Consider the following 55,510-nt stretch of genomic DNA (forward strand, 5'->3'; position numbering starts at 1 on the left):
ATTAGCTCCGGTTTCCCGGGGTTATCCCGGACTTTCAGGCAGGTTGCCCACGTGTTACTCACCCGTCCGCCGCTCGTTCCACAGGTTTCACCCCGAAGGGATCTGCCTGCTTCCCGCGCTCGACTTGCATGTATTAGGCACGCCGCCAGCGTTCGTCCTGAGCCAGGATCAAACTCTCCAATAAAAAGTTTGATGCTGCACTGTGTTTCTTATCTGTAATGACCGAAAAACGATCATTTTGAATTGACAGACGCTTGACTTTCATTCAATTTTCAAAGGGCAGATATCAGCGCCGCTTAATTAGCGACTTTTCTAATTTATCATTTCCTCAACAATCAGTCAATAACTTTTTTCAAGGAAATTTTGTTGCTGTCTGCTGTTTCCTCAACAGCGACAATAAATACTTTATCACCGTATCTATAATGAGTCAACATTTTAGTTAATTTTTTTAAAAAGAATTCCACCCTTCCTTACACATCCCTTCTATGCCGGGATTATTGATTTATAAAAAATACAGCCGGCTGTATTTTCAACGTGAGTAATTTGAAAATGATGGCCGCTGATGAAAGCCATTTTATATGATATACTCTCCTCACAGGAGGTATTGTATGGCTTCAAAAGGTATGAACAAAATCAACCGAATCAGGACATTTGCTCTCTCCCTTGTGTTTATAGGGATTCTGGTTATGTATATTGGAATCTTTTTTGATTCCTCCCCTGCCATTATGACAATAAGCATGATCATTGGTTTTATTTTTGTCATATCAAGCAGCGGGGTTTATTTCTGGATCGGCATGATATCTACCAACACCGTGAAAGTGGAATGTCCAAGCTGCAAAAAGGTAACCAAGGTTTTGGGAAGAGTTGATGCGTGCATGTACTGTGATGAACCATTAACCCTTGATCCGGAACTCGAAGGTAAAGAATTTGATCCATCATACAACCGTGGATCTTCCCGGCATAAATCCTGAGTCCGGAGAAAAAAAGGCTCTTTACGAGGGTGTCCTCCTAAAGAGCCTTTTTTTCTTTTTAATGGGAAACCATTTTGCAGTCCTGGCACGTACCGTATATCTCCATCCGGTGGTCGTGAACCTGGAAACCGGTGACTTGTTCAGCCAGTGTCTCCACTTCATCCAGCCCCGGATAGTGGAAATCAACAATCTTTCCGCAGTCGGAACAGATAATGTGGTAGTGTTCCGTTGTTACACAGTCGAACCGGCTCGATGAGTCTCCATACGTCAGTTCTTTCACTATGCCGACGTTTTTAAAAACACGGAGATTATTATATACCGTGGCAACGCTCATGTTGGGGAATTTGCTTTCAAGAGCTTTATAAATGTCATCGGCTGTTGGATGATTCATTGTTTCATACAAATATTCCAAAATGGCATGACGCTGCGGGGTCATGCGAACCTTCGTATTTTTCAGCGTGCTTACCGCTTCCTGAAGATGTCCGTTCGCCATCGCCATGCACCTCGCTTTCTCCACTCACCAATTATTACATGATAATTCTTATAAATAATTCTATAGGAAATGAGGAAACTCTGTCAATGAAGGTATCTTTCAGGTGTTATTCATTGGATTTCCGAAAAAGGCTGCGTTCTCTGCAGACAGCACAAAATAAGTAAACCGGCGAGGCGCTTCTGATTGTCTGCCCTTTTTAGCCTCAAGGGTAGTGCAGGCTTCTTCCAAATCCGATTTCAAATTCTCCAGATTTCCTTCGTCCACCCCGAAAAGAAAGGTGGTGCTTCCTTTTTTAATGAAACCTCCGCTGCTTGAAAGCTCCGTCATCCGGTACCCTTTATTGTTCATTTCCTTTTCAATCTGCGACGTATAATAATCGTTCACGATGCATATCATCAGTTTCATTTCCAACCCCCTCCGACCATTGCTTTTGGTACTTTATTATATCACGTCCTCATTTTCTGCAACACTTAAGAACAGGCAGGAATGCAGGTTCCCTTCAGGAACTTTTAAGGTGGTCTTTGATATATTGCAGCGTTTCCTCCACGTGATTTTTTACTTTTACATTATCCCATTCTTCAACAATTGTTCCATTTTTATCAATGATAAAGGTGGAACGAACAATTCCCATATATTCTTTGCCGAAGTTCTTTTTAAGCTGCCAAACTCCGAAGGCATCGGCTAATTCTTTATTTTCATCAGCCAAAAGCGGAAACGGGAGTTCATTTTTCTCAATAAATTTCTGATGTGATTCGAGCGGATCGGGACTGACACCGAGAATACGGGTGTTTTCTTTCTCAAAATCGGCTGACCAGTCCCTGAAATCACAGGCCTGCGTCGTACATCCCGGGGTCATGTCTTTCGGGTAAAAATAAAGAACGACATTTTTTCCGGCGTAATCAGACAGACTGATGTTTTCCCCGGTACTTGCGGGCAGGGAAAAGTCAGGTGCTTTTTTTCCTCTCATATCTGCCACGTTTATCATCCTTTCCTGTGTATTCAGAGGTTTGTTATTGGTTCTTCTCTCTTCATGATACAATAAGTGATGGAAGTTTTCACTTTAGGAGGAACCATAATGAACAGAGAACAATCCCAGCACTTGTATAATGAGGCATGTGAACATATTGTCGGCGGAGTGAACAGCCCTTCCCGCTCCTTTAAAGGCGTCGGGGGCGGCGCTCCGGTTTTTATGGAAAAAGGAAACGGCGCTTATCTGTATGATGTGGACGGTAACACCTATACCGATTACGTTGGTGCCTACGGTCCGATTATAACAGGACATGCCCACCCCCACATCACAGAAACTGTGACGCGCGCCGCAGAAAACGGCGTACTGTATGGGACCCCGACCGTACTCGAAAACAGATTCGCTCGTATGCTGAAAGATGCCATTCCTTCCCTCGAAAAGGTTCGATTCGTCAATTCAGGGACAGAAGCGGTCATGACAACCATACGTGTGGCCCGCGCCTATACCGGCCGTACAAAAATAGTCAAATTCTCCGGGTCCTATCACGGGCACTCCGATCTGGTGCTTGTCGCAGCGGGATCCGGACCAGCCACGCTTGGATCGCCGGACTCCGCAGGCGTGACAGAAAGTACCGCCGAAGAAGTGATCACTGTTCCCTTTAATAATACGCAGGCGCTGCACGATGTAATGGAAAAATGGGGGAACGATATTGCCGCTGTTCTGGTGGAGCCGATCGTCGGTAATTTCGGGATTGTCGAACCCGCAGACGGATTTTTGGAACAAGTGAACGAAGCTGCCCATCACGCAGGGGCCCTCGTTATTTACGATGAAGTCATCACCGCTTTTCGTTTTACATACGGCGGAGCCCAGGACATTTACGGAGTGAAGCCGGATATGACTGCGATGGGTAAAATTATCGGCGGCGGCCTGCCGATCGGCGCATACGGGGGACGGGTTGATATTATGGAAAATGTCGCACCCCTCGGCCCCGCCTATCAGGCCGGTACGATGTCGGGAAATCCGGTATCCATCAGTGCCGGCATCGCCTGCCTTGAAGTGCTCGGCCGGGACGGCGTGTATGAGCACCTGGACCACCTCGGTAAACGCCTGGAAGACGGACTGCTCGACATTATCAAAGACCACTCCATACCGGCGGTCATCAACCGGCGCTGCGGGGCACTGACCCTCTACTTTACAGACCATAAAGTCACAGATTACGACGGCGCCGACGAAAGTGACGGAGAATTGTTTAAAGCGTTCTTCCATCTGATGCTGGATCAGGGAGTCAGTCTGGCCCCGTCCAAATATGAAGCATGGTTTCTGACTACCGCTCATACCGAAGCCGATATTGATCAAACCATCGAAGCTGCCAGGTACGCCTTCGAGCAGATCGAAAAAAACAGGCCGTAAGTGATTACAACTCCCGGTGAGTGGGAATACAGAATGGAAGACAAAGGAGGGGCAAGTCATGCCAAACGACGAAACAAAACAGTGGCTGCAGGAACCGGTGCGTTTAATGCGGAAAAAACTTCTGCCGAAAGTGCCCGGTCCCGTCAAAAACCAGATTGAAGGAGAAATCGAAAGGCTGGAAGACATATTTCTCGATTACCGTTCGCCTCGTTTTGCGATCGTCGGCCGGCGTGGTGCCGGTAAATCCACATTCATTAATGCTGTTTTTCAGGAGCCCGCTGCTGAAACCGGTGCTGTCAAAGCACAGACCGGGCGCGGCGTGTGGCATTCTTTCCAAAAGGATAATGCTTCCTCTGGAGCCATGGATATCCTCGACACCCGCGGTCTCGGTGAAGGTTCCAGGCCTGAAGAAGACGCTGATACAGCGGACTCTCTTGAAGAAGCAAAGCGTTCCCTGCACGAAAAAAGCCCGGATGTGTTTTTGTTTCTTGTGAAAGCCAAAGAAGTGGATGCGCGCATTCAGGAAGATATCGAGCAGCTGCAGGAACTGCGGTCGTATGTGGAAGACGTGCACCAGTATGTCCCTCCGGTTATCGGAATTGTTACGCAGGTGGACGAACTCGATCCTGTGTACGACACAGAACCCCCTTATGAAAAAGAAAAAAGGAACAACATCGATCATGCAGCGTCTCATCTTGAAGATAAGCTGAAAGACCAGATCGAAGGTGTCATTCAAGTATTTCCGGTATGCGCGTATCTTGCTTTTAAAGACGGAAAAGTCGTGTACGACCGGCGCTGGAATATGGAAGAAACCCTTCATTATCTCCTGAACCATCTTCCCGGCAGCACCTGGCTGCAGTGGGCCAAAATCACCCAGGCTGCCGAAATCCAGCGCAGCATCGCGCGCTCCATCGGCAAAAGCGCCTCATTGATCAACGGTGGTTTCGGCGCACAGCCGATCCCCATTGCGGATATGCCTGTCATTACGGGGGTACAGATTTCGATGATTACAAGTATCGCCTACATTTCAGGCCGTGACCTGAACCGCAGAAGTATTCTTGAATTCATCGGTGCCCTCGGCATTAATGTTGGTGCAGCTTACGCCTTCCGCCAGGCAGCGCGGTCGTTGAGTAAAGCCGTCTTCCCCGGCGCCGGTCACGTTATTTCCGGAACGATCGCCTCTGCTGCGACATGGTCGCTGTGCAAAGCAGCCATCGCTTACTTCATTGACCGTCAGTCTGCCGAGGAAGCGAAGAAAGTTTTTGAAAAAACACGGCAGGAGGAAGCACCGCCGCAGCATTAAATGCGCGTCACTTTGTGGAAAGAAAGGACTTGGACCATCACATGCGATTAGGGGCACGAATATTTAAAACCGGGCTTGCCATCATTGCTGCCATTTATGCCGCTTCCTGGATCGGGCTGGATCCGGCGTTCTTCGCAGCCATATCGGCAACGTTTGCTATTCAGCCTTCCATTTACAAATCATATCAAACTATTCTCGAGCAGGTGCAGGCAAACGTCCTCGGGGCCGCCATAGCCATTGTCTTCACCATTGCTTTCGGGCATGAACCTTTCGTGATCGGGGCGGCCGTGATGCTCGCCATCAGTATTATTTTGAAACTGAAACTGGAGAGCTCCGCGATCTCCCTTGCACTGGTTACGATCATTATTATTATGGGCCGCCCCGGCGACAGTTTTCTCACGTTTGCGCTGGAACGGTTTTCGCTCGTGATGCTCGGGGTGCTGGCAGCCTTTCTCGTGAACATTCTGTTTTTTCCGCCGAAGTATGAAACCAAGCTTTACTATAAAATGACGGACCTGACCGATGAAGTCATCCGCTGGACACGCCTTATACTTCGTCATGAAACAAATCAGCAGAGCCTGAAACAGGACATACCAAGAATCAATGAATCCATTGTGGAAGTGAGTAATCTTTATCTTCTTTTCAAAGAAGAACGAAGTTATTTAAGGAACCATAAGCTCGTAAAGGCGCGCAAAGTTGTTCTGTTCAAACAGATGATAACGGGCCTGCAGCATATCTTCACCATTCTTAAATCAATCAACCGGTACGAAAATGAGCTGTATCACCTGCCTGAAGATATGCAGAAACAGATCAAATCCCAGCTGGATCAGCTGATGGACTATCACGACCGGATTCTTCTTCGTTATGTGGGAAAAGTACACTCCCAGCTTCCTGGAGATATGGAAGAAGAAGTAATGACGGGAAAAACGCAGCTCGCCGAACAATTTATGAAGGTGTATGATGAAGAGAAACGGCTGAAAGAAGAGTGGTTTCATGTTCTTCCGGTGGTTGCCCATATCATGGAATACCAGGACCACCTCGAACATCTGGACCGGCTCGTGGAAAGTTTCTTCAGCTACCATCAGGATGACAACACGGTTTATATTGAGCAGGATTAAAAAAGACGGAGCGGGGTGACTTTCCCTGCTCCGTCTTTTTTATACATGCTGCACATCATACAGTTTTCTGTAGGAGCCGTTTTGTTTCATAAGCTCTTCGTGCGGGCCGTCTTCGGCTACTCTGCCGTTCTCCATCACGATGATGCGGTCGGCGTGGGTGATGGTGGAAAGCCGGTGGGCCACGATAAAGGTGGTCCGGTCTTTGGCGAGTGTCTCCATCGCTTCCTGAATTAAATGCTCACTTTCCAGGTCGAGGGCAGAAGTGGCTTCATCGAATACCAACATGGGTGGATTTTTCACAAAAACCCGCGCAATCGCAATGCGCTGTTTCTGACCTCCGGACAGTTTGACTCCCCTTTCGCCTACCTGAGTATCATAGCCCTCCGCGAGATTCTGAATAAACGTGTCAGCATTGGCCGCCCTGGCAGCTGCCGTTACTTCTTCATCCGTGGCATCCGGATTTCCCATACGGATGTTCATCTTCACCGACCCGCTGAATAATATATTGTCCTGGAGTACCATACCGATCTTATCCCGCAGCGTTTGAACTTGATAGTCCCGGATGTCCATGCCGTCCAGCTTGATTCTTCCTGCCGTAACATCGTAAAAGCGTGGAATTAAACTGACAAGCGTGCTTTTTCCGCCCCCGCTCATCCCAACCAGTGCGATAGTTTCGCCCGCTTTTACATTCATGTTCACAGAGTGAAGAATTTCCCCGCTTTCATCTTCATACTGAAAGGATACGTTCTCCAATTCGAGGTCTCCTTTTGCATGGGAGAGCGGTACAGCGTCCTCCTTGTCTTCGATATCGTATTTCTCGTCTACAAATTCAAACACACGGTCCATCGAAGCAATGGACTGAATGAGGGTGGTGGACGAATTAATCAACCGCCGCAGCGGCGCATACATCCGCTCCATATAGGCAACAAATGCTGTCATTTCTCCGACGGAGAGGCCTGAAGTAATAACGAAATAACCAGCTGCCATAATAACCAGCAGCGGTGCAATATCGGTGATCGTATTCACGACAGCAAACGTTTTGGCATTCCACTTCGTATGGTCGACCGCCCTCTCGAGAAATGTACTGTTGCGCTGATCGAACTGCTCCTGTTCATAATCCTCCAGCGCAAAACTCCGGATGACATTCATGCCCTGGACCCGTTCATGAAGATGACCCTGCACATCGGCAAGCGCAGCCGACCGGCGTGCCGTCAAGTCACGGAGTCTCGTGTAGAAATAATTAATGGATATAATATAAAGCGGGAACAGCGACACAGAAACAAGAGTGAGCCAACCATTCATCGTCAGCATAATAACAAGAACGATAAGGATCGTAGCCAGGTCAAGCCAGATATTCATCATCCCGGTTATCACAAAGTTCTTTGTCTGCTCCACATCGTTAATGACACGGGATATGACCTCACCTGCCTTCCGGTTGGAATAAAAACGCAGGCTTAATTTCTGAATATGGATGAACAGCTGATCCCTGATGTCATACAGAACTTTATTCCCTGTCCACTGCGCAAAATACTGGCGGTAGTACTCAACCGGCGGCCGTATAACTAAAAAAAGAACAAGAGCCCCACCTGTGATCCAGAACAGCGTGGAAAGCTTTTCTTCAGCGGCCATCCCGTCGGCCAGTATAATTTCATCAATTACGTGCGCCAGAATAAGAGGGGTGAGAAGCGGAATTCCAAACTTCAGCACCCCGATAATAACGGTTATGACAATGATTTTGTTATAAGGTTTGACAAACTGTAAATATCTTCGGATACTGCCCATGATTCACCTCATTCTACCGAAAAAAGAGAAACCGTTCGTACCATTTTTCCACAAAACCCGGTTCAAACGGTCCTTTACGCTGGTAAATCCAGCTCTGCAACTCTTCCAGTCCTTCTGAAATTTTTTGTTCCAGCTCCGGAGGGTACCCCATCTTTTTTTTATGCAGCTCGTATTCGTCTTCATCGAGAATATGATAGGTCATATCCGGGAATACCTTTATATCCAGCTCATAATCAATATACTTCAACGCTTCTTCATCCCACACAAACGGGGTGCCGACGTTGCAGTAAAAATGGATGCCGTCGGAGCGGACCATTCCAATCGTATTAAACCATTTATCTCTATGAAAATAACAGATGGCAGGCTCTCTTGTCCGCCACACCCGGCCGTTTGCTTCATGGACACGGATACGGTCGTTCCCGCCGATAATCTCTTTGGATGTTCCTTGAAGAACAAAGGTTTCTTCCCAGATCCGGTGAAGAGTACCGTCATGTTTATAACTTTGAATTTCTATTACGCTGCCTGTTTCCGGGAAATCCATGCCTTTCTCCTTCCTGCTGCAAAACGTAAGTATTCCTGCCAACTTATTATACATCCAGCCGGTGATGAAGAAAACCGAAGAAGCTTTTTCTCCGGCTTTTGCCTTAAATGATTTGACGTTTATGCGCGGTGCAGTAAGGGAAACCATTCACTAAAGATAACAGCAGAAGGAGGACCTTGTCATGTCAAGAAAAACACCAGATCATGAGTATGAAGAACGCCACATTGAGAAAAAGGAAGATAAATCAAACGTAGCTGCAACTTTCATTAAATACTTCGCTTACGTCCTTATCTTTTTCGGATTTTTATGGTTTCTCGTTCAATATGTATTCCCTATGTTTCCGCAATAATCAGAAATCAGCGAAACCACGGGCACACCAAGAAAAGACCTCTCTGGATCTTCCCAGAGAGGTCTTTTTTGATTCATTACTGCTGTTGATTCTGGTTTTTCTTCTGTTCGGACTGCTGGTTCTGTCTACGCACTTCCTGCGCATCCGTCTCGCTTGCAAATTCCGTCTGCTGACTTTGACTTTGATTTTGAGCAGAAGCCGCGTTTTGACGGCGCACCTTCTTCGCGTCGGTTTGAGAAGCATTGTTTTGCTGCTGGTTGTTCATAGCCATTCTTCATCACCCCCACACGAAATAATCTGCCCGCTCGTCCGGCAGATTATCCATACAGAGGCTGGTAATATCAGGTTAGAAGCGAAATACCGCCGTCGATAACAATCGTCTGTCCCCGGATCATGGAAGCCTCGTCCGACAAGAGAAACATCACGCCGTCGGCAAGATCTGTTGTTTTCACCATTCTTCCGGCCGGTGTCCGTTCTTCGGCTTCCCGGAGCAGCTCGTCCCTGTTTGGAAAATGCGTGAGAGCATCGGTGTCGACCGCGCCGCCGGACACTGCATTAACAACAATACCTTTTTCGGCGAGTTCCACTGCCAAATACCTCGTCAGCGCCTCCACTGCAGCCTTGGAAACGCCCACCGCCGTGTAATTTTTTAAATAACGCTGCGCCCCGAGAGAGCTGAGGCTGACGATTTTTCCTCCGTCATTCTTCTCCATTAATGCCGCCGCTTCCTGGGCGCAGAAAAGCAATGCCTTGCTGTTTATGTTCATCGTCCAGTCCCAGTGGCTCTCCTCCAGTTCCATCGCCGGACGCAGTACGCCGGATGCCGCATTGTTCACAAATACATCAAGACGGCCGAAATGCTCGTCAATGGCAGCGAATAGTTCCTTCACCTTCTCCGGCTTTCCGACATTTGCTTTTACCGTTAGTGTTTTCACACCGTATGTTTGAATTTCTTCAGCAGTTTCCTGAGCCGCACTTTTGCTGCGCGCGTAATTAATCACAATATTGTATCCCTTTGCAGCGAGCTTCAGAGCGATTTCTCTTCCGATGCCGCGGGTACTTCCTGTAACGAGAGCTGTTTTTTGTTCCATCGTCTCCTCCTTTCGCCAGTGCTACATCATTATAACGCATATATTGCCGCCATCCCACCAAAAATAAACGTAAAGGTTTCAATCCTAAGGAGGAAGACTGTTGGAAAAAGAGACGTACTATGTCAACCTGAACCCCATCAGCATGGATGATGTGAGCCGCATGAAAATTCCGGACAGCAATTTGATCCAGTATGAAATCAGAGCGGATGCCAAAGAACTGGAGCAGCTGGACCATCTGCTTAATGAAACCCAGGCTCATGACCTTGAATCACGCAACCTCTTCACGTTCCGCCATTTTGACGAATCCATTGAAGAAACCGACCGTCACGAATTTCAACGGGGCATGGACCATGTGCTGGAAAAGATTTATGAACTCGGGACGCCGGAAACGAAACAAAAAATAGAGGAGGCCCATATTCTCAATGACGACCCGAAACGGAATATGAGAAAACCTCCTCATTAAGTGCTGTATCACATGTTCATGTTGGACTGGCCTCCGTCAACATTAAGGCTGGCGCCAGTCACCCAGGACGCGCGTTGTGAGGCCATGAAGACGGTCACATCGGCAATTTCTTCGACCGTTCCAAATCGTCCGGCCGGGATCTCGTCCTTTACAAACTGATTGATTTTTTCCGGATTCTCCTCCAGGCGCTTCTGCCAGTTTCCGCTTGGATGAAGGATCGCGCCGGGAGCGACGGAATTCACCCGGATGCCAAAAGAGGCTGCTTCGTCCGCCAGTGCTTTCGTGAAACTGATCATCGCGGCCTTGGCATTATTATAAGTCGCCTTTCCGCCTGATTCCCGGCCGAAAATCGATGAAATGTTGATGATGCTGCCGCTTCCCTTTTCTTTCATGTCAGGGAGAACCGCTTTACTGAACTGCACCGCGGACAAATAATTCAGCTGCATTGCCTCTTCAAAGGAAGAAAGCGGTGTCTCTTCAACGCTTGAGCCGCTGCTTCCGCCTACATTATTAATGAGAATGTCGATGGAACCAAGTGTTTCCACCGCTTCTTTATGTGCTCGGTCCCGCTCGGCTTCAGATATTAGATCCGCCTGTATGACATGTACATTTCCAAGCTCTGTCCGGGCCTCCCGGAGCCCTTCTTCGGATCTTGCCGCGATCGCAACTTCCGCACCCTCGGCGAGAAACCCCGCGGCAATTCCTTTTCCGATTCCTTTCGATCCGCCTGTAACGAGTACTTTTTTTCCTTTCAGCCCTAAATCCATGAGGACGCCTCCTTCTCTTTTTGTTCTTCGAGTATTTTCTGATGCGACACAGGAAAAGCATATTCCGCAGTCTCTTCCCAACTCACCCAGCGGCTGGCAGTGTCATCCGCTGTACTATCTGTTGTCCACGCTTCAAACACCGTGATGTACCATATTAAATGAGAGAAAACATGCTCCACTTTTTGAACCGGTTCTTTCACCTGGACGTTCACGCCGTATTCTTCGGCAAGATAATGTTCCAGTGTTTCGATCCGTTCTCTACCTTCCGGGACTTCGATGTTAGGAAACTCCCAGAGTCTCGCGAGGAGTCCGGATTCTCCGCGCTGGTGAATGAGGATCTGTCCGTACTCATTCTTTACGACAGCCGCAGCCATATCTTTTGCTTTCGGGGCTTTCTTCTTTGGCTTTACCGGCAGGTCTTCCGCTGTCCCGGCTTTCCGCGCTTCACAGAATTCCTGCACCGGACAGAGCAGGCATCCGGGTGATTTCGGCGTACAGACAAGCGCTCCGAGTTCCATCACTGCCTGATTGAACCGGGACGGCTCCGTGTCTTCAAGAAACGGTGCCACAAGAGACTCAAATCGTTTTCTCGTTTTGGCTTTCCCAATATCATCGGAAATATTAAAGATCCGCGAGAACACCCTCATGACATTGCCGTCTACAGCTGGTTCCGGTTTTTCATAGGCAATGCTGAGCACCGCCCCTGCGGTGTATGGTCCTACACCTTTAAGCGATGAAAAGGAAGTGCGTTCTTCCGGCACTTTCCCACCGTACTCCTCCACCACTTCTTTCACGGCTGTCTGCAGGTTGCGCACTCTGGAGTAATAACCGAGGCCCTCCCAGGCTTTCATTACCTGTTCCTCGTCCGCGTACGCAAGATCCTCCGGGGTCGGAAATTGAGTCATAAAATGGTGAAAATAAGGAATCACCGTGTCCACTTTCGTCTGCTGCAGCATAATTTCGGAGACCCACACTTTGTAAGGATCCTGGTCCTGCCGCCAGGGAAGGTCCCGTTTATTGTGCTCGTACCACGAAAGAAGCGAATTTTGGAATTCGTGGATCGTTTGTTCATCGGTGTTTGGCTGCATGTTACGTTCCTCCAGACTTTTCTTCCAGTTCGTCGTTTTTGGATTCAAATCCCCAGCAGTGGAGATGGTCCAGGCCGCCTTCCAGACATTCATCCAATTTATTGAAAACAGGATGATTCTTTGAACGCCGGGCTTCTTTTACGGTATGATAGACAGACAGGCTTTCGAGTTCGAACATTTCTACATACAAACGGTCCTGGTCTACGGCTTCAAACCACTGGAAAGAAGAGGCCCCGAATGCGGCGAGCGCTTCGACTATTTCCTTCATGACCTGCCTGTACCGCTGCTCTTTGCCGGCGGTGATTTTGTACTCTATAAAGATATGTACTTTTTTCTGCATACGGTTTTATTCCCCTTTTGATGCGTTCTATAATCGGGTATAACGAATACAGCCGGGAAGATGCGGAGTAATCGGTTTACCCAGCGTGATTGAAGGAGGACACCGCGAATGGATACAGCTACACATGTTGTCATGGGGGTCGGCATCGGTGCGTTGGCAGCACTTGATCCGGTTGTTTCCGAAACTCCGTCTTCCATGCAGACCGTTATGGCAGCTGTCATCATCGGTTCCCAAGCCCCGGATTTTGATACGGTTCTGAAATTAAAAAACAATGCCGTCTACATACGATATCACAGAGGACCGACCCATTCGATTCCGGCTGTTCTGCTCTGGCCGCTGGCTGTGGCGGGCACGGTGTTCGCTTTTTCGCCGGAAGTGTCCTTTCTCCACCTTTGGATGTGGACGTTTCTGGCGGTGTTTCTGCACGTCTTTGTAGACATTTTTAATGCGTACGGCACCCAGGCCCTTTCCCCTTTCGATAAGAGGTGGGTCGCACTTGGTGTTATCAATATTTTTGATCCGCTCATCTTTTTTGCCCACATTTTCGCATTTATATTATGGCGGTACGGGGCTCCTCCTGGAATAACGATGATTCTGCTGTATACCGGCCTGATTTTTTATTACACCTGGCGGATTATTGCCAGAAATAAAGTACTGCAGCTGGCACAGCAGTTTCATCCCGGGGCGACCCATTTTTTTATTTCCCCGACATTTAACTGGTATAAATGGCATTTGGTCATCCGTACCACCGACAGGCTGCACGTGACAGAGGTCCGAAACGCCAGACTCCGCTACCTGGAGAGTTATCCGTTTGAGCCGATCCCCGATGACACCGTCATCAATAAGGCCCGCGAGGACAGGAACCTGGCCGCCTTTCTCTCCTTTTCGCCGACGTACCGCTGGATCGTTCATGAACACGAAAACGGCTGGGAAGTGACATTTATTGACCTGCGCTACCGCAGTAAAGGCTGGTATCCTTTTGTCGCCGTCGTCCGGCTGAATCAGGATCTATCGATTCACTCATCCTATACGGGGTGGATTTACAGCGATGACACCCTGGAGAAAAAGTTAAAACAGGGAGACAAACGATAAGTTTTTCTCCTTTTTTATATCTATGAAAGGTTGCTGAATCTGCTGTTGGTCGGTTCGTACCGGTGCAGATGCGGGCCGTACTGCTCCAGCCACTTCTGCACGATTGTTTCTGTTACTTCCGGTCCTTTGTAGCTGCGTCCGGATTTGGCGCGGGTGGTTTCAAAATCTTCCCACAAATGCTCCACCCAGCTTCTTGCCTGTTCTGCGCCAAGCTCCGAATTCAGAATCATCAGCTGGTCGGTGAGCCTCTCAAAAACAGGTCCCATTTTTACCTTCCTTTCTACAGCGATGTCGGTTTCACTTCATCCAAAAGCGAAATCGGTACCGCTTCAAGCTTGTCCGAACGTTCTCTGAATCCCCAGGCGAACACACCATTATAATATTTCACAAAAAACGTATTCGCTTCCTGCTTCAGCGAATACCGCTGCCCCGACATGAAATCATCCGGATTCAACAGGTACGCCTCCGCCATGATACGCCGCTGTTCATGAACGGCGAATTCACTTGCGTTCCCAAGCTGCTGGGCTTTATTTGATTTCTCGTGCAGTTCACGAATCTCGTCCCATAATTCCTGCTCCGTCATCTGACTGTACTTCTTCTTCATCCTGCTGTCTCCTTTCTCTGAGGTCCTCCAGAAATTCCTGAATGAAGGAAAGCGGAAAACCTTTCCGGTACAGATGCTCCTTCACTTTCATTTCCAGCGTATAATCATCGTACTTGTCCTTCCATTTACGGAGTGCCTTCTCCCCCTGCTGGAACACCGCTTCCCGCTGCTCATCCTCCGGCTGCTCCAAATCCGCTCTGTTCCAGGCTTCCTGCGCTGTTTCCCTGAAAAAGCCTTTTCTCATCAACGCGTTCAAGAGCCTGATTTTCATGGCGGAGGCGGACTCATTTTTCTTCGGTTTTCCCTTTTTTTCAAGAAATGTATGAGCGGCTTCCAGCTGCATCTCCGGGGTGAACTGCTGGAGAGCGTGTTCGGCGGGATCCTCTGCCACCCCTTTTTGATAGAGCTGTTCCTTAACAACGACCGGGCCTTTATCGGATGTATTTATTTTAGTACGGACAAACGCCATCGCAAATTCTTCGTCCTGCAGAAAACGGTACTCTTTCAGCCGGCTGACGGCGCTCTCCACCATGTCCGGTTCGTACTCTTTCTGGAGGAGGTGTTGTCTTACCTGGTATTCAGTGCGCATGGAATGAGCCAGATAATGAAGCGCATCGTTCCAGCATTTGCGGTGTTGATCAGCTGCCTTGATAGCTTCGATGTCCTGCCCGGACAGCGTCATTCCTTTTTGAAGCTGCCACGCAACAAGCACCTGCTCATCCACACTGAACGCGTATTCCTCTGTGCCTCCGTCTTCCAAAAAGACGTTGAAACGGTCTGTTCTTTTCTGCTGTGTCGTCAGTTTGGCTATTTTCATAGACGTTTCCTCGCTCCCGTGCCGGCATGTAAAACGGCGTTGTGATTATTTCATCTTCGATCCGGGTATGAATGAAAAAGAAACGAATACCCAACCCGAATCAAATGAAAGGGGCCCTATCCTATGAATATTGCGATTGCCGGAGGAACCGGATTTATCGGATCAGCTTTAACCGGTTACCTGACCGGACTTGGGCATCATGTTTATATTTTAACAAGAAACAGCACCAGCAGACAGAATAAAGATCGGATTACCTTTGTCGAGTGGCTCCGCCCGGATGCCCGGCCGGAAAATCATCTGCCTGACCTGGATGCTGTCGTGAACCTGGCCGGCACATCGATTAATAAACGCTGGACGGCGGAAAATAAGAAGTCCATCCTGCAGAGCCGTCTGGATGCGGTAAAGGAAATCAACCGGTTCATCAGCATCATGGACCATAAGCCGGATGTAGTGGTGAATGCATCGGCAGTCGGCTGGTACGGAACATCAAGAACGGACGAGTTCACAGAAAAGAGCAGTCCGGCGGACAGGGATTTTCTGCAGTATGTCTGTGAACACTGGGAAAAGGAAGCCTCCCGTGCCACCGAAGAAGACATCCGCATCGTTTACGCGAGGTTCGGTCTGATTCTGGATGATTCCGAAGGGGCATTGCCTCTCATGATGCTTCCTTATAAATTTTTCGCAGGTGGTCCGATAGGCTCCGGAAACCAGTGGTATTCCTGGGTGCACCTTCAGGACGTTATTCAACTGCTGCATTTTGCGATCATTCATGAAAATGTGGAAGGCCCCCTCAATGTTACGGCACCGAATCCGGAGCGGATGAAAAAATTCGGAAAGAAACTGGCCGCCGCACTCAGCCGCCCGCACTGGGCCCCGGTTCCCGCGTTCTTCATCCGGAACCTGCTCGGCGAAATGAGCCTGTTGATTCTCGAAGGGCAGAAAGCGATACCGCAAAAAGCCCTCGCGCAAGGCTACACCTTCACCTACCCGACCCTGGACAAAGCGCTGAACAATATCACTTCCTAACCCTGCCCGCAAAAAATCCGAACGGAGCAAAACACTGTTCTACACAACCAGCTGTACACCGTTCGGATTAATTTTTCTCTTTTTTAACCTGACATTCCCGTTCTCTTTAAAATAGTTTGCCGTGCTTATAGAGCAGCGATGTGAGTCTGCGCAGGGCTATCGAGTAGCAGGTAAAGCGCATGGTGTGTTCTTTTTCATGAAAGTATTCTTCAAATACTTTCTCGAGCGTAGACTTCATCTGCGATCCCATTTCTTTTACAATCTCATCTTTGGAGTACATCTCCGTCACACGGCTCTGCTTCCATTCAAGATAGGACACGTGGACACCACCGGCATTCGCCAGAATATCCGGGATAATAACTTTGCCTTTCTCCTGCAGATGCAGATCCGCCTCAACCGATACCGGCGCGTTCGCCCCTTCTACGAGAATGTCGGCTTTGATATCTTTCATATTCTCTTTTGTCACCTGGTCTTCCACGGCCGCAAAAATCATAACATCTACATCCGAAATAAGTACGGCTTCAGGATTGGCAGCTTCAGCCGTGATATTATAGTCATCGAGCTGCTCTTTCGTATTCGGCAGCCGTTTAAATTTATTGTTATACTCCTGCAGCTTTTTAATGTTCAGTCCCTCTGGATTGGTCAAAGTGACAAACTGATCCGACACTGCCGTTACTCTGTGTTTGGCTTCCGCACAGTTATAGGCCTCAAGTGCCGCAACACTTCCTACGTTTCCAAAACCCTGCACCGCAACATCGACCGGATCGTTCCGGTCAAATTTCCCGTGGAGACGCTTAAGTGTTTCCCACTGGCTCGACCGTGCCTCATTATAGGGATCATCACTCCCACTTTTAGCTGGAAACCATTCATTCAATAAATAAAAATAACTGAGAAACGTTCCGACCCCGGTTGATTCGCGGCGGCCTCTGGCTCCGTTGTTTTCCACGCTTTTCCCTGTAAACGATCCACTGTAGGCCTGACCTGGGTGAATGGTTTTGTATTCGCCCACCATCCAGTCGATAATGCGTTCATTGGTGCCGAGATCCGGCGCGGGGATATCCTGGGTCGGTCCAAGATTGAGGGCGAAACGCTGCACGTATTTTTTACTGACAAGATTCAGTTCCCGTTCGGTGAAATCGCGCGGATTAATATCCACGCCTCCTTTCGCTCCGCCGAAGGGAAGGCCGTGGAGGGCATTTTTGAGCGTCATCAGTATCGCGAGGTTTTCCACTTCGCTTTCCTCAATATTATCGCTGAAACGGATGCCTCCTTTATAGAATCCGCTTATGTTGTTGTGCTGCACCCGGTACGCCGGAATCCGCGTAATACCTCCATCCTCGCGGGATACACGGATGTAGCTTTTAATAATTTTATCCGTCGTTTTAAGTATTTCACCGGCGGACTCAAGCGTTGTTTCACGTTCGGCGGGATCGTCCATCTCCAGAAAATCTTCTTTTCCCTTCAGGTCTTTAATCACCTCTTCAATCAGTACTCTCGTTTGAGAGCGGTCCATAAAACAGCCTCCTTTAATATGTAATCTACAGTCCTCATTACCTATCCGGGTACATTCCAAACCTTAAATCGACGCATTTTTTCGAAAAAAGATTTTTTCCGACACGGGGGCTGCCCATCATGCACTGTAAAAGGAAACACGAGAACCGTATCGTCCAAATCGGGTGCATAGCTTATTATACGCAAGCATTATGTAAGCGTGACTGTCTTTATTTCATTCAACGCTTAGTGACGCTTAGTAAGCACAATTATTCCAATTCAGCCGCATTTGAATTTTTTATCTGCACATCCTATGATAAAACAAGAAACAAGAGATAACAGACATTTCCTGCCGGTCCGGTTCCTTCCGGAGCGCTTTAACGGCAGGTTGAAAAGAAGATTCACACTCGGGAGGAATAAGTTATTAAAGTTCTTATTAATCAAAACGAAGGTGATCAGAAGATGGAAACGAAGCATAATGGCACAACCGTTACAATGGATTCGTTAACCTTTGAAAAACCCCGGGTCGAAGACGGAGCTGACATGTGGGAGCTCGTCAAGAATTCCACACTCGACCTGAATTCGTCCTACAAATACATCATGATGTGCGAGTTTTTCGCCGAAACATGTGTTGTCGCAAAAGAAAAAGGAGAACTTGCAGGGTTTGTTACAGCCTTTATCCCTCCTGAAAAGCAGGATACCGTGTTTGTATGGCAGGTGGGGGTTGACCCTTCCCAACGTGGAAAAGGACTGGCAACGCGTCTCATCAATGAGCTGGTGAACAGAGTTGCCGATAAAAATGTGAAATATCTGGAAGCTACTGTCACACCATCCAATGAAGCGTCTCAGGCCCTGTTCCATAAAACAGCCAGAACGTTTAACACCAGCTGTGAGGTTTCCGAATGTTTCGCAGAAGAGCTTTTCCCAGGGGATGAACACGAAGCGGAATTGACGTTTTGCATCGGCCCCATCCATCAATAACAAATTTTTGACCCGGCCATTAGAGGAGATCACGAAGGAGGATCCATCATTATAATGAAGCAGAATGACCTTGGTATTTTCGAAAAGCACGAATCTGAAGTACGCAGCTATGTCCGCGGCTTTCCTACCGTTTTTCATGAAGCAAAAGGCTGCAGAATATGGGATATGGACGGCAAAGAATATATTGATTTCTTTTCCGGAGCCGGTGCCCTGAATTACGGTCATAACGACGAGAATATGAAACAGAAACTTGTGGAATATATACAGGAAGACGGAATCACCCATTCTCTGGACATGGCTTCAAAGACGAAGGGAGAATTTCTGGAGAAGTTCCATGACGTTATTCTCGAACCCCGTAATCTGAACTACAAAGTGATGTTTCCCGGACCAACAGGCACAAACAGCGTTGAGAGCGCTCTGAAGCTTGCCCGTAAAGTAACGGGACGCACCAACGTCGTAAGCTTCACGCACGGCTTCCACGGGATGACAATCGGGGCACTTTCTGTGACCGGCAATGCCTTTAAGCGCGGGGGAGCCGGTATTCCGCTCAGTCACTCCTATACGATGCCTTTTGATGATTATATGAAAGATATGGAACAGGAAACAGATTTCATCGAACGCATTCTCGATGACAACGGCAGCGGTGTGGAAATGCCGGCAGCCTTTATTCTTGAAACCGTTCAGGGCGAAGGCGGATTGAACGCTGCGCGCATGGAATGGCTTCAGAAAATTGAAAAAATCTGCCGGGACCGCGGTATCCTCTTAATCGTTGACGACGTGCAGGCTGGTGTCGGGCGTACGGGTACATTCTTCAGTTTTGAGCCTGCCGGAATTAAACCGGACATTGTCTGCCTGTCCAAATCGATCGGCGGTTACGGGCTGCCGCTTGCGCTTACCTTGATTCACCCGGACTATGACAAATTCGAGCCGGGAGAACATAACGGCACGTTCCGCGGTAACAACATGGCGTTTGTAACCGGAATGGAGGCTCTCAACTACTGGAAAGATGACAGCCTGAGCCGGAGCATTCAGGATAAATCCGAGCGGATTCATGCTTTCCTCCAGGACATGATGGAAAAATATCCACAGCTGGATGGAAGCCACCGCGGCCGCGGCTTCATGCAGGGCATCGCATGCGGTGTGGAAGGTATAGCCGAAGCAGTAGCAGAAAAATGCTTTGAACACGGTGTGATTATGGAGACAGCCGGCGCCGATGATGAAGTGTTCAAACTGTTCCCGCCTATCACCATTAACGATAAAGATCTTGATAAAGGACTCTCCATTCTGCAGACAGCCATTGAAAAAGCAGTCGACGAAAAAAATCCCGTAACAACCTGATGAAAAACAGGGCCGGGGAAGGTCTGATCTTCCAGCGCAGGAGACCGGGCCTTCCTCGGATTTTTGCAAAACGACTCTTTACAAAAGATGCACAACTCGAAGGAGGCTTATCATGAAAGTAGTAAAACTCGAAGACATCATTGGAACGGATCAGGAAGTGGATGACGGCAACTGGGTCAGCCGGCGCCTCATTCTCAAGCAGGACAATATGGGGTACTCTGTGCATGATACGATAATCCGTGCCGGCACCGAGACGCATATCTGGTACAAAAACCATCTCGAAACCGTCTACTGCATTGAAGGCGAAGGGGAAGTGGAGACACTGAGCGACAACAAAATCCATCCTATCTCCGCGGACACCGTCTATGCCCTCGATCAGCATGACGACCACATGCTCCGGGCAACAAAGGACATGAGAATGATATGCGTATTCAACCCGCCGCTCAGCGGCCGTGAAGTGCACGATGAAAACGGCGTTTATCCTGTAGACGACGACTAAAAATACATCCACCCGTGTATTGGAAGAACAAGCAGTTTCCAGCGGAGGACAACCATTCCTCATGGAAGCTGCTTTTTCTGTTCAGGGGGCAGCAGGTAATAGACATAAACACGGGTAACACGAAAAATGGCATTTTTCCTGAAACGTCGGAGGGGATGTCCTCGTATGTATGATACTTAGTGAATCATGAGAGGATGGAGGAAAAAGATATGGAATTTTTAGGATTTGGCATCGTTATGGTTTTTCTGTTTTTTCTCGCTTTCTTGTTTCTGTTGAACATTATTACAAGCATCTGGGCGTACCGTGACTCCGTTGCAAAAGGAAACAGCAAGGAATTTGCCCTGCTGATCCTTCTCGGTACACTGTTTTTTCCACTTATCGGTTTCATTGTTTACTTGTTTATCCGCAATCGTTAATGAAGATACTGCGTTGTGAATTCGACATGTTCCGCATCCATGCCGATTTTTTTCAAAAACGTCCGTACTTCTTTTATTGATTTGGCGGGGTATTGGAAATCACAGATGGACGGTCGGTTTTCCTGAAAATCAACCGTGGAAAAGCAGAAGGTTTCCTCCTCTGCATCATAATAAATCAAGAGCGGTAAGTGATGTTCCGGGTGCGTGACCTCGCCCTTATACACGTGATATGACATCGTTCCTGCCAACTCCTTCATCGTTGTATCGTATCGGATTACTGTCATCTTATTTGGGATCGATTAAAGATGGCAGGGCATGCAGCCTACTTCATTTTATCACGACAAGGTTCTTTTTTTCAGCTGTCGAATATTGCGTTTTGGAAAACAATCACGTCAAAAAAGAGGCTTCTCCTCATCGGGGAAGCCTCTTAATATATCGTAACGCCCTTAAAGAAGGTGACGCCGATACTGTGGTTCAACGTTGTCCGGCGGTGATCAGTTCGATTCCGTTTTCCTGCAGCACTTTCTGCATCTCGGGCGGTGGCGGGACGTCTGTAATGACAGCGTCCGCTTCATCCAGTTTCATGCCGCGGTAAAAGTGCTTTTTATAGAACTTGGTGTGATCGGCAAGCACGTAAACCCGCCCGGCGCGCTCCGCCATTTTCTGTTTCACGGCGGCGTCTTCCTCATGCGAGTAGTAAAAGCCATCCTCACTGACTCCGATGACACCGATAAATGCCCGATCGGCGTAATATCCCTCCAGTTTCTCCAGGGTACCGGGGCCGTATAGAAAACGATGTTCCGGATGCAGGCGTCCCCCGAGCAGATAGATGTCTGTCTCCATCTGATAATGAAGGCGTTCTGCATTCTCCACGGAGTTTGTGATCACCGTCAGCGGAACCGTGGTGATTTGTTCGGCGGTAAACTGAACCGTCGTGGAAGCATCCAGCATAACGGTTTCCCCCTGCTTGATACACGAAGCCGCCGCGGCGGCAATATCCCGCTTCTCTGTGGAAGCACGTTCCAGCCGCTCTCCGTACCCCTTCAGCGTTTCTTTGACAGCGGACAGCATAACGCCGCCATGAGTACGCACGACCATGCCCTGCTCTGCGAGTCTCACCGTGTCCCGCCTTGCGGTATCACGTGAAATGCCGAACTGATGGCACATCTCCTGGATGCTCATACGCTGATGTTGTTTCAGATGCCAAAGAATGGCTTCCATCCTTTCTTCCTGATACATACCGCGGACTCCTTTTCTTCATTTCTCTTTCATTATAAGTTAAACACTTATATTTTTCAATATAAAACTTATAAATAATTAAACCTGCTGAAAATATCAGCAGGCTGTTGCACTTTACTCTTTTTTCATTACGTTTGATACATCTTGATGCGGATAACCGAGGGCGTCGGCTACAGCCTGGTACGTAACAGCTCCGCCAGCTGTATTGATACCCTTCTCGATCCCCGGGTTGTCCGCTGCTGCTTTACCGATGCCGGATGCTGCGATCTCAAGCGCATAAGGAAGGGTTACATTCGTGAGTGCAATGGTCGATGTCCGCGGAACGGCCCCCGGCATGTTGGCGACGGCGTAATGAAGAACATCGTACTTCGTGTACGTGGGCTGATCGTGGGTCGTAATCCTGTCAGCAGTCTCAATGATACCGCCCTGATCAATGGCCACATCGACAACGACCGACCCTGGTGTCATCGATTGAATCATATCGTCGGTAACAAGTTTCGGTGCTTTGGCGCCCGGGATGAGCACGGCGCCGATGACAAGATCGGAATGCTTCACCTCTTCGGCGATGTTCATCGGGTTCGACATCATCGTCCGGATGCTTCCGTGATAGAGGTTATCTATCTCGCGGAGGCGTCCGGGGCTCACATCAACGATCGTGACATCCGCTCCGAGGCCCTGCGCAATTACAGCGGCATTCGTCCCGACGATCCCGCCGCCGATTACCGTTACTTTTCCTCTCTTTACTCCTGGCACACCGGATAACAGGATTCCTTTTCCGCCTTTTGATTTCTCAAGGAACTGTGCCCCGATCTGGGAGGACATTCGTCCGGCCACTTCACTCATCGGCGTCAAAAGCGGCAGCGTTCCATTCACTTCCACCGTTTCATATGCCACAGACGTCATCCTGGATTCGGTCAATGCTTGAACAAGATCAGGCTCCGCTGCGAGATGAAGATACGTAAACAGCAGCAGGTCCTCCCGGAAATAAGAAAATTCGGAGGCCAGCGGCTCTTTCACTTTCAGAACAAGGTCCGCTTTGTTCCAGACATCCGCGGCTTCTGATTCAATCACTGCTCCAGCCTGTTCATATTCCGTATCAGAGAATGCGCTCCCTTCCCCTGCCGATGTTTCCACCATGACATGATGGCCGGCCTCGGCAAAGGCATGTACGCCTGCAGGTGTCATGGCCACCCTGTTTTCATTATTCTTGATTTCCTTTGGAATTCCGATAATCACTAGCATTCACCTCCGCTGATAACTTCTGTTTCTAGTATAGCCGAAAATACAAAGGGTACGCATCGTGAAGGTTCCAAAAACAAAACGAGCCGATTTGTAACATTTCACAAATGCAGGCTCGTATTATTTCATTTCTTCCATTGTCATTTCCAACAGCAGCGACAACTTGTGATACGCATTTTTTAAGTCTTTTTGAATAATGTCTTCCACCCGCCTGATGCGGTAGGACATCGTGTTCACATGCACATGCATCATTTCCGAGGCTTTTTTCATATTGCCATCTACATGCAAAAACGCGCGGAGACTCTCAAACAGTTCGGTTCGATTTGCTTCATCATATTCATGAAGTGCCGCCAGAGATGGATCGCCCTCTGCGTCCCTGTTTTTCTTTTTCTGAATCACATCAGCGTACCGGTAAAAACCGAGTTCTTCATACAGCAGAAACGACGACCGGTCTCCGGACAGCTGCCGGTTCACCTCCAGAACGTGAAGCGCTTCTTCGTAACTTTGTTTGATGCGGGAGAGACTCCGGTACACACTTCCTGCCACGGTCTGCATCCCCTCTATCTGAAACCGCTCCTTCATCATGACTGGAAAATCCCGCAGAAACAAATGGATGCCCTCTTCTGAATAAGGATAGACCGGTTCGGCCAGGCATACGATTCTATTTTGATCTCTCGTATAAAAATAGCCTTTCACTTTTCTGGACGTATCCATCACATAAATCATTTTGTCATAAAGAGAATCATCAAGTGTAGTCCCGGATTCCAGTACAACAACGGCGCTGCGGGACGGAAGAGCGTTGAACCATTCCGAAAGCTGTTCAGCAATCTCCTCTTCTTCTGATACATCACCGGTCAACAGCCGCCAGAAATAGTCACGGCGGTGCTGCTGCATTGCGATATGGCTCGTCTGCACCTGCTGCAGCTGTATAACGGCTTTGGCGGCGGCTTTTTTTAAAAACTCGGTATCCTGCTCTTCCAACGAACAACTGCCTTCGAGCACCCATAGGTAGCCGAGAATCTCTTTGTTATTCCTGACCGGCGCCGCCATCCTTCTTCCAAGACCTATGTCGTGGATTTCAGGAATACGCACCGGCTCTTCATTCTGATGAAGCGCCGGTAAAATGCCTTCTTTCCACAGTTTGTTAATGACATGCTCCGGAACACGTCTTCCAATGATGGTCGATACTCTGGCCGCATCCGTATGATCATCATGGGTACTGTAAGCCAGAAGGCGGTGGCTGCTGTCTTCCACAGTGACCGGTCCCTGCATCATTTCACTGATGCAGTCGGCCAATTCTTCCATCGATGAAAACGTACGATCCAAAGCGTTGTGTTTATCCAACAACCGCCTCCCCCCTTTTTACAGTGTTCATCCTCCAAGAAAAAAGTCAAGCACCTTCGATGTACCGCTCACCTGTGCATTATACATTTCCGAGTAGCCGCAGTTTTTACAGTATACAACGACAAAACGATTATTCTGCACATCAAAAAATCGGCTTAACCCGGTTCCTGATACGGCAATTTCTTTTGTACCGGCTTCTTCATGGCCGCATTTCAAACATCCCTGCTGTTCCATATATCATGTCTCCTTTTATAAATGCTTATTATTAATTACGGTTGGTTCTCCTCCGCGGTTTCAGCTGAATTCTGTGCTTAACCAAATATACAGCGCGGCGTAGCTGGCATAGGGGGACCACGCTTTGCTCTTCTCCTGAATCTCTTTCACCGACGGCTTTTTCTCCCTGTTCCAAAGGTGTTTCAGACCGTTTTGTATACCGATGTCCTTCGCCGGCAGCAGATCCGCACGCCCCAGGCCGAAGAGTAAAAAGCACTGAGCCGTCCACGGTCCGACCCCGCGGATGGCGGTTAATGTCTTCATGACCTCTTCATCCGTCTGTTCCTTAATTGCCCCAAGATCAAGTTTACCATCAACTATCATCCTGGACGTATCAATAACGTACTCCGCTTTGCTGCGGCTGAACTGCAGCTTTTTCAGTTCTTCCGGTTCAAGCCGGGCAATGCGTTCCGGTTCCGGATAAAACCAGACACCATCCACCATCTCCCCGTACGTCTGTACAAAACGCGAAGACAACGTATAGGCAAACGACATGTTCAGCTGCTGATGGATAATTGTTTTCATAAGGCATCCGTATGTTTCAAATTCACAGACGAGCGGCGTTCCGGCAAACCGTTCAAACAACGGCGCAAGATCCGTCGACTGGAAATGATCTTGAATCTCTTCAAGCGGCCGGTTCCATAAAAAAATAGATTCAGCCTGTGCAGCAGCTGCATCGGGCGGTACCGCGTCTCCTGTCAGATTCACGTCATATCCTTCTTCCGTCTGATGAAAGCGGAGGGTAATGCCTTCTGCTGCACCATTATGTACGACGGGAATTTTCACCGTCTCTTCTTTTTCATCGAGGTTGTGCAGCGGATCAGCGCCAAGACGCTGAAGCATGACAGGTACATTGTAATTCCGGGGCAGACTGATTTCTCTGTTCCACATCATCCGGCCTCCTTTTTTCTTTTCATTATACCATGCTTACGGTTATTTCCTAAACTTACTAGTCCGGGGTAGGGAAGCTGTTTGATAGAATAAAAGTATTCCTGTCATAAAGGGGGTACATACAAATGTCAATAGCCACAGATCTGGCAACGATCCGGATTCTCGGCACCCTTCATCAATCCATTGCTTCTCCGCCGCTTTCACAAACCGTGGAAACGTTATGCCGGGAAGTGGAGTACATCAACTGGGCCGGGGTCTACTTTTACGAGGGGGAAGACACATTGCTTGCCGCTTATGCAGGCACCGATTCCGAAGATGACGTGATGCAGAGCCGGCTCGCCTTTCCCATCCATAAGCCGGACGGCACAGAAACCGGCGTTCTTGTGGTAAAAAGCAGACAGTGGATTGTGTTTGACGTCAATGACGTGCCGACACTTGAAACAGTCGCTGCAGAGATTGGAAAAACGAAAGCTTGAAGACAAAAAAGTTCCAGAGCACATGTCCTTTTTTCGACGTCATGTTCTCTGGAACTGATTTGTATCCGGGGATTGATTAAAGCGGGGGTATTTGTTCGTCTGCATCAAGTACAAGGTGGTCGAGGTTCTGGAACGTGTATCCCCGTCTGCGGCATTCGTCGATCACCCGTGCAAGTGCATCTGCATTGTCCTCGGAAACGGAGTGAAGCAGCATAACCGCACCGGGGTGAATTCTTTTCATAATGCTCTGGTACGCGTGATCCGCGCCGCGCTGGCTGCCGGTCTCCCAGTCGACGTACGCAAACGACCAGAATACATTCGTGTACCCGAGCTTTTCGGTCTCAGCCAGGGTCCGCTCACTGAATGTACCCTGCGGAGGACGCAGGTACTGCATTTTCTGTCCCCCTGTCTGTTCCTGGTACTTATCGTTCACTCGCTCCAGTTCTTCTTTCAGTTCCTTTTTTCCCAATTCCGGAAGACTCGGGTGACTCCAGGAATGATTGCCGACGATATGGCCTTCTTCTTCCATTCTCTGCACCAGTTCAGGCGCCGAATTTAAATAATGGCCTGTCACAAAGAAAGCAGCGGGCACGTCTTTTTCCTTCAGCACGTCCAGAATATCTTCGGTATAACCTTCTTCATATCCATTGTCAAAGGTGAGATACAACGTTTTGTTTTCCGGATTTCCGATAAAGTATCCATTGTATGTCGCAAGCAGCTCTTTGTACTTTGGCTCTGTGTCCGAGGGTTCATTGTTCTCAGCCGGTTTGAAGTTCCATCTGTAGATTTCTCCGGCATCCGCCATGCCCCACTGAAAGAAAAACGAGAAGAACAGAACAAAAACAGCAGTGAGAGCCCGCATACCGATTCTCCTTTTTTCCCTAGGTTCTGTTATCACAACATTTTTATACTTCTTTGTGACATTTTTGCGCAAAAATATTTTCAATTTTGTTTGTAGTCTATATAATAGGTAGCTGATGTAATCATTAGAAAGGATTTTATGCATGAATGATTTAAAGAAAAAGAGTGTGCTGCAGCGCATGCTTGACGGTGTGGAGCGCATCGGAAATAAGCTGCCGCACCCGATTACTTTGTTTGCCATTCTGGCGCTTCTTGTTGTGGTACTATCCGCCATTCTCGCCCCGCTGAATATCCAGGTGGAAGACCCCTCCGCTGAAGGGGAAATGCTTACCGTCACGAACCTGTTGTCGGGAAGCGGGATTGAGTATATATTTACGAGTATGGTCGATAACTTTATAAACTTTGCCCCGCTCGGTATGGTACTGGCAACTATGATCGGCATCGGGATGGCTGAGCAGAGCGGCTTAATCAGTGCCGCTTTGAGAGGTTTTGTATTATCCATTCCAAAGCAGCTGCTTACAGCTGGTCTTGTGTTTGCCGGCATTATGTCAAACATTGCAACAGACGCCGGTTATGTTGTCCTGCCGCCGCTTGGGGCGATGCTGTTCGCCGCTCTCGGACGTCATCCGCTGGCCGGGCTTTCTGCCGCTTTTGCGGGGGTTTCGGCTGGATTCAGCGCGAATCTGCTTATATCGGCCCTGGATCCACTGCTGGGAGAACTCACCATACAGGCTGCTTCTACGATCGATCCATCATACGCCGAAGGCATGAACATCGCCATGAACTATTTCTTTATGGTTGCTTCCACCGTTCTCTTAACCATCACGGGAACATTCATCAATGACAAAATCGTGGAACCCCGGCTCGGTACGTATACAGGCGAGGTGCAGAATGAATCCGCATCGCTTGAGCCTGCAGAGAAAAAAGGACTGCTGTGGGCGAGCGTGTCTTTTGTCATCTCCGCCGGCCTGCTTTCCCTTCTGGTTCTTCTTCCAGGCGCGCCGCTGCGAGGGGAAGATGGAGACATTGTCCAACAAATTGTCCAGTCACCGTTTATGAGCTCGCTTGTTGTCACGATTCTGATTCTTTTCTTCATCCCGGGTCTGGTGTACGGCTTGATTACGAAATCCATCAAAAGTGACAAAGATGTCGCCAATAAACTGTCCGAAACGATGGCATCCATGGGAATGTTTATCGTTTTGGCGTTTGCCGCCGGCCAGTTTATTGCATATTTTTCGGAAACGAACCTTGGTACCATCCTCGGCGTAAAAGGATCGGCTTTTCTGGATACCATTCAACTGGATGGCATTCCGTTGATTATCGCGTTCATTCTGCTGAGCGGGTTCATCAACCTCTTTATCGGAAGCTCTTCCGCCAAGTGGGCGGTCATGGCTCCCGTTTTCGTTCCAATGCTTATGAATCAGGGCTTTTCCCCGGAACTGACACAGATGGCCTACCGTATCGCGGATTCGACCACCAATATCATTACACCGCTCATGTCCTACTTTGCGATTGTGATTGTGTTTGCCCAGCGCTATGACAAAAATATGGGTATCGGGTCGCTGATTTCCGTTATGCTTCCGTATTCCATCGGATTCTTCATCATCTGGACCATCATGCTCATTGTATGGATGCTTCTTGGCATCGATCTCGGACCGGGATCCCCGATTTATTACGATGGATAAAAAAAGACCGGAACTGGGCCAAAAATTAAATAAGCGCAGGAAAACACAAATGTCCTGCAGCGTTGTTCAAGAGCTGCATAGCAGCGGAGTCAAAGTGTTTCGCTCCTGCTGAGAAAAGCACTAGTCACGGGTACCCCGCAGCAAGCAGGGTACCCGTGACGTATTTCCACAGGATAATGACGTTTACGGGGGTTCGAAACCCTCTAAAGTGTTTTCGGAATCATTCATAGTGACGTTTGAGGGGGCACCGGACACTCTGAAGTGGCTCCGGCGTCATGCCGAAGGACGTTTACGGGGGCGCTGCACCCCCTAAAGTGCCTTGGGACCCATTCCCAGCGAACGTCCGTCTCCCCAACCTGAACGCAGCAAACAAACACCTGCATTGTTCTGCATCTGTACTATCAGAACTGCTTCCCTTTCCTGCGTTATACGAGCTGGCATCGTGATTACATCGCGGGACAGTTCAGGTGCGGTTTCGATTCCGGCAGACGGGACCTGGAACGGCCGGGTTCCGACGGTTTCGACAAGCAGCTGATCCGGCAGGACCGCGGCCACGGCATAGAAGACACGATGAGCTCCGGCGAATCGATGTCGCCCTTGTACTCCGGAGTGAAAGCGAAGCATTTTGGCGCAGCGGTTTGTCTCAGCAACGAAAAATGCCGAACGATTTTAAAAAATCGTTCGGCATTTTTCGCTTCTTTTAGAGGTTTTGTCCCGGATTCGCGGCTTTTTTACTTTAAATGATGATATTGATTGATGTAATGAATGGCGAGTCTGTTGTCTTTCCAGCTGATTTTGCTGACGCCCGTATTATCGATGCGGAATGGACGGTGCAGCTGGTCCCAGTTTTCCCCGGCAAGCAGGTACATGAAAAAGATAGTCAAAAATCCACCGTGCGATACAATCGCGGCCGTTTCCTCTTCTTTGATGCTTTTCACCAGATGATACAGTTTTTCGCAGCGGACGGTGATTTCGTTATCCGTCTCTGTTCCTTCAAGGCCAGAACGCAAAATGGTCGTCTGTCTCACCTTTGGATACATATCATAAATCTGCTCCCGCGTTTGTCCCTCCAGCGGACCGAGGTAAATTTCACGGAAGTCCTTGGACGGGACCGCTTTCTGTTTCTGGTATTTTTCTATCCCTGCCGCTGTCTCCCGCGCACGGGTTAAATCGCTGGTATAGAATTGATCTATCGGCAGATCGGCCATCGATTCCCCGAGCAGACGGGCCTGTTCCCTGCCCTTTGCCGACAGTTCAAAGTCCGCGGCCCCCTGCACTCTTCCTTTGCGGTTTCCTTCCGACTCCCCGTGTCTGATTAAATACACAGCCATCCTTATCTCTCCTCATTTTCCTTCCAGTCCTGTTTAAACTGGCGCAGTTTCACTGCAGTGTCCTGCAGTATTTTCTCTATCCGTTCGATATCGTCTTTCTGCAGATCGTCATCTGCTTCCATTTCACCGAGCATTTCCTGCATCAGTGTCATTTTCTGCTGCAGATACTGGATCTGCCTCTTTTTTTGATGTACAGGCGTACTCATCGCTCTTATCCTTTCTGTTTTTCATCCTGGAATATATCAATATTGCGCCACTTTCCAAACTTGAAGTAAGCGGCAGCTATCGCCGAGCTTACGATAAAGCTGCACCCGACGCCGATTCCGATTCCGGTTTCGCCGTAAATAGAGGAGAACAGCCAGGCAAGCGGAAAACGCAGCGCCCAAAACGAAATGATATTAAGAACAAGCACCTGCATGACAGCACCCGTTGAACGGACGATGCCGTTCAGCACAAAGTTAATGCCGAGAAACGGGTAAAAGAACGCAACAATCCGCAGGTATTCAGCACCGAAGGCAATCGTATCCTCGTCATCGACAAACATTCCCATTAACAGTTCAGCACCGAAAAAGACGAGAGTACTGATGGTCAGAGCGACACTGAAAATGAGGATCAGACCGCTTTTGGCAATACCACCGACTCTGTCCCAGCGCGAGGCACCAATGTTTTGTCCGGACATGCTCGTAATGGCGGAGCCGAGTGTTGTCGCCGGCATCATAATCAGACTGTCCAGCCGCTGGGCAGCCCCGTAGCCTGATACAACCGTCTCTCCAAAAGATGTCACGACCGTCATGATGGCGAGTACGCCTCCGGATATCGCCATCATCGAAACACCTGATGGCAGTCCGAGTTTAAAAATCCGCTGGAATTCCGCTTTCGGCGGGACGTTCGGCACGGTGAACGGCAGTCCTTTTTTGACAATGGAGTAGATGACTCCAAACAAGAAGGCGCTGCCCTGCGCGAGAACGGTGGCCCATGCTGCACCTTCCATGCCCCATCCGAATCCGGCAATGAACAGCGGATCCAGAATCGCGTTCAAAACCACTGCCAAAATAATAAAGCGAAGCGGGGTTTTACTGTCTCCAATCGCACGGAGAACGGTGCCGATAAAGTTATACCCGAATAAGAACAGAATTCCCGTGAAGTTGATGCGGAGGTAATTCACTGCATCTGTCATCATCGATTCCGGCGTTCCCATCCATGTCAATATGTGCGGAGCCATGACAAAGCCGATGACCCCGAGCAGTATTGATAACGTACCGAGAACAAAGACAAACGCGTTCAACGATCTTTTAAGACCGTCTTCGTCTTCTGCTCCTTTCCTCTGGGACAACACCGTCAGCGTTGCACTGTTGATACCAATCACAAAAGAAAGGATCGTGAATACGACCGTCGATGAAATCGATACAGCCCCAAGTGCTGTAGAACCGAGTAAATTACCGACCCATAAGCTGTCAATGATCTGATAGGAACTCTGAAGCAGATTACCGATAAAAATAGGAAACGCAAAAAGAATCATTTTGCGCATAATACTGCCTTCTGTAAAATCAAACTGCCTGTTGTTTCCTGCCATGTTTCTCGCTCTCCTGTAACGGCTTAAAGTACTGCTGGGCAGTTTTATTATCAGCCGGTCTGTATTTCAAATGTTTCGGTAATATCGATGCTGTCTTTGACAGACTGCACCATGGAACAGTGTTTGCGGGTCCACTCCATGTTTTTCTCCATCTTCGTTTCATTTATATTATCGGCCTTCACGATAAAATGAAGATGAATGCTCTGAATTTCATCGGCTCCTTCGCCGCTTCTTGTTACTTCGGTTTGAATCTGGATATCGTGAACGGTCTGACGCCGTTTCTCCATGATTTTTCGCAGGACTCCTCCGCTGCACACGGCTACCGAAGACACAAGCAGCTGAAACGGCCGGAAACCGTACGTCTCATCTGAAGCGGCCTGCAGGGTACCGTATTCTGTCTCCGTTTGAAAACCTTGTTCTTTCATTTCAAAATTCATGGTATAACGCTCCTTCTTCACAACAATAAATCTCAGGCTCCCTGAGTGTATCATGAGGCACCTCTCGATGTCTTTTTCATCGTATCAGATACACCCCTGATTTCCATTGAATCTGCTTCACGGCCGGTAAGTCCAAAAATAAAAGAACCGGGCGGCGGGCCCGGCGGTGTGTGTTACCGAATTTCTTCGTCGTAAATAGTATTCAGTATTTCGTGGGATGGTTTCGAAATAAGGTTTTTTGTCACCTTATTAATAACAGTGGTGTTTAAATGTTCTTCCACTTCTTCAATCGATTCTTTGCTTCCGACGAGGTAAACGCCTCTCAGATTGCGGTCTTTGACCTCTTTATCCAGCACCGGGGCAAGCTGCTTGTACCAGCGGTGTCTGTTTTCTTCAAAGCGTCTCTGCAGTTCATCCACCTGTGTCGAACCGGATGACGTGCGGTCTGATGAAGCATTGCCTTTGTACTGCTTCCAGTCCTCGTGTTCCACTTCCCAGCTGAATTGTTTCTCATCACGTATTTCGCCAAGTGCCGCATCAATCAGCACAACATCGCTTTTTTGGACGAGCAGAATGCCGACAGCCGGGAATTCCGCCTGCAGTTCTTCAAGCTGATCCAAAACCGGATAGGTTTCCCAGTGAAAGGCGGTCTCGACCGGAACCTGGAGGATTTTTTCGACATGGAAATCTCCATCCGACGACGCCATGAAAACAAATCCTTTCTGAAGGTCCTTCTGGTGGTCATAGATATGCTGGTTGGCTTGTTCGGCCAGTTTTTTGAAGGCTTTCTCCTCTTCTTTGGTACCGTCTGTTTCTATATACTCTTTCAAATGCTTAAGCCCGTTTTTCAGGCGGATTTTCCATTCGCCGCCGTGTTGTGAACCGTCAGCGAAGTCTGTATTTAAATATATGGTGAGGATACCTGTTTCATCACTCTGCTGCTTATACGTTTTCAATTCGTTGGCCAATGTCATATACGCAACTCCTCCTTCGTGTAACATCCTGAATTTTTTCTCATCGTTAATATAACCTTTACATTCCAGCAGTAAACCGGAAATTCAGAAGAGAAGAAGGATATACAGAGAACATGCGCCGCTTTATCCATCATGTGAGCGAATTTCTGCATCAATGCTTCTGTTTCTGCATCGAATATGGGAAACTTTTTATTTTTATCGATCGATTCTCCGGGTTTATCAATCAATCCACTTTCCGCAGCCCCATTTCATTGGATACAAAGGGACTGTATCAAAAGCCATTAAACGTTAAGGCATCCGCTGCAGGCGGACGCTTGCCGCGGGCAGCGCCTCAGCTACATCAAACGGTAAAACCGCCGTTTGATGGGATCTTCGGCTGCTGCTCTTCCCGCTGGCGTCGCCGCCTTCCGCTTCTGCCTAGGGTGAATTTTCTATATTACAGAAATGGAGCTGCACCTTTTGATACAGCTCCTTTGTATTAAGAGCGTTCGTCTGCGCCTGGCAGTTTTTCTACGTTTTCCGCCTGTTCGATCTGCTTTTGTTCAGCGTCTTCCTGATTCAGTCCTTTAATTTCCTGCGCGGTCTGTTCCGCATGATTTTTGGCAGATACCGCTGTTTCCTTTAGATGCCCGGCACGGTCGACGATATCCTGCACATCTCCGGAGGCGGACTGCAGAAGGTGGGACAGCTCATTTGACGCCCCTTTTACCTTCGTAATAATCTCTTCCCGGTTTTGTGACAGAAACGAACTGACGTAATTCACGGTGGAAGCCGTCTGTTTCGTACCGCTTACAATGGAAGTTCGTGTACGTTTGTTGAAAGCAAGAACTGCGGCCGCTGCGGCTCCTCCGGTTATCAGACCGATCGTCCATCCCTTGCTGGATATGTTGTTTTTTGTCTGCTGCATAAATTTATCCACCTTTCCAAGTAACCCTTGTCATTTACGTATTAGTATGTACTTACCACGAATCAATAAAAAATATTCTTCAACATTCATGTCGAAGGATAGGGTCTTCCTTCTATTATATAGATTATGCCCATGTTTTCAACCTGTCAGCCCTTCAATTTACGTAAATTAAAAGTATTCAAAAAAAAGTAACATTTTCTTCATTTCATATGTTTCTGTATTCGTTATAATGGAAATGATAGGAGAGAGAAAAAAAATAAAGGATGGTGCAGTATGAGAAAACCGATGCGCTCTTCAATGGAAGATTTAATCGCTGAAAACAAACAGGAATTACTGAGAGATCCATCAGCTATAAACGAGATAGAAAAAAAGCTGGATGAGAAAAAAGCAAAAGAAGTGTACGTGGAAAACCAGGACGGCACGAAACGGGTTCAATAAAAAGAGTACAAAAAACGCGGGAGAGAGCCTTTACCACCATCGTGAGGGCTCTCTTTATTGTGACATCTGCTTCTATGGAGACTGTAGTGCCGCTGTTTGTTCAGCTTCTCTTTAGCCTGTCATCAATCAGGTGGTATGTCATTTGTTTTTGTGCTTTCTGTTCATTCAGCAGGTGGTGGCGGGCTCCATGAATAAGAATCCGTTCGGAGCGGGGAAACAATGCTGCGTAGGCTTTTAGATTGTGTTTCCACTCCAGCGTCTGATCTTTCGTACCCTGCAGAATCGATATCGGTTTTTGAGAAGGTCTCTTTTTCATGATATCGCGTTCCCACTCAAACATCGAGTGCACCCATGACAGTGGAATCGTATCTCCTTCGAGTGGGTCATTTTTCAATTGTTTCATAAAAGCCTCCGCGCCTGTGCTCATCCGGAACTTGCGGGGCAGCTCCTTTTGAAGCAGGGACACAAGCGGCACGGCCATTTTCGACAAGTGCCATTGATTCGAGCGGATCAACGGGGACACGAGCACTACATTCTGAAACATTTCACCGTAGCCGGCACTTAACAGGTAGTCGGCAAGAACGGCTCCTCCCGTACTGTGCCCGATCCCATGCAGCTTTTTGGTTCCTTCTTGATACAGCCTGGAAAGTACAGCGGACAGGGCTTCTCTATATTCATCAAACACTTCTTCTTTTTGCTTCGGCCCTCCCGACCGGCCGTGACCGGGCAGGTCAAACGCCGCCACATGATAACCGCTTTCGGTTAAAAAACGGATGCCGTCTCCATGAACACCGGCATGATCAAATAAACCATGCAGAAACAGGACAACCGGGGCATCATGGGGCTGGCGGAACAGTTGATAAAACAAATAATAATCCCGAAACGGAATATAGGACGGTATGTGCTTCACCTGCTCAAAAGGCAGATTATACCGATCTCTGTACGAGGATATATCCAGGGTGTAATCCATAGTTCTTTTTCCTTTCTACACATTACTTAGCCATGCTTTTGTCTTCATTCTTCCCTGTTTTCTCCGGAAGGATAATCATAACACAGCGTGAACCTGCTCTTCCAGTTTTAAAAAATCCGTAAAAAAAGAGCCGTCCGTCTGCCGGACAGCCCTTCGCGGTGTATATTACTGGAGTCTTGGATCGGCTAGCAGACGTTCCAGCTCTTCCATGTGGCCGGTTTCGTCTGTGATAAAATCCTCGATTCTGTTCTGCAGCTCAATCAGACCGAGTGCTTCTGCCTGTTTGGTACGCTGCTTGTAGCGTCCAATGGTATCTTCTTCCGCTTTGCGGGCTGCTTCCAGCATTTCCTTTACATTATCCGTCTGTTTGATGTCAGCTGGTTTCGTTACAGGGTCGCCGCCGAGTGTTTTAATCTTTTCCGCAAGATACAGGGCATGTGTCTGTTCGTCGGTTACTTCCCCTTCGAAAAACGGTTTCAGTACCTGACGGAACATGCCGGATACCACAGCGGCATAGTTATTGTACATGATCATTGATGCATACTCATTGGCAAGGTCTTCATTTAATCCATCAATTAATTCCTGTGTTTGATTATCCATGATGATGCCTCCTTTACTGGTGTAACTAGATAATGTTGATCTATCATGTGCCGTGCTGCATTCTTAAGTGTTCCCGGTCCGTATGCGGCCTAAACCTCTATTTTAGCGTCCGGGCGGTTCAGTCAAAAAGCTCACGGTATTCCCCGTATCCTTCTTCTTCCAGTCTTTCTTTCGGAATGAACCGCAGAGCTGCGGAGTTCATGCAGTAGCGCAGTCCTTCCGGAAGCGGACCGTCGGGAAACACGTGGCCAAGATGGGAGTCGGAGTTTTTCGTTCTTACTTCCGTCCGCCGCATTCCCATCGTTGTATCGAGGTGTTCTACGACTTTTTCTTCTTTCAGCGGCTTGGTGAAACTCGGCCATCCGCAGTCTGAGGCGAATTTTTCTTTGGAAGAGAAAAGCGGCTCCCCGTTAATAATATCAACGTAAAGGCCTTCGTCCATCAGATCCCAGTATTCGTTCTGGAACGGCCGTTCCGTTCCGTTTTTCTGTGTCACTTCAAATTGAATAGGTGTTAGTCTTTTTTTCAGGTCTTCCTGGTTTTCCGACACTATTGATCCCCCCAGTACGTTTGTATGAATCCTGCACGACCCGAACCTCTCTTATAGAGCTGGTAGTGCATTTTATTTTTGTGGTGGTAATCCTGATGATGTTCTTCGGCTTTATAAAAGGTGGATGCCGGAAGGACCGGTGTCACGACAGGGGATTGAAACGGGCCGTTTTCATCCAGTTCTTTTCTGGACTGCTCCGCTTTCTGCTTCTGCTCTTCATCGTGATAGAACACCGCCGTCTGATACGACTCCCCCCGGTCATTGAACTGTCCGCCGTTATCCGTTGGGTCAATCTGCCTCCAAAACGTACGGAGCAGTGTATCGTAGCTCGTCTTCTGTGGATCATATTCCATCTGCACCGCTTCCACATGGCCGGTTGTGTCCGAGCATACTTCTTCGTATGTCGGGTTTTCTGTATGTCCGCCGGTGTAACCCGAGGTGATGGAATGAACGCCGTCGAGTTCTTCAAACGGCCCGACCATGCACCAGAAACATCCCCCGGCAAATGTAGCAAGCTTCGTTTCCGTACTCAAAGGACCGCCTCCTTTCCTTTCTCTATTCTTCATTATACCACTTATACTTCTGCAGTACTCCCGAAGTGCTTAGCTTAAAAAAGACTGTCATCCGGAGGCATCTGCTGTTGTTTGCGTTTCAGACCGGTACGATTCCCCGTGGACACTACACCTGCCGGCAGCATACATAGTATCCACGGAAGCAGTGTCCGTGGACACCAAGACTCTCCCGCCTGCAGCCAGTGTCCATTGATGTCTGCCGGCATCCACTAACTTCTGATTTCAGCGGCGTAGTGTCCCCAAAACGGTAATCCGTGGACGCTGCGTGCTTATTTTTTGATGATAGTGTCCACGCGTCGATGACCGACACCCCGTAAAACTTTTTCCGCTTCTGCCACAGGGTAAAGAAAAGGGGCTGTACCTTTTGATACAGACCCCTTTTTCATTGTTTATTGCAGTTGTTTGAGTGATTCGCGGTTGAATGCCGGGAGATCGTCCGGTGTTCTGCTTGTGACGAGATTATTGCAGACGACAACTTCCTGGTCGTAGACGTTGGCTTTGGCATATTCCATGTCGGTCTGAATGGAAGCAAAGCCGGTCGCGTCCCGTCCTTCGAGTGCTTTGGCGGTAATCAGCAGCTGCGGGCCGTGGCATACCGCAAACACCGGCTTGTCTTCATCCATGAAATATTTCGCAAACGACACAAATCGGTCGTCCGCGCGGAGCATGTCCGGGGAGAATCCTCCCGGAACAAGCAGAGCGTCAAAATCGGACGGCTTCACGTCATCGATGGAAGCATCCACGGTGACATCTGCTTCTTTTTGTTTTCCCTGTATGGTTTTTCCCTTTTCTTTTTCAATTACGGTAAGGCTGTGCCCTTCGCTTTCAAGCGCCTCTTTCGGGCTAGTAAACTCGGAATCCTCAAACATATCTGTCATCAATACAGCGATGTTTTTACTCATACGTAACTACCTCCCTGTTTTCATGAAATCATTGTACGATTCGTAATATACCCTGGTCCTTTATCGGTTAAACATAGTGCCGTTATTTTCTTCCATAATCGGCTTTGATTTCGCCCCAGGCTTTCGTGTTCCATTTTAAAATACGGTTCGAAGGCTTGTTCTGTCGGAGCCACTCCTCGGCCTCCCCGACAAGTCTCCAGATTTCCTCCGTCTCCTGCGTGCGGGCGAGGCTCGAATTCGCCTTGTTTTTCTTCACCCAGAGAATGGCTGTATCGGAGTCGGAATAGACCGGCATGTCACTGTTGTTTTCCTTTACGTACTTCAGAGCGTCCACGACCGCCAGAAATTCACCTAGATTATTCGTCCCTTTGTTAATCCCCGGATGTGCAAAAACGACGTCCCCGGTCTTTGTGTAGACACCTTTGTATTCCACAAAACCGGGGTTGCCGTGCGAACCGACATCGACGGAAATGCTTTCTTCTATGTACGAAGATTTCTCTTTGTCAGCAGATACTTTTGCTGCGGCACCGCCGTTTTGGAAGGCCTGCTCAGCTTCTGCTTTCGAGCGGAACGATTTAAAGGACGCTCCCGCAAAACCTTTCACCTGTTTCTCGCACTCCTGCCAGTTATCATAGATACCGGGGTTTCTTCCTTTCCACACAACGTAATACTTCTTTTTTGCCGCCATTTCGTTTGTCCCCTTTCTTCCCCTCTCCATGTTTTATCATGACTCTTCGTAAAAACGTTGAAAAATCGTGTCCTGCTGCACGGGATATACTTCGTACCCGCAGATATCATTGATAATCGTCTGGTTTCTCATAACAGATAGAGCAAGGTTGGTTGCGGCTGTGCCGTGGGAATGATCCAGATTCGTCAGTACGTAAATATGATGACGGCGGTCGTCATGAAAAACAAGACGGTACGTATCACTGACCTGGTATCGTTTGTCATCTTCCCATTTTATCTGAGAGCCAAAATCATAGATCCACTGCGGCACATTCGGAGTATAACCGGTCGCAAACACCGCCTTGTCCGTCCGGTGGGCAAAAGTCGCTTCTTTCTGCCACTGCCGGCACGTCAATTCATACCTGCCGTCCCTTTTCTCCATCCCGGTTACCTCTGTCATCGGCTGCAGGGTAACGCGCGGATCTTCGCGCTCCACTGCCCGGTGATAAAGAAGTTCATAAATGTTCATTAACGTTTTCTGTTCAATGCCTTTCCGACCTTTATCAAGTTCCGGCAGGGCGTCGAGTCTTGTTTCATAATCAAGGGTGCGGAAATAGGATACATAATCGGGCGAAAATACTTCGCGGGCCAGTTTCGCCGATTCAGACTGGAAGAACTCCGGTGACCTCGTCAGCCACGTTAGATGATACCCGTAATGTTTCTGGTCCTGCAGCAGATCATGAAAAATTTCAGCCGCGCTCTGTCCCGAACCGACTACTGTAATGGTATCAGTATGTTTCAATGCCGCTTTACGCATCGCGTACTCGCTGCTGTGATAGACATGGTCATGCGCCCGCGGGTTTACAGCCGGAGGCAGCTGCGGGGTACTGCCCGTGCCCACCACCACATGACGGGCATAATACGTGTAGGTGTCACTCGTTTTCGTATCCCGCACACTCACCTGATAACAGCCTTCCTCCTCCCGTACATCTTCCACCCGACAGCTGAACCGCAGCGAATCGAGCTGCGCGGCCACCCATTTGCCGTACGCATCATATTCTCTTCTTGGAATGTGAAGGTCTTTATAAAAAAAGAACTGGTACAAGCGGTTTTTCTTATGTAGATAGTTGATGATGCTGTACGGACTCGTCGGATCGGCGAACGTAACGAGATCGGCGAGAAACGGCGAATTCAGTACGGTGCCTTCAAGCAGCATACCCGGATGCCATTCAAATGAGGGGTGCTGCTCGAAAAAAAGAGCCTGCACGTCATCGAGAGGCTCTGTGAGGGCTGCCATACCGAGATTAAAGGGACCGATACCGACCCCGATGATATCGTATTTATTGCTGCCTGCCATGTTTTTTCTTCCTTTCCATCAGTAATCTATTCCTTGTTATACCCTCTTTTTCCGCCATGGAATACTTCTTTTTGAAAGAAAAGGACGCGCCGATTCGTTAGAGCACGGCGGCAGCGAGAATACCGAACAAAAAGAGTGGAATATTGTAATGGAGAAAAGTCGGGACGCACGTTTCCCAAATATGGTGATGCCGTCCGTCTGCGTTCAGTCCAGATGTCGGGCCGAGCGTGCTGTCGGATGCCGGAGACCCGGCGTCCCCCATCGCGCCGGCTGTTCCAATCAAAGCCGCCGTTGCAAGGGGAGAATAGCCGACGCTCAGACAAAACGGTACAAACAGAGCGGCCAAAATGGGAATCGTACCAAACGATGTGCCTATCCCCATCGTGACAACAAGGCCGGCAAGCAGCATAACGGCGGAGGTTACGAGACCCGCGCCTCCTGCCGCGTCTACTGCTTTTTCTACCAGATTATCGACTGCTCCCGTCTCTTCAAGGACGTTGGCGAACCCGGAAGCCGTCAGCATGACAAATCCAATCATCCCCATCAGCTTGATACCGTCTCCCGCCAGCTCATCGCCGTAGCGGAAGGGAACCACCTGGAATACAAATAAGAGAATAATGCCGGTAAGAGCGCCGTAAATGAGAGAGCCGCCCATGACTAGCTGTACAATTAAAGCGCCCAAAACAGCGATAATAGTGAACATATGTTTCAAACCAAACGATGGTTCCGGTGTTTCTTCCAGGTCAGACGAATCGGCAGCGGCACTCGTTTGTGGATTCGGTTCCCGCGGTTTGCGGTATGAAATAAAAACCGCCGTAAGAAGACCGACAGCCATACCCAGCCCCGGAATGACCATCGCCTGCCAAATCTCCCCTTTTGGAACATTCATACCTGCTGCCGCCATCCCTTCTGCTATCGTTTGATGAAACTGCAGGCCAAAACCAGCCGGAATAACCATATACGGTGCTTTCAATCCGAACGTAAGCGCCGAGGCTACGGCACGCCGGTCTATTTTCATGTCATCAAACACGTGCAGCATCGGAGGAATTAAAATAGGAATAAATGCAATATGAACCGGAATAACGTTCTGCGACAAACACGCCACAGCGGCAATCGCCATAATCAGAAACCCGCGCTTTCCTCTAAGAAAACGGAGCAGTGTTCTGACCAGCACTCCCGTAATACCCGAATACCCGATCATTACCGCAAAAATACCGAGCAGAATATAGCTCATGGCCGTTTCCGCCTGATCTCCCATACCATTCAAAAGCATTGTCATTGCATCGTTGGGGCTTAAGCCGGCCATCAATCCTGCGGTTATGCCTGCTGAGAGAATAGCGAGAACCACATTCACCCGCAGCAGGCTGAGTACGATCATCATCCCCACGGAAATTAAAACAATCATCATATTAAAAAGACCCCTTTACTTCTTCAGCTATCTGCCAGAATAAAGTATAAGGGGAAGCAAACGTTGATGCAATCCTTATTTTTTTTCGATCATTTCACGAAGCCGGTCCCGCAGTTTCTGCTTCAGGTTTTTGGCTGCTGCAGGCGACTGTCCCTCGGTGGAAACGGCAATGTGATAGCCGCTTTCTTCAAGAGTAGCTGGAAATGCTGCATTGCCGGTTTCGGGATCATCTGCTGCATTCAGCAGCTGGTGTGGATGAACCGATTCTTTAATAATCCGCCGCGCCTCGGGATTCCCTGAGGCGGAAACGATAAGAAAAGCCGAAGCCAAATAGTCCGCCCGGCATTCATCTTTCACCCAGTGGACCTCTCCTTTTTCGTACAGAAGCCGCACGGAGTCGCTGATCCAGGGGGCGACGACAACAATATTGGCCCCGGCTTCCAGCAGCTTGTTTATTTTCCGGGACGCGATGGTCCCTCCTCCGATTACGACGACAGGCTTGCCGGTCAGATCCAGAAAAAGCGGGAAATTAAACATGTTCCCCGCTCCATTCCGTCCACGCCGGCTGTTCCATTGTTTCCAGCGTCCGCTGCTTTAACACTTCCTGCAGTTCTTCATCATAACCCAGATAGTCACAGAGCTTCATCTCCGGCGGCCCCGTTTCATTCATTTTGTCGATTTTTTCCTGCATTTCCTGCATCAACAGCCCGGTGAACATCAGGTAGGGAACGGCGTAAACACGCCGGGCACGGCTTTGAGACATGGCCGCAAGTCCTTCATCAAAGGAAGGAGAAGCTGCCGCAAGAAACGCAGTTTTCACATTCTGCTTTCCTGTCCGCTCCTCGAGTTCGCCTGCAATCCGGTAAAAGTCCTGCAGCGCGTTTTTATCACTTGAACCGCGTCCGACGAGAAGAATGTCAGCATCTTCGCCGGTCGTCCACCCCTGTGCTTTCAGCCGCACCATCAACACATCGAGCATTTTCGGGTGCAGGCCGAAAGGAGCTCCGTATTGAATTGTTAGATGGGGGTAGGTGTTCTGCACTTTCTGCAGTTCCGCCGGGATGTCTTCCTTTATATGACCAGCGGCAAAGAGAAGTACCGGAACGACCGTAATGGTATCCGCTCCCTGTTCCACACACCGCCTGGCACCCTCCGCAATATCCGGCTCGGACAATTCCAGAAAGCACGTTTCCTGCACCGTGCATGGTACAGACTTCTTCGTTTCTTCCACAAAGGCTTCCATCTGCCTGCTTCCTTCCGGTACTCTGGTACCATGGCCGACATAAAGTACAGCACGCATGAGGTGACACATCCTTTCACTATTCCGGGACAGAATTGTTAGACAGTGCGTTTATCAGTGTTTCGGTGTCCGGGGACGGCAGTGTGACGGTTGGTTTCACTCCCCTGTTTCGCAGCGATTTTTCTATTTCAGGACCATGAGCGGTAACGGTTCTATTAATCAACCATTCTACAGGAGAAAGGCCGTTTCTGTCCAATTCCTTCCATAAGACGTGAACGGCTTGTGAGGACGGCACAACGACGGTATTAATCCAGTCATTTTGAAGAAGTGCCGCTGTCGATGCCTGTACACCTTTCGCCGGAGTCAGCCGGTGGCTTACCCATTTTTGCGAGAAAGCTTCCGCTTCTCTGCAGGCATGTTCCGGACCGATCCACAGACTATGCGGACCCGGATTTTCCTTCGTAAAGCCCGCAAACAGACCGTATGATTCCAGTTTCTCAAGCGTCCGGCGGGAGGCCGTCGATATGCGTCCGGGAAGAGCGCGCAGATCCATTCTGTTCTGCTTCATCTCGTCAAACAATACATCGACACTTTCTTCGGCCGCTATATGCAGATGGTCAAACGAATAAAGGGACCCGAGCTGCTTCGTTTCCTGTGTATCGACAATCCAGCCTGGTGATTCCAGTACTTCCGCGCCGTTTGAACGCAGGGCCGGAGCCGTACTGCCTGCTGCGGCGGATGTTTTCACGACCCAGACAAACCGGCCGAAAAGGGGTTTCTTTTCGAGCCATTTTAATTTCCGGTGCAGCGCGGCCGTTTCTCCTACAATGGTCATGGCAGGGTTTTTCATCTGCCGGCGTTTTGCTTCTTCCTGAATACGTTCAAGCGGTGCCACCGCGACCCGCTGTCTGGAGGTGGCTGCCCACTCGATGACAGCAGCCGGTGTGTCGGGGTCTTTTCCGTTTTCGATTAGTCTGCCGGCAATCGTGCCGAGGTTTTTCATGCCCATGTAAAAAGCCGTCGTATCGATGCCGGCAGCAAGAGATTTCCAATCTATGCCCGGCTGTCCGTCTTCTGTTTTGGTGTGTCCTGTCACCGCCGCAAAATTCCCGGAAAAATCACGGTGTGTCACCGGGATACCAGCATACATCGGAGCAGCCATTCCTGCCGTTATGCCGGGAACCATTTCGTAGGAAATGCCCGCTTCGGCAAGCGCTTCCGCTTCTTCGCCGACCCGGCCGAACATCCCGGGATCTCCGCCTTTCAAGCGTGCGACGGTAAATCCCTCTGCGGCTTTATCCACGAGAATCTGCTGGATCGTTTCTTGGCGGAGGTGATGGCGCTCCGGAAGTTTTCCGCAGTAAATAAGCTCTGCCCCCTGCTGGACGTATTGCAGAAGAAGTGGATGGACGAGACGGTCATAAAGGACAACGTCTGCCTTTTCCAGATTTTCTCTGCCTTTTACCGTAATAAGACCGGGATCACCCGGTCCTGCACCAATGAGGAATACTTTCCCCGTATTCATTATTTTATCCTCCCCGTCACACCCATTTCTCCGCCGTTAAATAAGGCCTTTCTGCTGAAGAATACCGACGATATGATGGACAGCTTCTTCAATCGACTGATCCTCCGTGTTCACCAGAATTTCAGGCTCATCCGGTTCTTCATAAGGTGCGCTGATGCCGGTGAACGAAGAGATTTCACCGCTTCTTGCCTTGGCGTAAAGACCTTTCGGGTCCCGGTCTTCGCATGTCGACAGGCTGCAGTCTACATGTATCTCGATAAATTCATCCGCATCAAGCAGGCTCCGCACCTGCTCTCTATCTTCACGGTAAGGAGAAATAAACGCCGTGCTTACAATCTGGCCGCTGTCGACAAACAGTTTCGACACTTCTCCGATGCGGCGGATATTTTCCTGACGCGCATCCGGAGAAAACCCCAGGTCTTTATTCAAGCCGTGCCGGACGTTATCCCCGTCGAGTACATACGTCTGTTTGTTGTCTTCAAACAATTTCCGGGATACCGCATTGGCAAGCGTGGATTTACCGGATCCTGAGAGCCCTGTGAACCAGAGTACAAAGCTTTCGTGTCCGTTTTTACGGTTTCGTTCGGCGCGGCTGACCGAAGCATCGTGCCACACAATATGATTCGAATTGGTAGATGTCATTTTTTGCTCCTCTCCCCTGATCAGGATGTTGTTTCCTTCATCCCTTTAATCAACACTTCCACTACTTCCGGACGGCTGAATTCGCGCGGCGGCATTTCCCCGTTTTTCAGCATTTCGCGCACTTTCGTTCCGGAAAGAATGACGTGGTTTTCTTTACCGTGGGGGCATGTTTTGCCGGACGCCATATTTTCACATTTCGTGCAGTAAAAGCTGTGTTCAAAAAAGAGCGGTTTGATTCCGAGCTCTTCAGCTGTAAATTCGCGGAAAATGTGCTGGGCATCATACGTGCCGTAGTAATCGCCGACACCCGCGTGGTCACGTCCGACAATAAAGTGCGTGCAGCCGTAATTTTTGCGGACCATCGCATGAAAAATGGCTTCCCTCGGCCCTGCGTAGCGCATCGCAGCCGGAAATACAGCTAAAAACGTGCGCTCGCCGGGATAATAATCACGGAGAAGCACTTCATAACTTTCCATGCGGACATCCGCCGGAATATCCCCCGGTTTTGTTGCGCCGACCAGCGGATTCAAAAAGAGGCCGTCAACGGTTTCGAGCGCCGTCTTCTGAATATATTCGTGGGCGCGGTGAACGGGATTGCGCGTCTGGAATCCGACGACAGTTTCCCACCCTTTTTCCTCGAATGTCTTCCGGGTCTGGGCCGGCTCGATGTAATAGGCGCCGAACCGCTCATGCGGGATTTCTTTCACAAGTGTAATATCACCCGCTACGTAATGATCCGGGCGGGAATAGAGGTTATGAACACCGGCGTGATCGGAATCGGTCGTGCGGTATACTTTCTCCGCCTCATTTTCTTTATCCGGGGTGAAAATTTCTTCCACGTCAATCACACCGTACGTTGTTCCCTGGTACACAAGCCGCGCTTCCTTAACGGACTGGAGTTCCTCCGCTTTTGCGCTGTCGACCGGAAGCGTGATTGGAATGCTCCACACGGCACCGTCCGAAAGACGCATCGTTTCCACGACAGAGCCGTACTCCCGCTTGTTCAAAAATCCAGTCAGCGGACTGAACGCTCCGTTTGCGATTAATTCAAGGTCGGATAAGGCGATATCGTCCAGCTCAATGCCGGCTTCAATACCGCTTGTGTCCCGGCTGAAATCCTTTCTGTTAATGAGTATACCTCCGTTTGGGATACTTGCTGTCATCACTGCAACAATCCTTTCCTGTCTGGTAATTTATTTATGAAGTCCGCATTCCGATTTGCCCTGGCCGCTCCAGCGTCCGCTCCGCAGATCGTCTCCCTCGAGCACCTGGGACGTGCACTGGATACAGCCGATGCTTGGGTAGTTCTGATCATGCAGTTCATTGTAAGGAAGATCGAATGCTTTAATATACATCCACACGTCATCCCATGTCCAGTGAATCAGCGGACAGATTTTAACGGAATTGAAACGGTTATCCTGATTGACAAACTGGGTGTTTTTTCTCGAAGGAGACTGTTCTCTGCGCAGACCCGACATCCAGGCATGGTAGTTGCTGAGCTCGTTTTCAAGCGGCTCCAGTTTTCGTATCGCACAGCAACGGTCCGGGTTGGTTTCCCAAAGGCGCTCCCCAACCTGCTCCGCCTGCTCCTCTGGTGTCCATTTCGGCCGCAGCATCTTGATATTTAATGATGGGTAGCGCTCTTTTACCCGGTCTATCAATTCGTAAGTTTCCTTAAAGTGAAAGTCGGTATCCAAAAAGGCTATCGTCGCATCAGGTTTGACTTTGCTGATCAAGTCAATCAAAACGATGCCTTCCGCGCCGAAACTGCAGGCATACACGAGGTCGTCACCATAATTGTCATAACTCCATCGTATCACATCACGCGCGCTTTTTCCTTCCAGCATTTCATTTACTTCGTTTATTTCGGCAGGTTCCAGTGTTTCATAGGTAATCATTTAATAACCCCCTATCCACAAATGTGAGGTTCACATTGGGATTGATTTTAATTCATAGTATGCCTATCGAGATTATATGTTTAGTTGTTTATCGTTATTTTAGATAGAATTCAGAAAAAAGTCAATGCATCTGCCTGAATCTTTATCAGGTGCGCAACATTGGCGGAGTTTTCAGCGGTGTGTAATAATAACAGCAGAAACTTAAACGATGGAGGGAACAATCGATGCGTGTTATTGATAATGAAGGAATCACTGATCCACGGATCAATCTGGCTCTGGAAGAATTCGCTCTGTACCACATGGATCTTGATAAAGAAGACACATACCTTCTTTTTTATGTGAACAAGCCATCCATTATCATAGGAAAGAACCAGAACACCATTGAAGAAATCAATGTCGATTATGTGGAAGAGCACGGCGTTCACGTCGTACGCCGGCTCTCCGGAGGCGGAGCGGTCTATCATGATCTCGGCAACCTGAACTTCAGTTTTCTGACCAAAGACGACGGCAACAGCTTCCACAATTTCAAAAAGTTCACGCAGCCCGTTGTTGATGCATTGAACAACATGGGAATTCCGGCGGAAATGTCCGGACGGAATGACCTGCAGGCGGACGGAAAAAAAATATCAGGCAACGCCCAGTTCTCCTCAAGAGGACGGATGTACAGCCACGGCACATTAATGCTCGATTCAAGAACCGAAAATATCGTCTCGGCGTTGAATGTAAAAGACGAGAAAATCAGATCAAAAGGAATTAAATCGATCAAAAGCAGAGTCGGCAATATCAACGATTACCTTGACGAACCGTTGTCCGTGGAGGAATTCAAAAACCTGCTCCTCCGTCACATTTTCGAAGACAGCCCGGAGATTCCCTTCTATACGTTGACCGATGAAGACTGGGCCGAAGTGCACCGTATTTCCGAGAAACGATACAGTAACTGGGACTGGAATTACGGAAAATCCCCCTCGTTTGATATCCACCGTTCCCACAAATTCGATGCCGGTTTAATCGATATCCGCTTCAACGTGAGAAAGGGAGTCATCCAGTCCTGCAAAATTTACGGGGATTTCTTCGGGACCGCGGAAGTTGCCGATATCGAGCAGGCACTTGAAGGTACCAGGTATGAGATGGATGCCTTAAGAGAAAATCTTGCCCCGTACCGCCTGCAGGACTATTTCGGCCCGATAGAGGACGAAGAATTCTTTTCTCTTCTTTATTAATCGGTAGTATGTAGGGCAAATGTATGTCTTTCATCCGACCCAGGTGCTGAATTCTGTCGATTTCTGCTGTGTATTCTAATCTATTCGACCCTTACCGATTGCCTTCGGGACTTCTACAATAGGGAAAAGAGTCAAATAAGTGCAAGAAGGGTGAAACACATGCTGACAAACGCAGAAATTGGAATTGATCTGGGCACCGCCAATATTTTGGTATATACAAAGGATAAAGGAATTGTATTGAACGAGCCTTCTGTCGTAGCGCTGAATTCAAATACAAATGAAGTACTTGCCGTCGGAAGTGATGCCAAGAATATGGTCGGAAAAACACCGGGGCAGATTGTGGCCATGCGGCCGTTGAAAGTCGGCGTTATCGCTGATTATGATGTGACATCGACCATGCTTAAACATATAATGAAGCAGATCAGTAAAGAAGGCGGATTAACGGTTCGCAAACCGAAAGTCATTGTCTGCACCCCGTGCGGCTCGACCTCGGTGGAACGCCGCGCTATCCGCGATGCCGTGATGAGCTGCGGGGCGAAATCCGTTCATTTGATTGAAGAGCCGGTCGCCGCTGCGATCGGGGCTGACCTTCCGGTGGACGAGCCGATTGCAAACGTGATTGTCGATATCGGAGGCGGCACTTCCGAAGTCGGTATTATTTCTTACGGCGGTGTCGTCTCGTCCCAATCGATACGAAGGGGTGGGGATAATCTCGATGAAGATATCATCCAGTACGTCCGGAAAACCTACAACCTGTTGATCGGCGAACGGACAGCTGAAGACATCAAAATCAACATCGGCAATGCGATTCCGGATCATGAAGAACAGTCGATGGAAATCCGGGGGCGCGATCTTGTTTCCGGCCTGCCGAAACCGGTGATTCTTCACTCCCACGAAATTCACCATGCTATCGCTGAATCGCTGGATCACATTCTGGAGACGATCCGGGAGACACTCGAAACCTGTCCTCCTGAACTAAGCGGCGATATTGTCGACCAAGGCATCGTTCTCACCGGCGGCGGCGCCCTGTTAACCGGTCTTCAGGAGTGGCTCAGTGAACGTATCATTGTTCCCGTCCACGTCGCTCCGAACCCGCTGGAAGCCGTCGCCGCAGGAACCGGTAAATCCCTGAAAGTCATCGACAAACTCCAGGAAGCTTCCGTATAAACTCCGCTGAAGCACCGGTTCAGGTTATAAAATAAAAAGCCCGGACGGTAACTGAAAACAGCAGTTACCGTCCGGGCTTTTTAACTTCAGTTTTTGGATGTACTCTGTTTCTGGTGGTGCCGGATTAGTGTACACTAAATGGGGAATATTCGTTATTAGTGTCCACGGAAAGCTTCTCCACGGACACTGGCACATATGCACAGATGATTAGTCGTCATTGATATAAATCAGCAGCCACTATTTCTCCATTTCCATGCCTTAGTGTCCGTGGAGGAATGCTCCGTGGACACTATATCCTTTTTTTCCGATGATAATGGACATCGACGGCCGGGAAGACATGACCCGCCGATAAAGTAACGTACCAAAAACGCTCCGGGCTATCGTTTTCGATAATCGGGAGCGTTTTTTACTTCGTCTGAAGATGAATACTTCACATGATTTTCTGTTCTTTGGCGAGCTTTCGCGCTACACGAGGCGCAAGCCATACCATCGGGAGCAGCAGGATGGAAACAGGCACCGCGGTCACGACGATGAAATTCTGCAGGGCACTGACGCTGCCCTCTCCAATATAAAGAAGAATCGCTGCGATACATCCCATCAATACCGCCCAGAACACCCGGATGCGGCTGTCCGGATTTTCATTACCTGTCACACCCATCGCTATCGTGAACGCCATCGAATCTGTCGTGGTGACAACAAACAGAATCGTCAGCAGGAGAAACAGCGGGGTAATAATCATAGACAGTGGAAACTGCTCGGTGATGGCAATCATTGCCGCATGCATACCGGTATCCATAAGAGCGTTCGATACGGAACCGGAATTCTGCTGTTCAAAAAAGACACCCGATCCTCCGACGACGGTGAACCAGAACGTTGTTACAAGGGGCGCGATCACACCAACGGCAATCATCAATTCCTGTATCGTGCGTCCGCGTGAAATCCGAGTGACGAGCATGGCCATCATCGGCCCGTATCCAATAAACCATCCCCAGAAAAAAACGGTCCAAGAGCCTAACCAGTCATTATTGCCCCGGTACAGCCCCATGTTCAAAAATTCACTGGCGTACGTGCCCATCGAAACAAGGTATTGGTTCACAATAAAGCTGGTGGGACCTATAACGAGAAGGACAGCCACGAGAATGAGCGCAAGGCGCACATTGAAATTACTCAGCCATTGAATTCCTTTATATAAACCTGTTACGGCAGAAATGGTCGAAATGATAACGACACCTGCAATAATAGCCAGCTGGGTGCCGAAAACATCCGGTATACCAAAGACCGCTTCCAGGCCGTAGCTTGCCTGCAGTCCCAGAAAACCGATCGGCCCGATGGTACCGGCTGCCACAGAAATAATCGAAAACGCATCGATCAGTTTTCCAAAAAAACTGTGGTTGATTTTCTCACCGAAAATAGGATAAAGCAGCGTTCTCGGTTTTAACGGCATTCCTTTGTGATAATGACCGTATATCAAAACAACAGCGCTTAATGTGCCAAGGATGGCCCACGCAAGGAAACCCCAATGCATGAAGCTTTGAGCAAGTGCCGGTGCTGCCTGACCACCGAGACCCTGCTGCTTAAACAAAGGCGGGGCATCCATGTAATGATACATCGGTTCCGCCGCTGCCCAGAACACGCCTCCTCCTGCAAGCAGAGTTGCCATAATTATGGAGATCCATTTAAATGTGGAGATCTCCGGTTTTTCCATGTTCCCAAGCTTAATACGGCTGTATCTGGAAACGGCAAGCCATATGGCAACGGCAAAGGTGGCAAGCATTAACACCTGCCAAAAGGCGCCGAAATAAGTGACTGACCACCCAAACGTGGTGTTCACAAACGTAGTAATACTTTCAAGATGAATAAATGATACCAGGACAAATAACAGTAATAGACCACCGCTGATGCCCAGAACCGTCCAATCCGTGCTTGACTTGTTCTGCTGTGACTCCGAAATAACTTTTCTCTCCTTTTTTCCTGATACGTCCTTTTCTCCGTTTTGAGAACGTACAGGGCTTTGCTGTTTAGTGTTTGCACACAAGACAGGAATATATCACGGTTCTGTACCAAATGTAAATGTAAAGGACTCATCATTCCACAAAAAATGTTGCCATGTACGGCTCGTTAAAGCTGAAAAACCAAAAAAAGGGGCTTCCCTTTGCGGAAAGCCCCGGTCTCTATATTACTGCACGTTTGTGTGTGGAAAGCGCTTCTCAGCTTCTTTCTGCAGTTCGCTTGCATCAAGGATAATGTTTCCGATTGTTTTTAGAATGTTTTTCATGGTACTTCACCGCTTTCTTATGGAATGCTATATTCATTATTGATCATTTTGCATAAAACCTCAAAAAGCAATGTCAACCATGAAAACGAAAACATTCAAAATGAAAGCGTTGTTCATCTCCCATTTCCTCTTTTATTCTTATTTTTTCTCCTTTTTTCTTATCCATTTGATAATTGCTTTTTCAAACGTTCCAACACTCCATTGCATCCATAAAGCAAAGAAAGAGTAGGGGACAAAACCTTTATATAATAAAAAAATGCCGAACGATTTAAATAAATCGTTCGGCATTTTTCGTTTCTAAGATAAACCGCTGCGCCAATCCTAAGCAGCTACTCAAGACATTCGCATTCTCTTCTGCCTATTTTTCTTTTGTCCCACTCTCCTTCTTTAAACTCCATTATTCAGAAATGCTGACATTCTGCAGCTGGTAGAGGCCGTTCGGGTGCACCCAGAATCCTTCGACCTTGTCGCTGACACCAACGAGATAGTCTTTATGAAGCATATAAATCATTGGTGAGTCCTCCACAAGAACGTTCATTGCATCTTCATACAATGCTTTACGTTCCTCGCGGTTTCCTTCACGGCGTGCCTGATCCAACAGCTTGTCGACTTCCTCGTTTTTATAGAAAGAACGGTTTCCGGGAGCTCCGACATTCTTGGAATGGAAGAGTGGATACATACCGTAGTCGGCATCTCCTGTTACCGTACTCCAGCCGAGAATAAACATATCATGTTCCCCGTTCGACGTGCTGTCGAGGTACGTGCCCCACTCCAGAACTTCAATCTTCACATCTACGCCGATCTGACTCAGCTGCTGCTGAACGATGGCAGCGATATCCCGGCGCTGACGATTGTCATTCGTCCAGATGGTCGTTGAAAAGCCGTCTTCATAGCCGGCTTCAGCGAGCAGCTGCTTCGCCTGTTCCGGGTCATACGGCAGTCCTTCCACCTGATCACTGAAGCCGAATACGTTCTCTCCTATTGGAGCGATGGCCTTTGTTGCAGCACCACCGTAAACGCCCTGCATGATTTCTTCTTTGTTAACGGCCATGGATAAAGCCCTGCGGACTTTCTTATTGTTAAACGGCTCCTTCTGGGTATTAAAGCCGATATAGGACATACTCAGACTGTTCTGCGTATACATGCCGGCATTCTCCATGTTTTCCACTCTGGATGTGTCGCTCGGACTTACCGGGTGGATAATATCCGCTTTCCCGGTTTCAAGTTCTGCTACCCGGGTCAGATCCTCGGTTGTCACGCGGAATGTCACTTGTTTAACACCAGGCTTTTCACCCCAGTAGTCCTTATTTCTTGTCAGGACGACCTGGTTACCCGCGTCCCAGTTCTCAACCTTAAACATGCCTGTTCCAACAGGGTGGGAATCAATATAGCTTCCCGGTGATTCGCCCTGTTCCATCATTTCATAGTCTTTTTCAATCACTTTCGGGCTGATAATACCGCCGCCGTTGTGGGCAAGGTGAGCCGGAAGCGGGGAAAAAGGATACTCTGTTACAAATTCCACCGTATGATCATCTATGACGTTTACTTCGGTCACCATTTCATAAAGGAAAGCCCTCGGCGAACCGATTTCTTCATCACGGATACGGTCAAACGTCGCCTTCACCGCTTCTGCATTGAATTCGGTTCCGTCTGTAAAGGTAACATCTTCACGAAGTGTAAATTCCCAAGTTGTATCACTTGTCTGCTCCCATTCTGTAGCCAGGTTCGGCTGAATTTCCATGTTCTCGTTCTGTGTTACAAGTGTTTCGAAAATATTTGTCTGTACATTACTGGACGGCTGGTCGTTCGATCCTTGAGGACTCAGACCTGTGATGGCTGCACTTGTTCCAATGACCAGGTTCTGGGATGTGGAACCGCCTGCATCAGCAGATTGACCACCCTCTTCACTGCTTCCTGTATCCTCGCTGCTGCCTGAATCTCCCCCACCCTGTTCCGGCTCACTGGCACAAGCAGTCAAAACAAGACTGAATAGAACAGCGAGAAAGAATGTTCTGAAAATATTCAGCGATAATTTCATTGCTACAACCCCTTTTATATTTTTCCTTTAAAAACAATTACTAATATAACTTAAGTATAGTGAATATTCAAGAACTTTTCAAAATAATTGTGTCAATTTTTCTACATATCTTTCCCGCTTTAAAGGGGTTTAGAACCACAGCTGTTTTTTTACTCCCGTTTTTTAGACATGATTTATTTACAATGCACCGCCTCTCCACTATTATTTTATTATAATATATTTATCATTGTAATATAATACAATCATGATATAATTCATTTTTGTAATATGTTGATAGATTCAGGCAATCTATAGTTTTTTGAATTTTATGTGAGAAAGGAGTATATACGTTGGCAGAAACAACCATTAAAGAACCAGCAGCAAAAAAACCAGCCAACCCTCACATTGAAAATGCCAAAAACATTTTCAAAAGGCTGAAAAAAAATAAAGCCGCCATGGCCGGGGGGATTCTCATTTTATTTTTTATTCTGGTGGCTGTTATTGGTCCTTACTTTGTTCCCTATACCGCAGCGGAACAGAATGTTCTGAATAAGCTGCAGGGCCCATCTGCCGAACATTGGTTCGGAACGGATCAACTTGGAAGAGACATTTTCAGCCGGATTGTACATGGCATGTCCATTACATTATATATTGGATTCTTTTCTGTTTTTATCGCAGCCATTTTTGGAGTGATTATCGGAATCGTTGCCGGTTATTACGGGGGGAAGATTGATACCATTCTCATGCGCCTGATGGACGTCCTTCTGGCATTTCCGGGGATTCTGCTCGCTCTTGCGGTTGTTACGATTCTCGGGGCAAGCCTGAACAACGTTATTCTTGCGGTTGCTGTTTTTTCTGTTCCGGCTTTTGCAAGAATTGTACGCGGGTCGACGCTTGCGGTGAAAGAACTGGAATATATTGATGCTGTCCGGGCCCTTGGTGCCGGCGATTCACGCATTATTTTTCGTCACATTCTTCCGAATGTTTTTTCACCCATTATCGTTCAGGCAACGCTTAGAATTGCGACTGCGATACTTACAGCTGCCGGATTATCATTTCTCGGTCTCGGTGCCCAGCCTCCCAAACCGGAATGGGGGGCCATGCTGAGCGACGGACGGAACTATATTTTCGAAGCCGGCCACGTCGCCCTGTTTCCAGGTCTTGCAATTGTTATTGTCGTGCTTGCTTTTAACATATTCGGAGACGGTCTGCGGGATGCTCTTGACCCGAAAATGAAATCCTAAACGAAAGGGGAAAAACCATTTGTTAGTTTTTACAATACGACGAATTATTCAGGCCATCCCCGTCATTTTCGGGGTTTCTATTCTTGTGTTTCTCATGATGCATCTTGTACCGGGAGATCCTGCCCAGGTGATTGCAGGGGAAGCTGCCAGCCAGCAGACTATCGATCAGATCCGGGAGCGTCTCGGACTGAATGATCCTATTCCAATGCAGTACTTACAATTTGTAACCAATGCCATCCAGGGGGACATTGGCACATCGATACGGACCGGGCAGCCTGTTGCTGATGAAGTGTTCAGCCGTTTCTGGGTGACACTGGAGCTCACCGTTTACAGTATGATCCTCAGCACATTCATAGGATTAATTGCCGGCATCATTTCTGCTGTCCGCCACTATACCGTCACGGATGTTGTCGTTATGATCATTGCCCTTTTTGGTCTTTCGATGCCGAACTTCTGGCTCGGACTTATGCTGATACAGTTCTTTTCCATCAATCTGGGGATTTTCCCTGTATCAGGCTGGGGGACTCCTGAGCAGATTGTACTGCCGGTTATTGCACTTGGAACAGCAGGTGCTGCCATCATTGCGAGAATGACGCGTTCGAGCATGCTTGAAGTCATCGGTCAGGACTATATCCGCACGGC

Annotated in this window: 65 protein-coding genes and 1 rRNA gene (1 of these 66 cut by a window edge); 20 read left to right on the forward strand and 46 right to left on the reverse strand. The window is 48.6% G+C overall.

The annotated features are described in order from the left end of the window. A 16S ribosomal RNA gene (locus BM124_RS07280) occupies positions 1-184 on the reverse strand; the annotation flags it as partial. Positions 185-608: 424 nt separating this feature from the next. On the opposite strand from BM124_RS07280, the gene BM124_RS07285 reads away from it, so the two are divergent. Further along, entirely contained in the window at positions 609-971 is a 363-nt protein-coding gene (locus tag BM124_RS07285) for a YgzB family protein (RefSeq protein ID WP_093336426.1), read from the forward strand. Positions 972-1,029: 58 nt separating this feature from the next. On the opposite strand, the gene perR is transcribed toward BM124_RS07285, so the two are convergent. The 3 genes from perR to bcp all read right to left on the reverse strand — a co-directional run bounded on the left by perR (position 1,030) and on the right by bcp (position 2,431). Then, the gene (perR, locus tag BM124_RS07290; RefSeq protein ID WP_093336644.1) at positions 1,030-1,464 is read right to left on the reverse strand and encodes a peroxide-responsive transcriptional repressor PerR; all 435 of its coding nucleotides are present in this window, start codon (positions 1,462-1,464) and stop codon (positions 1,030-1,032) included. Positions 1,465-1,563: 99 nt separating this feature from the next. After that, positions 1,564-1,869, reverse strand: a complete 306-nt coding sequence (locus tag BM124_RS07295) for a cyclic-di-AMP receptor (RefSeq protein WP_093336428.1) — start codon at positions 1,867-1,869, stop codon at positions 1,564-1,566. Between the two features lie 94 nt (positions 1,870-1,963). Then, complete coding sequence (gene bcp, locus BM124_RS07300; RefSeq protein WP_425288583.1) at positions 1,964-2,431, reverse strand: thioredoxin-dependent thiol peroxidase; 468 nt, start codon at positions 2,429-2,431, stop codon at positions 1,964-1,966. A gap of 108 nt (positions 2,432-2,539) precedes the next feature. On the opposite strand from bcp, the gene BM124_RS07305 reads away from it, so the two are divergent. Genes BM124_RS07305 through BM124_RS07315 form a run of 3 tightly spaced genes read left to right on the forward strand, consistent with a single transcriptional unit; the run spans position 2,540 to position 6,262 of the window. Further along, positions 2,540-3,841 (forward strand): glutamate-1-semialdehyde 2,1-aminomutase, encoded by a 1,302-nt coding sequence (locus BM124_RS07305; RefSeq protein ID WP_093336431.1) that lies wholly within the window; start codon positions 2,540-2,542, stop codon positions 3,839-3,841. Between the two features lie 58 nt (positions 3,842-3,899). Next, entirely contained in the window at positions 3,900-5,144 is a 1,245-nt protein-coding gene (locus BM124_RS07310; protein WP_093336432.1) for a GTPase family protein, read from the forward strand. Between the two features lie 29 nt (positions 5,145-5,173). Beyond that, positions 5,174-6,262, forward strand: a complete 1,089-nt coding sequence (locus tag BM124_RS07315) for an FUSC family protein (protein ID WP_342028607.1) — start codon at positions 5,174-5,176, stop codon at positions 6,260-6,262. Positions 6,263-6,301: 39 nt separating this feature from the next. Here the strand turns inward: BM124_RS07315 and BM124_RS07320 are convergent, their stop codons facing one another. Next, positions 6,302-8,044 carry an ABC transporter ATP-binding protein gene (locus tag BM124_RS07320; RefSeq protein WP_093336434.1) on the reverse strand — a complete coding sequence of 581 codons (1,743 nt, stop codon included), beginning with the start codon at positions 8,042-8,044 and terminating at the stop codon, positions 6,302-6,304. Between the two features lie 13 nt (positions 8,045-8,057). After that, positions 8,058-8,585 carry a nucleoside tri-diphosphate phosphatase gene (gene ntdP / locus BM124_RS07325; protein WP_093336436.1) on the reverse strand — a complete coding sequence of 176 codons (528 nt, stop codon included), beginning with the start codon at positions 8,583-8,585 and terminating at the stop codon, positions 8,058-8,060. A gap of 181 nt (positions 8,586-8,766) precedes the next feature. Here ntdP and BM124_RS18850 point away from each other — a divergent pair, with 181 nt between their 5' ends. Continuing rightward, positions 8,767-8,934, forward strand: coding sequence for a hypothetical protein (locus BM124_RS18850; RefSeq protein ID WP_170841023.1), 168 nt, complete (start codon positions 8,767-8,769; stop codon positions 8,932-8,934). A gap of 76 nt (positions 8,935-9,010) precedes the next feature. Here the strand turns inward: BM124_RS18850 and BM124_RS07330 are convergent, their stop codons facing one another. Next, on the reverse strand, positions 9,011-9,205 hold the full coding sequence (locus tag BM124_RS07330; RefSeq protein WP_342028609.1) for a gamma-type small acid-soluble spore protein: 195 nt from the start codon (positions 9,203-9,205) through the stop codon (positions 9,011-9,013). 70 nt (positions 9,206-9,275) lie between these two features. Next, positions 9,276-10,025 (reverse strand): enoyl-[acyl-carrier-protein] reductase FabL, encoded by a 750-nt coding sequence (gene fabL / locus BM124_RS07335; protein WP_093336437.1) that lies wholly within the window; start codon positions 10,023-10,025, stop codon positions 9,276-9,278. Positions 10,026-10,125: 100 nt separating this feature from the next. Here fabL and BM124_RS07340 point away from each other — a divergent pair, with 100 nt between their 5' ends. After that, positions 10,126-10,488 carry a hypothetical protein gene (locus tag BM124_RS07340; protein ID WP_093336439.1) on the forward strand — a complete coding sequence of 121 codons (363 nt, stop codon included), beginning with the start codon at positions 10,126-10,128 and terminating at the stop codon, positions 10,486-10,488. An 8-nt stretch (positions 10,489-10,496) separates the two neighbouring features. Here the strand turns inward: BM124_RS07340 and BM124_RS07345 are convergent, their stop codons facing one another. Genes BM124_RS07345 through BM124_RS07355 form a run of 3 tightly spaced genes read right to left on the reverse strand, consistent with a single transcriptional unit; the run spans position 10,497 to position 12,683 of the window. After that, a complete protein-coding gene (locus BM124_RS07345) occupies positions 10,497-11,255 on the reverse strand; it encodes an SDR family NAD(P)-dependent oxidoreductase (protein ID WP_093336440.1) in 759 nt (252 codons plus the stop codon). Then, entirely contained in the window at positions 11,246-12,343 is a 1,098-nt protein-coding gene (gene mutY, locus BM124_RS07350) for an A/G-specific adenine glycosylase (protein ID WP_093336442.1), read from the reverse strand. The genes BM124_RS07345 and mutY overlap by 10 nt, the downstream gene beginning before the upstream one ends. Before the next feature lies 1 nt (position 12,344). After that, positions 12,345-12,683, reverse strand: coding sequence for a hypothetical protein (locus BM124_RS07355; RefSeq protein WP_093336443.1), 339 nt, complete (start codon positions 12,681-12,683; stop codon positions 12,345-12,347). Positions 12,684-12,791: 108 nt separating this feature from the next. On the opposite strand from BM124_RS07355, the gene BM124_RS07360 reads away from it, so the two are divergent. Then, a complete protein-coding gene (locus BM124_RS07360; RefSeq protein WP_093336445.1) occupies positions 12,792-13,775 on the forward strand; it encodes a metal-dependent hydrolase in 984 nt (327 codons plus the stop codon). A 20-nt stretch (positions 13,776-13,795) separates the two neighbouring features. On the opposite strand, the gene BM124_RS07365 is transcribed toward BM124_RS07360, so the two are convergent. The 3 genes from BM124_RS07365 to recX are packed head-to-tail and all read right to left on the reverse strand — an operon-like array spanning position 13,796 to position 15,196. Then, on the reverse strand, positions 13,796-14,041 hold the full coding sequence (locus BM124_RS07365; RefSeq protein ID WP_093336446.1) for a YfhJ family protein: 246 nt from the start codon (positions 14,039-14,041) through the stop codon (positions 13,796-13,798). 14 nt (positions 14,042-14,055) lie between these two features. Next, the gene (locus tag BM124_RS07370; RefSeq protein ID WP_093336448.1) at positions 14,056-14,379 is read right to left on the reverse strand and encodes a YfhH family protein; all 324 of its coding nucleotides are present in this window, start codon (positions 14,377-14,379) and stop codon (positions 14,056-14,058) included. Then, positions 14,324-15,196: a recombination regulator RecX gene (gene recX / locus BM124_RS07375; protein ID WP_093336449.1), complete on the reverse strand. Its 873-nt coding sequence runs from the start codon at positions 15,194-15,196 to the stop codon at positions 14,324-14,326. Before recX ends, BM124_RS07370 begins: the two co-directional genes overlap by 56 nt. A 123-nt stretch (positions 15,197-15,319) precedes the next feature. Here recX and BM124_RS07380 point away from each other — a divergent pair, with 123 nt between their 5' ends. Continuing rightward, positions 15,320-16,222, forward strand: a complete 903-nt coding sequence (locus BM124_RS07380) for a TIGR01777 family oxidoreductase (protein WP_093336451.1) — start codon at positions 15,320-15,322, stop codon at positions 16,220-16,222. A gap of 106 nt (positions 16,223-16,328) precedes the next feature. Here the strand turns inward: BM124_RS07380 and BM124_RS07385 are convergent, their stop codons facing one another. Further along, positions 16,329-17,735: a Glu/Leu/Phe/Val family dehydrogenase gene (locus BM124_RS07385; protein ID WP_093336452.1), complete on the reverse strand. Its 1,407-nt coding sequence runs from the start codon at positions 17,733-17,735 to the stop codon at positions 16,329-16,331. A gap of 440 nt (positions 17,736-18,175) precedes the next feature. On the opposite strand from BM124_RS07385, the gene ectA reads away from it, so the two are divergent. From ectA to BM124_RS07405, 4 genes are all read left to right on the forward strand, one after another. Then, positions 18,176-18,694, forward strand: a complete 519-nt coding sequence (ectA, locus tag BM124_RS07390; RefSeq protein WP_093336454.1) for a diaminobutyrate acetyltransferase — start codon at positions 18,176-18,178, stop codon at positions 18,692-18,694. Between the two features lie 54 nt (positions 18,695-18,748). Beyond that, positions 18,749-20,032, forward strand: coding sequence for a diaminobutyrate--2-oxoglutarate transaminase (gene ectB, locus BM124_RS07395; protein WP_093336455.1), 1,284 nt, complete (start codon positions 18,749-18,751; stop codon positions 20,030-20,032). 112 nt (positions 20,033-20,144) lie between these two features. Beyond that, positions 20,145-20,531: an ectoine synthase gene (locus BM124_RS07400; protein WP_090926991.1), complete on the forward strand. Its 387-nt coding sequence runs from the start codon at positions 20,145-20,147 to the stop codon at positions 20,529-20,531. A gap of 209 nt (positions 20,532-20,740) precedes the next feature. Beyond that, the gene (locus tag BM124_RS07405) at positions 20,741-20,947 is read left to right on the forward strand and encodes a PLDc N-terminal domain-containing protein (protein WP_093336457.1); all 207 of its coding nucleotides are present in this window, start codon (positions 20,741-20,743) and stop codon (positions 20,945-20,947) included. Here BM124_RS07405 and BM124_RS07410 read toward each other — a convergent pair. The 6 genes from BM124_RS07410 to BM124_RS07435 form a co-directional block, all read right to left on the reverse strand. Beyond that, positions 20,944-21,231, reverse strand: coding sequence for a hypothetical protein (locus tag BM124_RS07410; RefSeq protein ID WP_170841024.1), 288 nt, complete (start codon positions 21,229-21,231; stop codon positions 20,944-20,946). The genes BM124_RS07405 and BM124_RS07410 overlap by 4 nt on opposite strands. A 190-nt stretch (positions 21,232-21,421) precedes the next feature. Next, positions 21,422-22,186: a DeoR/GlpR family DNA-binding transcription regulator gene (locus tag BM124_RS07415; protein ID WP_093336460.1), complete on the reverse strand. Its 765-nt coding sequence runs from the start codon at positions 22,184-22,186 to the stop codon at positions 21,422-21,424. Between the two features lie 114 nt (positions 22,187-22,300). Then, the gene (ald, locus tag BM124_RS07420) at positions 22,301-23,422 is read right to left on the reverse strand and encodes an alanine dehydrogenase (protein WP_093336461.1); all 1,122 of its coding nucleotides are present in this window, start codon (positions 23,420-23,422) and stop codon (positions 22,301-22,303) included. 123 nt (positions 23,423-23,545) lie between these two features. Next, the gene (locus BM124_RS07425) at positions 23,546-24,769 is read right to left on the reverse strand and encodes a PucR family transcriptional regulator (protein WP_139217081.1); all 1,224 of its coding nucleotides are present in this window, start codon (positions 24,767-24,769) and stop codon (positions 23,546-23,548) included. 27 nt (positions 24,770-24,796) lie between these two features. Beyond that, positions 24,797-25,003, reverse strand: coding sequence for a zinc ribbon domain-containing protein (locus tag BM124_RS07430; RefSeq protein ID WP_093336464.1), 207 nt, complete (start codon positions 25,001-25,003; stop codon positions 24,797-24,799). 60 nt (positions 25,004-25,063) lie between these two features. Continuing rightward, a complete protein-coding gene (locus tag BM124_RS07435) occupies positions 25,064-25,936 on the reverse strand; it encodes a DNA-3-methyladenine glycosylase family protein (RefSeq protein ID WP_244504272.1) in 873 nt (290 codons plus the stop codon). A gap of 122 nt (positions 25,937-26,058) precedes the next feature. Here BM124_RS07435 and BM124_RS07440 point away from each other — a divergent pair, with 122 nt between their 5' ends. Further along, on the forward strand, positions 26,059-26,409 hold the full coding sequence (locus tag BM124_RS07440) for a hypothetical protein (protein WP_093336466.1): 351 nt from the start codon (positions 26,059-26,061) through the stop codon (positions 26,407-26,409). Positions 26,410-26,485: 76 nt separating this feature from the next. On the opposite strand, the gene pdaA is transcribed toward BM124_RS07440, so the two are convergent. Further along, entirely contained in the window at positions 26,486-27,271 is a 786-nt protein-coding gene (gene pdaA / locus BM124_RS07445) for a delta-lactam-biosynthetic de-N-acetylase (RefSeq protein WP_093336467.1), read from the reverse strand. Positions 27,272-27,413: 142 nt separating this feature from the next. On the opposite strand from pdaA, the gene BM124_RS07450 reads away from it, so the two are divergent. Beyond that, complete coding sequence (locus BM124_RS07450) at positions 27,414-28,955, forward strand: AbgT family transporter (protein WP_093336469.1); 1,542 nt, start codon at positions 27,414-27,416, stop codon at positions 28,953-28,955. Between the two features lie 309 nt (positions 28,956-29,264). Here the strand turns inward: BM124_RS07450 and BM124_RS07455 are convergent, their stop codons facing one another. The 6 genes from BM124_RS07455 to BM124_RS07480 form a co-directional block, all read right to left on the reverse strand. Next, positions 29,265-29,579, reverse strand: a complete 315-nt coding sequence (locus BM124_RS07455; RefSeq protein ID WP_139217082.1) for a hypothetical protein — start codon at positions 29,577-29,579, stop codon at positions 29,265-29,267. Positions 29,580-29,686: 107 nt separating this feature from the next. Then, a complete protein-coding gene (locus tag BM124_RS07460) occupies positions 29,687-30,286 on the reverse strand; it encodes a histidine phosphatase family protein (protein WP_093336472.1) in 600 nt (199 codons plus the stop codon). A gap of 2 nt (positions 30,287-30,288) precedes the next feature. Then, complete coding sequence (locus BM124_RS07465; RefSeq protein ID WP_093336473.1) at positions 30,289-30,492, reverse strand: hypothetical protein; 204 nt, start codon at positions 30,490-30,492, stop codon at positions 30,289-30,291. Positions 30,493-30,497: 5 nt separating this feature from the next. Then, complete coding sequence (locus tag BM124_RS07470; RefSeq protein WP_093336475.1) at positions 30,498-31,859, reverse strand: MATE family efflux transporter; 1,362 nt, start codon at positions 31,857-31,859, stop codon at positions 30,498-30,500. Between the two features lie 50 nt (positions 31,860-31,909). Continuing rightward, entirely contained in the window at positions 31,910-32,296 is a 387-nt protein-coding gene (locus BM124_RS07475; protein WP_093336476.1) for an OsmC family protein, read from the reverse strand. A gap of 173 nt (positions 32,297-32,469) precedes the next feature. Continuing rightward, on the reverse strand, positions 32,470-33,270 hold the full coding sequence (locus BM124_RS07480; RefSeq protein ID WP_093336478.1) for a VLRF1 family aeRF1-type release factor: 801 nt from the start codon (positions 33,268-33,270) through the stop codon (positions 32,470-32,472). A gap of 113 nt (positions 33,271-33,383) precedes the next feature. Between BM124_RS07480 and BM124_RS18525 the strand changes: the two genes are divergently transcribed. Continuing rightward, positions 33,384-33,752 carry a hypothetical protein gene (locus BM124_RS18525; RefSeq protein WP_139217084.1) on the forward strand — a complete coding sequence of 123 codons (369 nt, stop codon included), beginning with the start codon at positions 33,384-33,386 and terminating at the stop codon, positions 33,750-33,752. Here BM124_RS18525 and BM124_RS07490 read toward each other — a convergent pair. Next, on the reverse strand, positions 33,749-34,177 hold the full coding sequence (locus tag BM124_RS07490; protein WP_093336481.1) for a hypothetical protein: 429 nt from the start codon (positions 34,175-34,177) through the stop codon (positions 33,749-33,751). The genes BM124_RS18525 and BM124_RS07490 overlap by 4 nt on opposite strands. Positions 34,178-34,450: 273 nt before the next feature. Here BM124_RS07490 and BM124_RS07495 point away from each other — a divergent pair, with 273 nt between their 5' ends. Beyond that, positions 34,451-34,615 carry an FbpB family small basic protein gene (locus BM124_RS07495; protein ID WP_093336483.1) on the forward strand — a complete coding sequence of 55 codons (165 nt, stop codon included), beginning with the start codon at positions 34,451-34,453 and terminating at the stop codon, positions 34,613-34,615. A 100-nt stretch (positions 34,616-34,715) separates the two neighbouring features. Here BM124_RS07495 and BM124_RS07500 read toward each other — a convergent pair whose 3' ends face one another. From BM124_RS07500 to BM124_RS07560, 15 genes are all read right to left on the reverse strand, one after another. After that, positions 34,716-35,585, reverse strand: a complete 870-nt coding sequence (locus BM124_RS07500; protein ID WP_093336485.1) for an alpha/beta hydrolase — start codon at positions 35,583-35,585, stop codon at positions 34,716-34,718. A 165-nt stretch (positions 35,586-35,750) separates the two neighbouring features. Further along, positions 35,751-36,185: a ferritin-like domain-containing protein gene (locus tag BM124_RS07505; protein ID WP_093336487.1), complete on the reverse strand. Its 435-nt coding sequence runs from the start codon at positions 36,183-36,185 to the stop codon at positions 35,751-35,753. Positions 36,186-36,303: 118 nt separating this feature from the next. Continuing rightward, entirely contained in the window at positions 36,304-36,735 is a 432-nt protein-coding gene (msrB, locus tag BM124_RS18855) for a peptide-methionine (R)-S-oxide reductase MsrB (RefSeq protein ID WP_170841026.1), read from the reverse strand. Then, positions 36,735-37,268, reverse strand: a complete 534-nt coding sequence (gene msrA / locus BM124_RS18860) for a peptide-methionine (S)-S-oxide reductase MsrA (protein WP_244504273.1) — start codon at positions 37,266-37,268, stop codon at positions 36,735-36,737. Before msrA ends, msrB begins: the two co-directional genes overlap by 1 nt. A 74-nt stretch (positions 37,269-37,342) precedes the next feature. Next, positions 37,343-37,513, reverse strand: a complete 171-nt coding sequence (locus tag BM124_RS18865; RefSeq protein WP_170841028.1) for a hypothetical protein — start codon at positions 37,511-37,513, stop codon at positions 37,343-37,345. A gap of 183 nt (positions 37,514-37,696) precedes the next feature. Then, positions 37,697-38,209, reverse strand: coding sequence for a type 1 glutamine amidotransferase domain-containing protein (locus tag BM124_RS07515; protein ID WP_093336488.1), 513 nt, complete (start codon positions 38,207-38,209; stop codon positions 37,697-37,699). Positions 38,210-38,291: 82 nt separating this feature from the next. After that, a complete protein-coding gene (locus BM124_RS07520; RefSeq protein WP_093336490.1) occupies positions 38,292-38,897 on the reverse strand; it encodes a ribonuclease H1 domain-containing protein in 606 nt (201 codons plus the stop codon). 36 nt (positions 38,898-38,933) lie between these two features. After that, a complete protein-coding gene (locus BM124_RS07525; RefSeq protein ID WP_093336491.1) occupies positions 38,934-40,232 on the reverse strand; it encodes a lysine N(6)-hydroxylase/L-ornithine N(5)-oxygenase family protein in 1,299 nt (432 codons plus the stop codon). A gap of 97 nt (positions 40,233-40,329) precedes the next feature. Beyond that, complete coding sequence (locus BM124_RS07530; protein WP_342028610.1) at positions 40,330-41,640, reverse strand: Na+/H+ antiporter family protein; 1,311 nt, start codon at positions 41,638-41,640, stop codon at positions 40,330-40,332. A gap of 75 nt (positions 41,641-41,715) precedes the next feature. After that, positions 41,716-42,177 carry a precorrin-2 dehydrogenase/sirohydrochlorin ferrochelatase family protein gene (locus BM124_RS07535; RefSeq protein WP_093336493.1) on the reverse strand — a complete coding sequence of 154 codons (462 nt, stop codon included), beginning with the start codon at positions 42,175-42,177 and terminating at the stop codon, positions 41,716-41,718. Beyond that, positions 42,170-42,940: a sirohydrochlorin chelatase gene (locus BM124_RS07540; RefSeq protein ID WP_170841029.1), complete on the reverse strand. Its 771-nt coding sequence runs from the start codon at positions 42,938-42,940 to the stop codon at positions 42,170-42,172. The genes BM124_RS07535 and BM124_RS07540 overlap by 8 nt, the downstream gene beginning before the upstream one ends. 19 nt (positions 42,941-42,959) lie before the next feature. Continuing rightward, positions 42,960-44,405, reverse strand: a complete 1,446-nt coding sequence (gene cobA / locus BM124_RS07545) for a uroporphyrinogen-III C-methyltransferase (protein ID WP_093336496.1) — start codon at positions 44,403-44,405, stop codon at positions 42,960-42,962. A gap of 36 nt (positions 44,406-44,441) precedes the next feature. Continuing rightward, positions 44,442-45,047, reverse strand: a complete 606-nt coding sequence (cysC, locus tag BM124_RS07550; protein WP_093336498.1) for an adenylyl-sulfate kinase — start codon at positions 45,045-45,047, stop codon at positions 44,442-44,444. A gap of 20 nt (positions 45,048-45,067) precedes the next feature. Beyond that, a complete protein-coding gene (sat, locus tag BM124_RS07555; RefSeq protein ID WP_093336499.1) occupies positions 45,068-46,210 on the reverse strand; it encodes a sulfate adenylyltransferase in 1,143 nt (380 codons plus the stop codon). 30 nt (positions 46,211-46,240) lie between these two features. Beyond that, positions 46,241-46,945 carry a phosphoadenylyl-sulfate reductase gene (locus tag BM124_RS07560; RefSeq protein WP_093336501.1) on the reverse strand — a complete coding sequence of 235 codons (705 nt, stop codon included), beginning with the start codon at positions 46,943-46,945 and terminating at the stop codon, positions 46,241-46,243. Between the two features lie 224 nt (positions 46,946-47,169). Here BM124_RS07560 and lplA point away from each other — a divergent pair, with 224 nt between their 5' ends. Together lplA and mreBH are read left to right on the forward strand one after the other, a co-directional pair. Beyond that, positions 47,170-48,165, forward strand: a complete 996-nt coding sequence (lplA, locus tag BM124_RS07565) for a lipoate--protein ligase (RefSeq protein ID WP_093336502.1) — start codon at positions 47,170-47,172, stop codon at positions 48,163-48,165. Between the two features lie 159 nt (positions 48,166-48,324). Beyond that, positions 48,325-49,332, forward strand: a complete 1,008-nt coding sequence (gene mreBH, locus BM124_RS07570) for a rod-share determining protein MreBH (protein ID WP_093336504.1) — start codon at positions 48,325-48,327, stop codon at positions 49,330-49,332. A gap of 430 nt (positions 49,333-49,762) precedes the next feature. Here mreBH and BM124_RS07575 read toward each other — a convergent pair whose 3' ends face one another. Continuing rightward, positions 49,763-51,283 carry a BCCT family transporter gene (locus tag BM124_RS07575; protein WP_093336650.1) on the reverse strand — a complete coding sequence of 507 codons (1,521 nt, stop codon included), beginning with the start codon at positions 51,281-51,283 and terminating at the stop codon, positions 49,763-49,765. 721 nt (positions 51,284-52,004) lie between these two features. After that, complete coding sequence (locus tag BM124_RS07580; RefSeq protein WP_093336505.1) at positions 52,005-53,645, reverse strand: glutathione ABC transporter substrate-binding protein; 1,641 nt, start codon at positions 53,643-53,645, stop codon at positions 52,005-52,007. 329 nt (positions 53,646-53,974) lie between these two features. Here BM124_RS07580 and nikC point away from each other — a divergent pair, with 329 nt between their 5' ends. Next, the gene (gene nikC / locus BM124_RS07585; protein WP_093336507.1) at positions 53,975-54,868 is read left to right on the forward strand and encodes a nickel transporter permease; all 894 of its coding nucleotides are present in this window, start codon (positions 53,975-53,977) and stop codon (positions 54,866-54,868) included. A 19-nt stretch (positions 54,869-54,887) separates the two neighbouring features. Further along, positions 54,888-55,510 carry the 5' portion of an ABC transporter permease gene (locus BM124_RS07590; RefSeq protein WP_093336508.1) on the forward strand. The gene runs 298 nt beyond the window's last position, so 623 of the gene's 921 nt are visible here — the first part of the coding sequence; the start codon lies at positions 54,888-54,890; the stop codon falls past the right edge of the window.

The sequence above is a fragment of the Salibacterium halotolerans genome, assembly GCF_900115625.1.
GTDB classification, from domain to species: Bacteria; Bacillota; Bacilli; order Bacillales; family Marinococcaceae; genus Salibacterium; species Salibacterium halotolerans.

Excerpts from the sequence above, each read along its gene's own strand:
- BM124_RS07320 (WP_093336434.1), bottom strand. The coding sequence starts at position 8,044 with ATGGGCAGTATCCGAAGATATTTACAGTTTGTCAAACCTTATAACAAA.
- BM124_RS07430 (WP_093336464.1), bottom strand. The coding sequence starts at position 25,003 with ATGGAACAGCAGGGATGTTTGAAATGCGGCCATGAAGAAGCCGGTACA.
- mreBH (WP_093336504.1), top strand. The coding sequence starts at position 48,325 with ATGCTGACAAACGCAGAAATTGGAATTGATCTGGGCACCGCCAATATT.
- BM124_RS07295 (WP_093336428.1), bottom strand. The coding sequence starts at position 1,869 with ATGAAACTGATGATATGCATCGTGAACGATTATTATACGTCGCAGATT.
- BM124_RS07365 (WP_093336446.1), bottom strand. The coding sequence starts at position 14,041 with ATGGGACCTGTTTTTGAGAGGCTCACCGACCAGCTGATGATTCTGAAT.
- BM124_RS07475 (WP_093336476.1), bottom strand. The coding sequence starts at position 32,296 with ATGAATTTTGAAATGAAAGAACAAGGTTTTCAAACGGAGACAGAATAC.
- BM124_RS07540 (WP_170841029.1), bottom strand. The coding sequence starts at position 42,940 with ATGCGTGCTGTACTTTATGTCGGCCATGGTACCAGAGTACCGGAAGGA.
- BM124_RS07490 (WP_093336481.1), bottom strand. The coding sequence starts at position 34,177 with ATGCAGCAGACAAAAAACAACATATCCAGCAAGGGATGGACGATCGGT.
- BM124_RS07495 (WP_093336483.1), top strand. The coding sequence starts at position 34,451 with ATGAGAAAACCGATGCGCTCTTCAATGGAAGATTTAATCGCTGAAAAC.
- BM124_RS07385 (WP_093336452.1), bottom strand. The coding sequence starts at position 17,735 with ATGGACCGCTCTCAAACGAGAGTACTGATTGAAGAGGTGATTAAAGAC.
- BM124_RS07310 (WP_093336432.1), top strand. The coding sequence starts at position 3,900 with ATGCCAAACGACGAAACAAAACAGTGGCTGCAGGAACCGGTGCGTTTA.
- BM124_RS07480 (WP_093336478.1), bottom strand. The coding sequence starts at position 33,270 with ATGACATTGGCCAACGAATTGAAAACGTATAAGCAGCAGAGTGATGAA.
- BM124_RS07355 (WP_093336443.1), bottom strand. The coding sequence starts at position 12,683 with ATGCAGAAAAAAGTACATATCTTTATAGAGTACAAAATCACCGCCGGC.
- pdaA (WP_093336467.1), bottom strand. The coding sequence starts at position 27,271 with ATGCGGGCTCTCACTGCTGTTTTTGTTCTGTTCTTCTCGTTTTTCTTT.
- BM124_RS07450 (WP_093336469.1), top strand. The coding sequence starts at position 27,414 with ATGAATGATTTAAAGAAAAAGAGTGTGCTGCAGCGCATGCTTGACGGT.
- BM124_RS07530 (WP_342028610.1), bottom strand. The coding sequence starts at position 41,640 with ATGATGATTGTTTTAATTTCCGTGGGGATGATGATCGTACTCAGCCTG.
- BM124_RS07500 (WP_093336485.1), bottom strand. The coding sequence starts at position 35,585 with ATGGATTACACCCTGGATATATCCTCGTACAGAGATCGGTATAATCTG.
- BM124_RS07435 (WP_244504272.1), bottom strand. The coding sequence starts at position 25,936 with ATGATGTGGAACAGAGAAATCAGTCTGCCCCGGAATTACAATGTACCT.
- BM124_RS07535 (WP_093336493.1), bottom strand. The coding sequence starts at position 42,177 with ATGTTTAATTTCCCGCTTTTTCTGGATCTGACCGGCAAGCCTGTCGTC.
- BM124_RS07345 (WP_093336440.1), bottom strand. The coding sequence starts at position 11,255 with ATGGATTTAGGGCTGAAAGGAAAAAAAGTACTCGTTACAGGCGGATCG.
- BM124_RS07370 (WP_093336448.1), bottom strand. The coding sequence starts at position 14,379 with ATGAAGAAGAAGTACAGTCAGATGACGGAGCAGGAATTATGGGACGAG.
- cobA (WP_093336496.1), bottom strand. The coding sequence starts at position 44,405 with ATGAATACGGGGAAAGTATTCCTCATTGGTGCAGGACCGGGTGATCCC.
- BM124_RS07285 (WP_093336426.1), top strand. The coding sequence starts at position 609 with ATGGCTTCAAAAGGTATGAACAAAATCAACCGAATCAGGACATTTGCT.
- BM124_RS07580 (WP_093336505.1), bottom strand. The coding sequence starts at position 53,645 with ATGAAATTATCGCTGAATATTTTCAGAACATTCTTTCTCGCTGTTCTA.
- BM124_RS07405 (WP_093336457.1), top strand. The coding sequence starts at position 20,741 with ATGGAATTTTTAGGATTTGGCATCGTTATGGTTTTTCTGTTTTTTCTC.
- BM124_RS07380 (WP_093336451.1), top strand. The coding sequence starts at position 15,320 with ATGAATATTGCGATTGCCGGAGGAACCGGATTTATCGGATCAGCTTTA.
- ectA (WP_093336454.1), top strand. The coding sequence starts at position 18,176 with ATGGAAACGAAGCATAATGGCACAACCGTTACAATGGATTCGTTAACC.
- BM124_RS07505 (WP_093336487.1), bottom strand. The coding sequence starts at position 36,185 with ATGGATAATCAAACACAGGAATTAATTGATGGATTAAATGAAGACCTT.
- BM124_RS07460 (WP_093336472.1), bottom strand. The coding sequence starts at position 30,286 with ATGGCTGTGTATTTAATCAGACACGGGGAGTCGGAAGGAAACCGCAAA.
- BM124_RS07330 (WP_342028609.1), bottom strand. The coding sequence starts at position 9,205 with ATGGCTATGAACAACCAGCAGCAAAACAATGCTTCTCAAACCGACGCG.
- ntdP (WP_093336436.1), bottom strand. The coding sequence starts at position 8,585 with ATGGATTTCCCGGAAACAGGCAGCGTAATAGAAATTCAAAGTTATAAA.
- BM124_RS07560 (WP_093336501.1), bottom strand. The coding sequence starts at position 46,945 with ATGATTACCTATGAAACACTGGAACCTGCCGAAATAAACGAAGTAAAT.
- BM124_RS07455 (WP_139217082.1), bottom strand. The coding sequence starts at position 29,579 with ATGCTTCGCTTTCACTCCGGAGTACAAGGGCGACATCGATTCGCCGGA.
- BM124_RS07415 (WP_093336460.1), bottom strand. The coding sequence starts at position 22,186 with ATGTATCAGGAAGAAAGGATGGAAGCCATTCTTTGGCATCTGAAACAA.
- BM124_RS07515 (WP_093336488.1), bottom strand. The coding sequence starts at position 38,209 with ATGAGTAAAAACATCGCTGTATTGATGACAGATATGTTTGAGGATTCC.
- bcp (WP_425288583.1), bottom strand. The coding sequence starts at position 2,431 with ATGAGAGGAAAAAAAGCACCTGACTTTTCCCTGCCCGCAAGTACCGGG.
- BM124_RS07520 (WP_093336490.1), bottom strand. The coding sequence starts at position 38,897 with ATGGCGGCAAAAAAGAAGTATTACGTTGTGTGGAAAGGAAGAAACCCC.
- BM124_RS07470 (WP_093336475.1), bottom strand. The coding sequence starts at position 31,859 with ATGGCAGGAAACAACAGGCAGTTTGATTTTACAGAAGGCAGTATTATG.
- BM124_RS07400 (WP_090926991.1), top strand. The coding sequence starts at position 20,145 with ATGAAAGTAGTAAAACTCGAAGACATCATTGGAACGGATCAGGAAGTG.
- BM124_RS07410 (WP_170841024.1), bottom strand. The coding sequence starts at position 21,231 with ATGACAGTAATCCGATACGATACAACGATGAAGGAGTTGGCAGGAACG.
- perR (WP_093336644.1), bottom strand. The coding sequence starts at position 1,464 with ATGGCGAACGGACATCTTCAGGAAGCGGTAAGCACGCTGAAAAATACG.
- lplA (WP_093336502.1), top strand. The coding sequence starts at position 47,170 with ATGCGTGTTATTGATAATGAAGGAATCACTGATCCACGGATCAATCTG.
- cysC (WP_093336498.1), bottom strand. The coding sequence starts at position 45,047 with ATGACATCTACCAATTCGAATCATATTGTGTGGCACGATGCTTCGGTC.
- BM124_RS18525 (WP_139217084.1), top strand. The coding sequence starts at position 33,384 with ATGCGCCGCTTTATCCATCATGTGAGCGAATTTCTGCATCAATGCTTC.
- recX (WP_093336449.1), bottom strand. The coding sequence starts at position 15,196 with ATGAAAATAGCCAAACTGACGACACAGCAGAAAAGAACAGACCGTTTC.
- BM124_RS07360 (WP_093336445.1), top strand. The coding sequence starts at position 12,792 with ATGGATACAGCTACACATGTTGTCATGGGGGTCGGCATCGGTGCGTTG.
- BM124_RS18865 (WP_170841028.1), bottom strand. The coding sequence starts at position 37,513 with ATGCCGGCAGACATCAATGGACACTGGCTGCAGGCGGGAGAGTCTTGG.
- BM124_RS07525 (WP_093336491.1), bottom strand. The coding sequence starts at position 40,232 with ATGGCAGGCAGCAATAAATACGATATCATCGGGGTCGGTATCGGTCCC.
- BM124_RS07465 (WP_093336473.1), bottom strand. The coding sequence starts at position 30,492 with ATGAGTACGCCTGTACATCAAAAAAAGAGGCAGATCCAGTATCTGCAG.
- BM124_RS18850 (WP_170841023.1), top strand. The coding sequence starts at position 8,767 with ATGTCAAGAAAAACACCAGATCATGAGTATGAAGAACGCCACATTGAG.
- BM124_RS07440 (WP_093336466.1), top strand. The coding sequence starts at position 26,059 with ATGTCAATAGCCACAGATCTGGCAACGATCCGGATTCTCGGCACCCTT.
- ectB (WP_093336455.1), top strand. The coding sequence starts at position 18,749 with ATGAAGCAGAATGACCTTGGTATTTTCGAAAAGCACGAATCTGAAGTA.
- mutY (WP_093336442.1), bottom strand. The coding sequence starts at position 12,343 with ATGCAGCCAAACACCGATGAACAAACGATCCACGAATTCCAAAATTCG.
- sat (WP_093336499.1), bottom strand. The coding sequence starts at position 46,210 with ATGACAGCAAGTATCCCAAACGGAGGTATACTCATTAACAGAAAGGAT.
- BM124_RS07305 (WP_093336431.1), top strand. The coding sequence starts at position 2,540 with ATGAACAGAGAACAATCCCAGCACTTGTATAATGAGGCATGTGAACAT.
- fabL (WP_093336437.1), bottom strand. The coding sequence starts at position 10,025 with ATGGAACAAAAAACAGCTCTCGTTACAGGAAGTACCCGCGGCATCGGA.